At 64.0% G+C, this 56,900-nt stretch carries 48 protein-coding genes and 16 pseudogenes; 28 read left to right on the top strand and 36 right to left on the bottom strand.

Annotated elements, in window-relative coordinates:
• The first annotated feature begins 67 nt into the window (after positions 1–67).
• A complete protein-coding gene (locus OR16_RS28085) occupies positions 68–2,044 on the top strand; it encodes an amidohydrolase (RefSeq protein WP_006161795.1) in 1,977 nt (658 codons plus the stop codon).
• Positions 2,045–2,118: 74 nt separating this feature from the next.
• Here the strand turns inward: OR16_RS28085 and OR16_RS48460 are convergent.
• Both OR16_RS48460 and OR16_RS48455 read right to left on the bottom strand, forming a co-directional pair.
• Positions 2,119–2,346 (bottom strand): annotated as a pseudogene (locus OR16_RS48460) (helicase-related protein); the annotation flags it as partial.
• 107 nt (positions 2,347–2,453) lie between these two features.
• Positions 2,454–3,461: pseudogene (locus OR16_RS48455) on the bottom strand (SNF2-related protein); the annotation flags it as partial.
• Positions 3,462–3,862: 401 nt separating this feature from the next.
• Here OR16_RS48455 and OR16_RS46480 point away from each other — a divergent pair.
• Positions 3,863–4,102: a hypothetical protein gene (locus OR16_RS46480; RefSeq protein ID WP_043421437.1), complete on the top strand. Its 240-nt coding sequence runs from the start codon at positions 3,863–3,865 to the stop codon at positions 4,100–4,102.
• Between the two features lie 1,042 nt (positions 4,103–5,144).
• On the opposite strand, the gene OR16_RS28065 is transcribed toward OR16_RS46480, so the two are convergent.
• The 10 genes and pseudogenes from OR16_RS28065 to OR16_RS41910 all read right to left on the bottom strand — a co-directional run bounded on the left by OR16_RS28065 (position 5,145) and on the right by OR16_RS41910 (position 11,637).
• Entirely contained in the window at positions 5,145–5,360 is a 216-nt protein-coding gene (locus tag OR16_RS28065) for a hypothetical protein (protein WP_006161793.1), read from the bottom strand.
• Positions 5,361–5,401: 41 nt separating this feature from the next.
• Complete coding sequence (locus tag OR16_RS28060) at positions 5,402–5,665, bottom strand: hypothetical protein (RefSeq protein WP_006161791.1); 264 nt, start codon at positions 5,663–5,665, stop codon at positions 5,402–5,404.
• Between the two features lie 60 nt (positions 5,666–5,725).
• Positions 5,726–6,790 (bottom strand): hypothetical protein, encoded by a 1,065-nt coding sequence (locus OR16_RS28055; protein WP_006161789.1) that lies wholly within the window; start codon positions 6,788–6,790, stop codon positions 5,726–5,728.
• A gap of 257 nt (positions 6,791–7,047) precedes the next feature.
• Positions 7,048–8,409 carry a hypothetical protein gene (locus tag OR16_RS28050; RefSeq protein WP_043421435.1) on the bottom strand — a complete coding sequence of 454 codons (1,362 nt, stop codon included), beginning with the start codon at positions 8,407–8,409 and terminating at the stop codon, positions 7,048–7,050.
• Between the two features lie 261 nt (positions 8,410–8,670).
• Positions 8,671–9,315 (bottom strand): response regulator, encoded by a 645-nt coding sequence (locus OR16_RS28045; protein WP_006161786.1) that lies wholly within the window; start codon positions 9,313–9,315, stop codon positions 8,671–8,673.
• Between the two features lie 2 nt (positions 9,316–9,317).
• Complete coding sequence (locus OR16_RS28040; protein WP_043421433.1) at positions 9,318–10,160, bottom strand: sensor histidine kinase; 843 nt, start codon at positions 10,158–10,160, stop codon at positions 9,318–9,320.
• Positions 10,161–10,368: 208 nt separating this feature from the next.
• Positions 10,369–10,593: a helix-turn-helix domain-containing protein gene (locus OR16_RS40080; protein WP_006161782.1), complete on the bottom strand. Its 225-nt coding sequence runs from the start codon at positions 10,591–10,593 to the stop codon at positions 10,369–10,371.
• The gene (locus OR16_RS48450) at positions 10,541–10,762 is read right to left on the bottom strand and encodes a hypothetical protein (protein ID WP_423739692.1); all 222 of its coding nucleotides are present in this window, start codon (positions 10,760–10,762) and stop codon (positions 10,541–10,543) included. Before OR16_RS48450 ends, OR16_RS40080 begins: the two co-directional genes overlap by 53 nt.
• 188 nt (positions 10,763–10,950) lie before the next feature.
• Positions 10,951–11,211, bottom strand: a pseudogene (locus OR16_RS41915) (DDE-type integrase/transposase/recombinase); the annotation flags it as partial.
• Positions 11,212–11,304: 93 nt separating this feature from the next.
• Complete coding sequence (locus OR16_RS41910; protein WP_006161775.1) at positions 11,305–11,637, bottom strand: hypothetical protein; 333 nt, start codon at positions 11,635–11,637, stop codon at positions 11,305–11,307.
• A 1,033-nt stretch (positions 11,638–12,670) separates the two neighbouring features.
• On the opposite strand from OR16_RS41910, the gene OR16_RS28020 reads away from it, so the two are divergent.
• Both OR16_RS28020 and OR16_RS28015 read left to right on the top strand, forming a co-directional pair.
• Entirely contained in the window at positions 12,671–13,867 is a 1,197-nt protein-coding gene (locus OR16_RS28020) for an MFS transporter (RefSeq protein ID WP_006161773.1), read from the top strand.
• Positions 13,868–13,884: 17 nt separating this feature from the next.
• Complete coding sequence (locus OR16_RS28015; protein ID WP_006161771.1) at positions 13,885–14,325, top strand: flavodoxin family protein; 441 nt, start codon at positions 13,885–13,887, stop codon at positions 14,323–14,325.
• A 23-nt stretch (positions 14,326–14,348) separates the two neighbouring features.
• Here the strand turns inward: OR16_RS28015 and OR16_RS48445 are convergent.
• From OR16_RS48445 to OR16_RS43715, 13 genes and pseudogenes are all read right to left on the bottom strand, one after another.
• Positions 14,349–14,624: pseudogene (locus OR16_RS48445) on the bottom strand (LysR family transcriptional regulator); the annotation flags it as partial.
• 315 nt (positions 14,625–14,939) lie between these two features.
• A pseudogene (locus OR16_RS46470) lies at positions 14,940–15,056 on the bottom strand (DUF1259 domain-containing protein); the annotation flags it as partial.
• 161 nt (positions 15,057–15,217) lie between these two features.
• Positions 15,218–16,474 carry an MFS transporter gene (locus tag OR16_RS28010; protein WP_043421450.1) on the bottom strand — a complete coding sequence of 419 codons (1,257 nt, stop codon included), beginning with the start codon at positions 16,472–16,474 and terminating at the stop codon, positions 15,218–15,220.
• Between the two features lie 141 nt (positions 16,475–16,615).
• Positions 16,616–16,939, bottom strand: a complete 324-nt coding sequence (locus OR16_RS28005) for a hypothetical protein (RefSeq protein WP_043421424.1) — start codon at positions 16,937–16,939, stop codon at positions 16,616–16,618.
• A gap of 16 nt (positions 16,940–16,955) precedes the next feature.
• Positions 16,956–17,186: a hypothetical protein gene (locus tag OR16_RS28000; protein WP_006161766.1), complete on the bottom strand. Its 231-nt coding sequence runs from the start codon at positions 17,184–17,186 to the stop codon at positions 16,956–16,958.
• Between the two features lie 21 nt (positions 17,187–17,207).
• The gene (locus OR16_RS27995) at positions 17,208–17,834 is read right to left on the bottom strand and encodes a hypothetical protein (protein ID WP_043421421.1); all 627 of its coding nucleotides are present in this window, start codon (positions 17,832–17,834) and stop codon (positions 17,208–17,210) included.
• 32 nt (positions 17,835–17,866) lie between these two features.
• Positions 17,867–18,325, bottom strand: a complete 459-nt coding sequence (locus tag OR16_RS27990; protein WP_006161762.1) for a chromate resistance protein ChrB domain-containing protein — start codon at positions 18,323–18,325, stop codon at positions 17,867–17,869.
• Positions 18,322–19,242 (bottom strand): Fe-Mn family superoxide dismutase, encoded by a 921-nt coding sequence (locus OR16_RS27985; protein ID WP_043421448.1) that lies wholly within the window; start codon positions 19,240–19,242, stop codon positions 18,322–18,324. Before OR16_RS27985 ends, OR16_RS27990 begins: the two co-directional genes overlap by 4 nt.
• A gap of 23 nt (positions 19,243–19,265) precedes the next feature.
• Positions 19,266–20,468: a chromate transporter gene (locus OR16_RS27980; RefSeq protein ID WP_423739691.1), complete on the bottom strand. Its 1,203-nt coding sequence runs from the start codon at positions 20,466–20,468 to the stop codon at positions 19,266–19,268.
• A gap of 30 nt (positions 20,469–20,498) precedes the next feature.
• Positions 20,499–21,461: a chromate resistance protein ChrB domain-containing protein gene (locus OR16_RS27975; RefSeq protein ID WP_006161757.1), complete on the bottom strand. Its 963-nt coding sequence runs from the start codon at positions 21,459–21,461 to the stop codon at positions 20,499–20,501.
• Between the two features lie 625 nt (positions 21,462–22,086).
• Entirely contained in the window at positions 22,087–22,665 is a 579-nt protein-coding gene (locus OR16_RS27970; RefSeq protein ID WP_006161756.1) for a 4'-phosphopantetheinyl transferase family protein, read from the bottom strand.
• A gap of 255 nt (positions 22,666–22,920) precedes the next feature.
• Positions 22,921–25,814 (bottom strand): annotated as a pseudogene (locus tag OR16_RS27965) (acetoacetate--CoA ligase).
• A 215-nt stretch (positions 25,815–26,029) separates the two neighbouring features.
• Positions 26,030–26,215 (bottom strand): hypothetical protein, encoded by a 186-nt coding sequence (locus OR16_RS43715; RefSeq protein WP_141639926.1) that lies wholly within the window; start codon positions 26,213–26,215, stop codon positions 26,030–26,032.
• A 235-nt stretch (positions 26,216–26,450) separates the two neighbouring features.
• Between OR16_RS43715 and OR16_RS41895 the strand changes: the two are divergent.
• From OR16_RS41895 to OR16_RS27955, 3 genes and pseudogenes are all read left to right on the top strand, one after another.
• A pseudogene (locus tag OR16_RS41895) lies at positions 26,451–26,639 on the top strand (ANTAR domain-containing response regulator); the annotation flags it as partial.
• A 129-nt stretch (positions 26,640–26,768) separates the two neighbouring features.
• The gene (locus OR16_RS27960; RefSeq protein WP_043421416.1) at positions 26,769–28,889 is read left to right on the top strand and encodes a TonB-dependent receptor; all 2,121 of its coding nucleotides are present in this window, start codon (positions 26,769–26,771) and stop codon (positions 28,887–28,889) included.
• A 43-nt stretch (positions 28,890–28,932) separates the two neighbouring features.
• Positions 28,933–29,292, top strand: a pseudogene (locus OR16_RS27955) (transposase); the annotation flags it as partial.
• A gap of 128 nt (positions 29,293–29,420) precedes the next feature.
• On the opposite strand, the gene OR16_RS27950 reads toward OR16_RS27955, so the two are convergent.
• On the bottom strand, positions 29,421–30,278 hold the full coding sequence (locus tag OR16_RS27950) for a helix-turn-helix transcriptional regulator (protein ID WP_100227992.1): 858 nt from the start codon (positions 30,276–30,278) through the stop codon (positions 29,421–29,423).
• Positions 30,279–30,391: 113 nt separating this feature from the next.
• Between OR16_RS27950 and OR16_RS27945 the strand changes: the two genes are divergently transcribed.
• Positions 30,392–30,757 (top strand): nuclear transport factor 2 family protein, encoded by a 366-nt coding sequence (locus OR16_RS27945; protein ID WP_006161747.1) that lies wholly within the window; start codon positions 30,392–30,394, stop codon positions 30,755–30,757.
• A 376-nt stretch (positions 30,758–31,133) separates the two neighbouring features.
• Here the strand turns inward: OR16_RS27945 and OR16_RS27940 are convergent.
• Positions 31,134–31,409 (bottom strand): annotated as a pseudogene (locus OR16_RS27940) (transposase); the annotation flags it as partial.
• Between the two features lie 351 nt (positions 31,410–31,760).
• Here OR16_RS27940 and OR16_RS27935 point away from each other — a divergent pair.
• The 11 genes and pseudogenes from OR16_RS27935 (at position 31,761) to OR16_RS27895 (ending at position 42,245) form a co-directional block, all read left to right on the top strand.
• Complete coding sequence (locus OR16_RS27935; RefSeq protein WP_043421413.1) at positions 31,761–32,243, top strand: MarR family winged helix-turn-helix transcriptional regulator; 483 nt, start codon at positions 31,761–31,763, stop codon at positions 32,241–32,243.
• Between the two features lie 27 nt (positions 32,244–32,270).
• Positions 32,271–33,206 (top strand): annotated as a pseudogene (locus OR16_RS46465) (ABC transporter substrate-binding protein); the annotation flags it as partial.
• 67 nt (positions 33,207–33,273) lie between these two features.
• Positions 33,274–33,573, top strand: a pseudogene (locus tag OR16_RS46460) (ABC transporter substrate-binding protein); the annotation flags it as partial.
• A gap of 165 nt (positions 33,574–33,738) precedes the next feature.
• The gene (locus tag OR16_RS47435; RefSeq protein WP_272942880.1) at positions 33,739–33,870 is read left to right on the top strand and encodes a hypothetical protein; all 132 of its coding nucleotides are present in this window, start codon (positions 33,739–33,741) and stop codon (positions 33,868–33,870) included.
• A 102-nt stretch (positions 33,871–33,972) separates the two neighbouring features.
• Complete coding sequence (locus OR16_RS27925) at positions 33,973–34,914, top strand: ABC transporter permease (RefSeq protein ID WP_006161743.1); 942 nt, start codon at positions 33,973–33,975, stop codon at positions 34,912–34,914.
• 79 nt (positions 34,915–34,993) lie between these two features.
• Positions 34,994–35,428: pseudogene (locus tag OR16_RS27920) on the top strand (ABC transporter permease); the annotation flags it as partial.
• Positions 35,429–35,431: 3 nt separating this feature from the next.
• Positions 35,432–36,835, top strand: a complete 1,404-nt coding sequence (locus tag OR16_RS27915) for an ABC transporter permease subunit (RefSeq protein WP_006161741.1) — start codon at positions 35,432–35,434, stop codon at positions 36,833–36,835.
• The gene (locus OR16_RS27910; RefSeq protein ID WP_006161739.1) at positions 36,832–37,674 is read left to right on the top strand and encodes an ABC transporter permease; all 843 of its coding nucleotides are present in this window, start codon (positions 36,832–36,834) and stop codon (positions 37,672–37,674) included. The genes OR16_RS27915 and OR16_RS27910 overlap by 4 nt, the downstream gene beginning before the upstream one ends.
• Positions 37,671–39,290 carry an ABC transporter ATP-binding protein gene (locus tag OR16_RS27905; RefSeq protein ID WP_006161738.1) on the top strand — a complete coding sequence of 540 codons (1,620 nt, stop codon included), beginning with the start codon at positions 37,671–37,673 and terminating at the stop codon, positions 39,288–39,290. Before OR16_RS27910 ends, OR16_RS27905 begins: the two co-directional genes overlap by 4 nt.
• Positions 39,291–39,315: 25 nt before the next feature.
• On the top strand, positions 39,316–40,719 hold the full coding sequence (locus OR16_RS27900; protein ID WP_006161736.1) for an amidase: 1,404 nt from the start codon (positions 39,316–39,318) through the stop codon (positions 40,717–40,719).
• A gap of 47 nt (positions 40,720–40,766) precedes the next feature.
• Complete coding sequence (locus OR16_RS27895; RefSeq protein WP_006161735.1) at positions 40,767–42,245, top strand: M81 family metallopeptidase; 1,479 nt, start codon at positions 40,767–40,769, stop codon at positions 42,243–42,245.
• 138 nt (positions 42,246–42,383) lie between these two features.
• On the opposite strand, the gene OR16_RS41890 is transcribed toward OR16_RS27895, so the two are convergent.
• Complete coding sequence (locus tag OR16_RS41890; protein WP_237717258.1) at positions 42,384–42,593, bottom strand: hypothetical protein; 210 nt, start codon at positions 42,591–42,593, stop codon at positions 42,384–42,386.
• Between the two features lie 212 nt (positions 42,594–42,805).
• Between OR16_RS41890 and OR16_RS27890 the strand changes: the two genes are divergently transcribed.
• Positions 42,806–43,999, top strand: coding sequence for a serine hydrolase domain-containing protein (locus OR16_RS27890; RefSeq protein WP_006161733.1), 1,194 nt, complete (start codon positions 42,806–42,808; stop codon positions 43,997–43,999).
• Between the two features lie 175 nt (positions 44,000–44,174).
• Here the strand turns inward: OR16_RS27890 and OR16_RS27885 are convergent.
• Positions 44,175–44,450: pseudogene (locus OR16_RS27885) on the bottom strand (EAL domain-containing protein); the annotation flags it as partial.
• Between the two features lie 45 nt (positions 44,451–44,495).
• On the opposite strand from OR16_RS27885, the gene OR16_RS27880 reads away from it, so the two are divergent.
• The 6 genes and pseudogenes from OR16_RS27880 to OR16_RS27855 all read left to right on the top strand — a co-directional run bounded on the left by OR16_RS27880 (position 44,496) and on the right by OR16_RS27855 (position 49,705).
• Positions 44,496–44,804, top strand: coding sequence for an aminotransferase class III-fold pyridoxal phosphate-dependent enzyme (locus OR16_RS27880; protein WP_006161729.1), 309 nt, complete (start codon positions 44,496–44,498; stop codon positions 44,802–44,804).
• A pseudogene (locus OR16_RS27875) lies at positions 44,804–45,603 on the top strand (DMT family transporter). The gene OR16_RS27880 and the pseudogene OR16_RS27875 overlap by 1 nt, the downstream one beginning before the upstream one ends.
• Positions 45,604–45,607: 4 nt before the next feature.
• Positions 45,608–46,333, top strand: coding sequence for a GntR family transcriptional regulator (locus OR16_RS27870; RefSeq protein WP_006161728.1), 726 nt, complete (start codon positions 45,608–45,610; stop codon positions 46,331–46,333).
• On the top strand, positions 46,330–47,358 hold the full coding sequence (locus tag OR16_RS27865; RefSeq protein ID WP_006161727.1) for a histone deacetylase family protein: 1,029 nt from the start codon (positions 46,330–46,332) through the stop codon (positions 47,356–47,358). Before OR16_RS27870 ends, OR16_RS27865 begins: the two co-directional genes overlap by 4 nt.
• A complete protein-coding gene (locus tag OR16_RS27860; RefSeq protein ID WP_006161726.1) occupies positions 47,355–48,416 on the top strand; it encodes a phosphotransferase in 1,062 nt (353 codons plus the stop codon). Before OR16_RS27865 ends, OR16_RS27860 begins: the two co-directional genes overlap by 4 nt.
• Positions 48,417–48,436: 20 nt before the next feature.
• Positions 48,437–49,705: an aspartate aminotransferase family protein gene (locus OR16_RS27855; protein ID WP_006161725.1), complete on the top strand. Its 1,269-nt coding sequence runs from the start codon at positions 48,437–48,439 to the stop codon at positions 49,703–49,705.
• A 204-nt stretch (positions 49,706–49,909) separates the two neighbouring features.
• Here the strand turns inward: OR16_RS27855 and OR16_RS48440 are convergent.
• Positions 49,910–50,803: pseudogene (locus OR16_RS48440) on the bottom strand (alginate lyase family protein); the annotation flags it as partial.
• Between the two features lie 114 nt (positions 50,804–50,917).
• Positions 50,918–51,643 (bottom strand): hypothetical protein, encoded by a 726-nt coding sequence (locus OR16_RS27845; RefSeq protein WP_050983129.1) that lies wholly within the window; start codon positions 51,641–51,643, stop codon positions 50,918–50,920.
• A 465-nt stretch (positions 51,644–52,108) separates the two neighbouring features.
• Here OR16_RS27845 and OR16_RS27840 point away from each other — a divergent pair, with 465 nt between their 5' ends.
• Both OR16_RS27840 and OR16_RS27835 read left to right on the top strand, forming a co-directional pair.
• Entirely contained in the window at positions 52,109–52,330 is a 222-nt protein-coding gene (locus tag OR16_RS27840; RefSeq protein ID WP_006161721.1) for a UBP-type zinc finger domain-containing protein, read from the top strand.
• 59 nt (positions 52,331–52,389) lie between these two features.
• Positions 52,390–52,911, top strand: a complete 522-nt coding sequence (locus OR16_RS27835) for a DsbA family protein (protein WP_006161720.1) — start codon at positions 52,390–52,392, stop codon at positions 52,909–52,911.
• Between the two features lie 10 nt (positions 52,912–52,921).
• On the opposite strand, the gene OR16_RS27830 is transcribed toward OR16_RS27835, so the two are convergent.
• The 5 genes and pseudogenes from OR16_RS27830 to OR16_RS27810 all read right to left on the bottom strand — a co-directional run.
• Positions 52,922–53,620, bottom strand: a complete 699-nt coding sequence (locus OR16_RS27830; protein ID WP_006161718.1) for a GntR family transcriptional regulator — start codon at positions 53,618–53,620, stop codon at positions 52,922–52,924.
• A 57-nt stretch (positions 53,621–53,677) separates the two neighbouring features.
• Positions 53,678–54,666 (bottom strand): annotated as a pseudogene (locus OR16_RS27825) (2Fe-2S iron-sulfur cluster-binding protein).
• Between the two features lie 86 nt (positions 54,667–54,752).
• Entirely contained in the window at positions 54,753–55,232 is a 480-nt protein-coding gene (locus OR16_RS27820) for a GlcG/HbpS family heme-binding protein (protein WP_006161710.1), read from the bottom strand.
• Between the two features lie 82 nt (positions 55,233–55,314).
• Entirely contained in the window at positions 55,315–56,535 is a 1,221-nt protein-coding gene (locus OR16_RS27815) for an aldehyde dehydrogenase family protein (protein ID WP_043421440.1), read from the bottom strand.
• An 89-nt stretch (positions 56,536–56,624) separates the two neighbouring features.
• Positions 56,625–56,900: iron-containing redox enzyme family protein (locus OR16_RS27810; protein WP_006161707.1), on the bottom strand; the 276-nt coding region annotated here is incomplete at its 5' end.

Below are 56,900 nucleotides of genomic sequence, written 5' to 3'. Positions count from 1 at the left end.
GAACCAGGGACAAGTACAAGTACAAAGACAAATACAAGGGAGGAGAAACCGGAATATGAGAGCGACAATGATGATGCGATCCATCAGATTTGCCCTGACATTGACACTTGCGGCGGGCAGCGTCGCGGGCACGTCAATTTGCGCTGCCGTGGAGAATGCGGCCACGACCGCAGACACGATCTATATCAACGGCAAGGTGCTGACGGTGGACGCCGGCGACAGCACCGCGGAAGCGGTCGCCGTACGTGACGGCCGTGTCCAGGCGGTAGGACACAGGGGCGACATCGAGGCACTGGCCGGGCCGGGCACCAGGGTGGTCGACCTCCAAGGGAAAACGCTGATTCCCGGCTTCGTCGACGCGCACAGTCATTTCCTGGCGACCGGCGCCGCAGAGGCGTTCTCGGTCGATTTGAGCAGTGCTCCCGTCGGCACCGTCAAGAACATCGACGAGATCGTCGCGCGCCTGAAGCGCAAGGCCGAAAGCACGCCCAAGGGAGAATGGATTCTTGGCTACGGCTATGACGACACTCTGGTCACGGAGAAACGGCACCCGACCCGAGCCGACCTGGACCGGGTATCCACCGATCATCCGATCTTCATTCGCCACGTATCGGGTCACTTCGCCGTTGCCAACAGCAAGGCCCTGGAACTAGCGCAGATCACAAGGAACACCCCGAATCCGCAGGGCGGAGAATTTCGGCGCGACGCCGCCACAGGCGAACTGAATGGCGTACTGGAGGAGACCACCGCACTGGCAGCAGTGGCGGCCAGGATACCGACGCTGAGCCGTGAGAAGAATCTCGAGGCGATCCGCAAGGCCACCGAAATCTACACGGCCAAAGGCGTGACGACAGCGCAAGACGGCGCCCTCGGGGATCCCAAACTGCTGGGCATGCTGCAAGAAGCGGCGGCGCAGGGGCAACTGCGGATCCGCCTGGTACTCTGGCCCACCGCTCCTGTCGCCAAGGCGCTGATCGACGGCAAGCTCGAGTTCCACCCACCGGATCCGCAATTGCTCAGGATCGGTGCAACCAAAATTTTCGATGACGGCTCGATCCAGGGCTATACCGGCTACCTGAGCGAGCCATACCACGTGCACGCGCCTGGAAAGGACCACACTTATCGCGGCTACCCCACCATGCCGCGCGACCAGCTTGCTGCTCTGGTGCTCGAACAACACAAGGCCGGCCGGCAGATTGCCATCCACGGCAACGGCGATGCCGCCATCGACGACATCCTGTTCGCTTTCAGCGAAGCGCAGAAGGCCTTCCCCCGTGCCGATGCGCGCCACATCATCGTGCACGCGCAGACAGCACGCGATGACCAACTCGCCAGGATGAAGGCGCTGGGCGTTATCCCGTCCTTCTTTGTCCTGCATACCTACTACTGGGGCGACCGGCACCGCGACGTCTTCCTCGGGCCTCAGCGCACCATGCGCATCAGCCCGGCTGAATCCGCGCGCAAGCTGGGTCTGCGATTCACCATCCACACCGACACACCCGTGGTGCCGATGGATCCGCTGCGCCTGATGTGGTCTGCGGTCAACCGGATTTCGAGTAGCGGCAAGGTTATCGGAGCGGCGGAGCGCATCAGTCCGACCCTGGCGCTGCGCGCGGTCACCGCTCGCGGACTTCGCCATCCTGTCAGCCAGCCCGCTGGACGACCCCGCACGGATCAAGGATATCCAAGTGCTCGAGACCATCGTGGGAGGGAAGACCATTTACTCACGGTGAAAGGCATGGCCCGGCCCGTACTCCTGACCCCTGCTGCCCGGGGTCATCGTACTTTTTTGTGCGAATTCTGGCGGATTGCATCGAAAAGGCCATGCCATTCAAAGGCTTTTGCGATGACCCCGACAAGCACGCAAGCGATGCGCGTTCAAGGTTCCGCCAAGCTGAACAGTGTCTTGAGGTCGTCCCCACTGAGATTGCCGATCCACTGTTCGCCAGTACCGATCACCAGGTCGGCCAGCTCCCGCTTGGCGCGAAGCATGTCGTTGATACGTTCTTCAAACGTCGCGCGCGTGATGAAGCGGTGGACCTGAACGTTGCGCTGCTGGCCAATGCGATAGGCCCGGTCCGTGGCCTGCGCTTCGACGGCAGGATTCCACCAGAGGTCGTAATGGATGACATTGGAGGCCGCGGTCAGGTTCAGCCCGGTCCCGCCGGCCTTGATCGACAGGATAAACACCCGGTCGGTCCGGTCGCTCTGGAACCGCTCGACCATCGCATCCCGCCTGGCTCGCGGGACACCGCCGTGGAGAAATAGCGGATCTCGGCCATAGCGCTGTTGTACCCAACGGCATAGCAAGTCGCCCATCTCGCGGAACTGGGTGAATACCAGCACCTTCTCATGGCTGGCATGGATATCTTCAATGAGCTCAAAGAATCGCTCGGCCTTGCCAGACGCCGCTGCATCGATCTGCCCTCCTTCAGATATAGCGCGGGATGATTGCAGATCTGCTTCAATGCCAGCATCATCTGCAGCACCAGGCCTTGGCGCTTGAAGGTGTCGGATTCCCCCGCGACGGTTCGCAACCCTTCCTGCACCACCGATTCATACAGAGCCGTCTGCACCTTGGTCAGCGTGCAGAACTGATCCTGCTCGCTCTTGTCTGGCAGGTCGCTGATGATGGCCTTGTCGGATTTCAGGCGTCGCAACAGGAAGGGAGCCGTCACCCGCTTGAAGCGCTGGACGACGTGCTGATCGCGCTGGATTTGAATCGGCGTCGCATACTCCCTCACGAATTGGCTGAGGCTTCCCAGATAACCTCGGTTAGCGAAATCCAGGATGCTCCAGTACTCGGACAGGCGGTTCTCCACCGGCGTGCCGCTCATGGCAATCACGCTAGCGGCGGGGACCGCCTTCACGGCCTTGGTTTGGGCGGCAGCCGGGTTCTTGATATTCTGAGCCTCATCTACCACCACGACGCGCCATGCCAAGGTACGCAGGGCAGTGGTCAACAAGCTGGTTGGCATGATGACCAGGGCCTTGGCGTCGTCAAGTGCGCCATCTTCCTTGAGCTTTTGCAGGGTCGTAATGACCTGCAGTGTCTTGCCCAGACCCATGTCGTCCGCAATCACGCTGCCAAGGCCAACTCGCGCATTCCGATAAAGCCAGGCATAGCCCCGCTGCTGGTATGGGCGCAGGGTAGCGTCAATACCGCGCGGCAGAGGCACCGTGCCCGCTTGCAGCAGGTCCTGGATGATTTTCCTGGCCTTGCCATCCAGACCGACAGCCGTCCCGGCGAATTCCCCCGCTAGCGCGACACGCAGCAACTCAGCGCCGGCAGGCGTAGATGGATTGGCCATCTGCGCGCGCAGGCGCTCGACCTCGTGCGGATCCAGATAGACGTACATTCCCTTGAAACGTATGACGCCCGTGGCGTCCTTGACCAATCGCTCGAATTCGGCGCGGGTCAGCAGATGGTCACCAACGGCCACGCTGCCCTTGATCTGCATGGACAAGCGGGGACGTAGCAACCGCTCGAGCGCTTTCGGCAACAGCGCGCGAATCCCCAGCAAGCGGACCACGGGCAAGGTGTCGAACAGCAAGCCCGGCAGCGCATCCGCGGCAATCTGGATAGGTGTCTTTGCGCCGGCACGGATGTAGGTATTGATCGGTGGGAAGCCCTCGGCCAGGAGCGCGATCGTCTGCAGAATGCCAAAACGCGCCTTCGACCAGCCCTGGTCGGTGAGAATCGAGGCAAGTGGTACTGGCTTGTTCGGTGCTGCCGAACGATCCTCGACCGCAAGTGACAGCCCGAAACTCCCAGCCTTTGCTTCCTCGAGGCACAGCACCGGTGCGTATTCGCGGTGCGCCAGATGGAATCGGGACAGCCAGGTATGGATACCGCCAGCAATTGTGCGAGCAATTGCAGCGCGATCAGTCGCACGTGGAACAAGGCCGCCACGCCAGGCTGCAGGTCTGGCAGGTTGCTGGCTTCGATCCGAGCCAGTGCTGTTTCCAAGGCATCGACGGTGGTGATGTCTTTCGTACCGGCCACGGACGCGTGAAATTGCGGGTCCAGCGCAATCGTCGGCAGGTCGTCCGCCGCAAGCGTGAGGCCCCCAGCGTTGACAGCGCCGATGTCCATGGCTAGTCGCGCCGCCTTGCCCACCCGTAGCAGGACACGCTGCATGGTCTCGCGAAAGTCTCCGTTAGTGAAAAATGTGGGGTGCGCAGGCAGCACGTGCAGGAGCGGAGCGCTCACATCCGGAATCGCGGACAGATCAATCTGATCAAGCGCGGCAAGATCTCCCGCATCGACCGCCATGTCTGCCGCCGTCGGCAGCAGTTCGGCCAAGGTTGGCAGGACAGCCCCGGCTCCCGGTTCCAGATGGATATCGCGCGACTTCAAGGCTTGCGCCAGATCGACGCCACGCAGTGCAAACACCAAAAACAGATTGCCATCGATCTCGCGGCTCAGCAGGTAAATCGCAGCCGCCAGGTGTTTGCAAGGCACGGCCCAATCCGGGCAGGAGCAATGCATGTCTAGATCCTTCCAGCGCTCGGGAAAGACAGAAATACCAAGTTTGCGGGCTCGATCCAGAACCGTCGGATCCAGTTCCCGATTGAGCATCCTGGCGATCAAGGCAGGATCGGTCGCGATGTCATCCAGAAGCCGTGTCGAATCCTTCGTGGAAAGTGGCGGCACGGCGATCGTCACCTCGTAGGGGCGCCGCCGGGAGCCTTGTACCAGGGCGTGAATGGTTCCATCCCTGACGACCAGATCCTTGACCGCGCCCTTGTTGGCGTAGGTTCTTCCGCGCGGCAAGCGGTTGTCATAGTCGATGTGGGTCAGAGCATTGAGCCACTGCTCGCCCCACCACGTTTTGCCGAAAGCTTGTCTTGTCACTGTGTCAACGTCGCGTTCCCATTGGGGGGATTTTCTCAGGGAAATACAGTTCGTGTTGAAAACGGTGCACTACAGAGAAGTTACCCACTGGCACGAGTCCTAACTTGCGGCCTCGTGCTTTTGGCGACACACCCCCAAGTACAGAGGACGCTGAGCCAACATTCTTGGAGATGGCCGCCTTTCGCAGGTTTTCATGGCGCGGCTCTGCGCATGGCGAGGCGACGAAACTGATGCCGTCGCGTGAGCCCTATCGGCGGGGGTACCGGCCCCCGCCCTGATTCGCGCACTAGTCAAAACTGACTGCGTTCACCGCGCAGGACGACAGGTTGGACTCGTAGCTGCCGGTGCGTACCCCCCATTGCCCTCCCCGCTGGGCCTGGAGCCAGAGCTCGATCGTTGTGATGAGAGTGGCATCGTGAACATGCTTGTCTTGCCGCCAGCAGACTTTGACCTCTGTTCCGGTGGTGGCTTCGGTGAATTTTTCCTGGCAATACTTGGCCATGGCTGGCTCCTTGAAGGATGCAACGCGTGGAATGGCAGACCTCACATCACTGTGTAATAGTCGCGCCAGGCGGCCTGCAGCGCGATGCGGGTATGTTCCGGCACTGTGGCGTTGTTGAAAGTGGGCGGCCGGTTATTGCCGAAGTAATACGCGGTGCGATCGTTCGTCGCCATATGGTCGCGCGTGGCATCGTCGACGCAACGACTCATGTGGATATCCGGAAAGGCCGGATTCTCGTAGTACACCCAGACGCCAAGGCCGTTCGTGGGGTCGCGATACGCGCTGACTTTCCAGTCGTCCATCATGGTTGCTCTCCTTGAAACGCTACTGCAATGGATGCGCTGGCGGGCGTGTCCCCGCTAGCGCTACGAAACCGGCTTGCTGATTACGCCCAGCAAGACCGGGACATCCGAGCCGCTGGCATCGAATGAGACTTCGGTGCCGTTGCAACCCCGGCATGCCATGACGCCGGGCACATCCTGGACCACGCCCTGTATGGCAAACGGACCGACCCGCGTCAGCGCGGTGGCGAGCGCCTGAGCCTGCTGCGGGCTGCCGGCACGCAGAGTAACGCGCGGCTGGTAGCCGATGACCGCACCCGTTGGCAGCAAGGCAAGCGCACCGGCAGCGCTAAAGAAATCGGGCGCGCCGGCAGGCAGCGCGGCCTGGCCGCCACCCAGCAGGCCGGCGTCGAACCAGTTGCCCGGGGACAGCGCGAAGACGCCGATTCCACCCAGCGACAATGTCAACCCATTGACCTCGTCGAGCAGGCCATCCGCCGCGCCGTCGACCGTCGTCGATGGCGAAGCGGCGTTGAGTGCGTCCGCCGCTACCGTGCCCCCGGACGCGTGCAGGTCCAGGAAAGAAGGCCAGTTGCCTGCATCCGTCGGATCCGGCGGCCCCGCGCCCGGCAAGGCGGCGGGTGCGGCCCCGGCTGGCGGAGCCAGCCCTTGCAGCGGCACGGACACGGACCAGGCCGTGGCGCCGCCGGCCGGCGACGCGCGCCATGCGGCCAGCCCCGTAAGCCAGCCGTCGATCGCGTATTGCGGGCAACGGAATACGGTTCCCGCCGCATAGAGGCTGGCTGCCATGTTCAGGTCCGACGCCTCCTGTTGCGCTGCCTGCAGGCAGCGATTCAAGGCCGCCGTGAGCGCCGGCATGCGTCCGCCCAGCCAGACTAGCAGCGCCTGATGTGCGTCCAGCGCAGCCGCGGTCGCGCCACCCGCCATCGCGTCGGTTGCGACATTGGCCGCGAAGTTGACGCCCGTAGGCGTGGCAGGTCCGGGCCGCCATGCCAGCACGGCCTGCCGGTAGCGCGCCAGGTCGGATTGCAGGCCGCTCGCCCCGGCAGCCGCCTGCAACAAGCCGGGCTGCGCCGCGGCGACTGCGCGGCGCGTACGCACCGGCGGCAGCGGGAATACCGTCGCCAAGCTGGTAGGTGCACCAATTGCCCACCTGTGCATCCGCGCTGCCCAGGCCGCTGAAGGTGGCAACCCCGGCGACCGAGAACACGTCGCTGCCAGCCACGCCCACATGGCTGGCAATCGCCGCGGCATACAAGCGCCAGAGCGCGCGGTCGGATAGCACGGCGAGACCTCCCGGCAGGATGGACAGGTTGGGCTGGATGGGCAGGAACGCGGTGCAGCCCCTCGCATGAGCGAGCGAGGGACTGCCACTGCGAGTGGCGTCAGGCGCCCAGCTTCTGGCTTACGACCCCAAGCAGGATCGGCAGGGTGCTGCTGACCGGGCCGATGGTGACCGTGGCCGATGCGTCGTCCCACTTGATGTCCTGCTTGATGCCGTAGGTCGACACCGTGGCCGAGCCGAGGCGGAAGGGCCCGATGCCGATCGACGCGGTCGCCTGCGCCTGCCAGCTGTTCTTGACGTTGCTGTAGTCGCTGGCCGCCATCTTCAGCGTCACCGTCGGCTGGAACCCCACCACGATCTGCGTCGGGATCCGCGCCAGCGCTCCGCTGTCGCCGAAGAAAGCCGGCGCGCCAGGCTTGAGCCGCTGATGGTAGGTCGACACCAGCGCGCCGTTGTCCCACCACAGCCCAGGGCTGACCGGAAAGGTGCCGAAGCCGGTAAAGTCCACGGTCAGGCTGAAGTCCGTGCTGGTGGTATTGACGCTGGTCTTCTGGCCGCTGGCCGAACCGCTGCCGAAGAAGGAGAAGAAGTCGCCGAACAGGCTGGCGTCCACCGAGGTGCTCCAGCCAAACTCGTCGAAGTCATAGGTCTTCGAAGCGGAGGTCACCGAGATCGACGCGCCGGCGTTATTCTTGCCGGCGACGCTGGCCTGCTGCCACTCGGCATACTTGGCGCTGAACGCCTGCAGGGCGTAGGACGGCGCAAAGGCCGAGATTAGGTTGTTCGCCGGCACCGGATTGGTGCCGCCGATCACCACCGGCTGGCTGCCCGCGGGCGCGACGCTGCCTATCTTGACCGGCATGTTGTACGGGTTCTGCAGCGACATGCTCTGCGCGCCGTTGATGCCCACCTTCGCGCGGGCCTGCTGCACGACGCTATAGCCGGCCCCATAGGCCTGGATCATGATTTCGTCATAGGCGCTGGCAGCGCCGATCAGTGCATTGTTGGCGCTCAGGTATGACGGATAGCTCTGCTGCACCCAGGTCTGGAACGCAGGCGGCGTGGGATTGACGTTCTTGTAGGCACCATAAGCCGTGTAGGCCGCCACCTGGACGTTGTTGAATGCCGTCTGGGCGGTATTGAGCGCGGCAGCGGCCTGGTTGACCTGGCTGGCGAGGTTCGGGTTGACCATGGCGCCAAGGTCCACCCAATCGAGGAAGGTTGCGTACGTCGCCAGCAGCCCGCCCGCGGGTGCGTATGCCGGGCTGTTGGCAGGCACGACGTCGCCAATGCCATACACGTAGGCGTTGATGATGCCGGGGTCGGCGTTGCCAAGGTCCACGTTCAGGGTGGTAGAGCCAGCGCTGAACTGCTGCTGGGCGGACATGCCATTGGGGAAGGCGGTCGCCTGCAGGGCGCCCATCCACTGTTTCCACAGACCCACCGTATCGACGTTTGCCATTTTTCAGCTCCAGATCGTTTGTCGAGAAAGGACGGCGCCGGCATCAACCCCGTCGTCCGCCGACGCGCCGTGCCTTGTTGCCATCGCGCATGCACCGCTCGTCTGGAATGCATGGTCGCCCATCGCGGGCGCCGGCGAACCGTGTCGCGGACTGATTTGCACCTTCAGGAAAACTGATTCGCTCGTCAGCAGCCCGAACCGGCGGAGGCACAGGCGCGGCTCGCGCGGGGGCGACGCATGCCGCCGTCGGCGGCGCAACGCCTAGAACAGGCCTTCGCGAATGGCGTAGCGCGTCAACTGGGCAATGCCCTTGACCTGGAGCTTGGCCATGATGTGCTCCCGATGGGTACCTACCGTCTTGGCGCTGATGTGCAGCCGTTCGGCGATCTCCCGGGTGGAGTGCCCCTCCACCAGCAACTGCAGGATCTGCCTCTCGCGCGCGCTCAGTTGCGCGCTCGGCGCCGCCACGCCGTGGTGCCGCGCCGAGCGCAGGCTGGCGACCATGGCGGTGGCCACTTCCGGACTGAGATATGAGCGTCCGCCCGCCACCGTGCGGATGGCCTTGCCGAGCTCGTCGTAGGCGCAGTCCTTGAGCAGATAGCCGAGCGCGCCGGCATCCAGCGCAGAGGCGATCATGCGCTGCTCGCCATGCGCCGAGAGGCACAGGACGCGCGCCGAGGGCACGGCCGGCACGATGCGGCAGAGCGCGTCGACGCCGTTGAGTACTGGCATGCCGAGATCGAGTGTGATCACGTCGGGGAGCAAGGCCTGAGCCATTCGCAAAGCTTCAATGCCATCGCCGGCTTGCCCGATGACGGTGATGTCGGCTTCCCGCTCAAGCAAGGCGGCTATCCCCTCCCGGAAGAGCGTGTGATCATCCGCCAGCAAAACGCGCGTGGTCGGCATCTCTAACCTCGCCACATGGCGTCGCTCCCGTCGCGATGCGGCGAGCCGTCGGCATCGGCGCCAGCCCCCCGCCCGTGGCCTATGGGCATCACGATACGCATGCGAGTGCCGCTGCCCGGCGCGGAGCACACTTCGAGGCGCGCGCCCAGCGCGCGAAGCTGCGCCGTGCTGCTGGGCAGGCCAAAGCCGCCAGCAGCGCCGCCCTGGCTGGAAACGGCGCCGGCATCGAAGCCACGGCCGTTGTCCTCCACACTGACCGTCACATGACCGCGGCCACAGGCCGTACGCACCCACACCTGGGCCGCACCGCTGTGCTTCCGGACGTTGGCAAGCAGTTCGTTCACCACGCGCAGCAACACTGCGGTGGCGGCTTGCTCAAGCAGCACCTGCGGGCCGCGCAGATCCAGCAGCAGGCAGGGTGCGCCGCTCGATCCGGCCCGTACACGATGCGCCAGGCTACGCAGCGCGTCGTCGAGCGGCCCCTGCGCCAGCAGGCCAAGCCCGAGGTCGAACGTCGCCGAGCGGATGTTGCCGGCGGCGTCCGCCACCAGCTCACGCGTCTCGTCGATCAGCGCACGCGCCTGCGGCGGGCACGCCAGCCGCTCGAACTGGCCCAGCCGCAGTAGCGCCAGGGCAAGCACCTGGCCCACCTCGTCGTGCAGGCAGCAGGCGATGCGCTGCCGCTCGCATTCCCGGGCCAGAAGGCTGGCATCGAGGATGGCCTGTTGTTGCTCGCGGCGCCGCCGCCCGCGCGCTGGACGATTGGCCTGGTATGCGGGCCTGCGCTCTGGGACAAGCCCGTCCCTGCCCCAGGGCACCGACCCGGCATTCTTGTTTTGCAGCATGCCCACCCCTAATAAAACCGACTAACGCCCGTGCACGCGAAAATCTCTTTTAAATATTATTCAATTGACTTAGAGTTCCCTGAATGCCGCGCCAGCTCTAGCTTTCCAGCCTACAAAGCAAAGCCTGCGCAGCATCATCCCGCCGCGCGCACGCACCTTGCAATACTGCCAATGCCGTATCTCCGTTAGCACGGATTCAAGCATTCGCTCATGGCGCCAGCAGGCCATGACGCAGGCAATAAATCGCCACGCCGGCCGCATTGCCAACCCCGAGTTTCCGGTACAGGTTCTCCCGATGCTTGCGTACGGTCAGGTTGCTCAGACCGAGCTCCCTGGCGATCTGCTTGCTGGTGTGCCCCGCGGCTACCCGTTGTGCGATGTCACACTCGCGCTGCGTCAGCGCAAGCGGTGGCACGCGATCCGGATGGGCCATCCCTGCCGCTCCGATGGGCCGCGCGAGATCGACGAAAGCCGTGCGCCACCGCGTAGGCGGCAAGCTGCGCCGCATTGCGCAGGCCCGTCTTGCCGAGCAAGTTGCTGCGATGCTTGCGGGCGGTCAGCACGCTGATCTGTAATTCGGCGGCAACGGCGCGGCAACTCATGCCGGATGCGACCAGGGCCAGGACTTCTCGTTCGCGCTGCGTCAGCGTGGCTGAGGAAATGTGTTGTGCCTGCATATGGCGCCAGGGAGGGGAATAAAGCCGCCAATTCTGGCAGATAGTGGCCCATCGGGTGGCACGATGAAGAATGCTATCGTTGCGCGCACGCCCCAGCCGGGAAGACCACCGCCGGCCAAGGAATAGAACGGCTCTGCAGCGGACGGATTGCTTCCATCGGGGCACTTCATCTGGCCCTTGGCAATCATATGCATGAGTTCAATGCCGGCCAACAGGATGCGCGCGCAGCGAAAGGCTTTGAAGCCAAGCATCGGTCGGACGACGCGCTTGGTAGCCGAATGGTCCTGCTCGACGATTTTGTTCAGGTATTTGACCTGGCGGATGACGATGGGTGTCTCACGGTCGGCGTTGAGGTCGTGCAGCACTGCTAGGTTGAGGATATCGGGCCAAAGATAAAGTCAAATCTAGTGGTGCGACATGTGTCGCCGATGCAGGTGTTCCAATGCCGGAATTCTCCGGCGTCCGTCCTATTCAATTTCCACGACATCGACCACTTGCTGCATATTCCTGTAGCGGACTTCCTGACGCATGACGAATCGCCGGGCGGGACAATACCAGTCGGTCATGTCGAGCACGGTCGGCTCCAGTTCGATATCCGTATCGACCAGCCGAAAGCTGCCAGGATCAACGAACTTGCTGTATCGAATGGGCCAGCAGAGAAGTGTGCCGGTGGCAAGTTTCAAACGCTGCAGTGGCCCCACTATCCGCTCGGACAAGGTCAGGCGGACATTGGAGCCGACGAAATCGGAGACCTTGGTGCCGGTGCGGCGATCCACGATACGAAAGTCGTAGCGGGACACAAACGTTTCCGCGGGGAGTACCTGGTTTCCGCGGGGAGTACCTGGCCCTCGACCAGCGTCGGTGGGTACAGCAGCAGTCCGTTCGAGTTGGTACTCATTTCCCCGACCAGATCAGTGTACAGGCCGTAGGCCTGTACACGTGCGTTCAGACTGCGTACGATCGGTTGTCCAGAGCGCTCGTCAATCATGAGCCGGTGACGCTGCACTGTCTCGACGGGTGGCCCCATCAAGCGCCGGAGGGCGGACTTGGAGTAGATATCCAGATCGAACGAACATATGTCGCGCTCGAGGTCGCTGACGTTCCGGAAGAAGGCAAGCGTCGTCATCGGCGTCAATCCGTCCGCCTCGAAGCGAATCCGCCCGCCGTCATGAATATAGGGCGCGTCGCATATCTGTCCGGCGTACACGCGGTGAGACGCGGTCCCCAGCAGGCCACCTGTGGCGAGCCAGGCCGCCGCAAGTGATCGCCAGAGCGGCCTGCACCGGCGTGCCGGCCATCCCGGTACATGCGCGATCCTCCCGTAGGGTCCTGGGTCAGGAAACAAGTTCATATAGTTTGCCGTGGACTTGGCAGCGTGCTCCAATCTGGCGGCGCGCCTGCCAATGACTGGTCCAGTGTAGTCGCAATCGGCAGAGTGAGGTGTGCCGGCTCAGTTCGATAGGCATGTGAGCCCACGCAACGCCTCGCGTTCAGGTACACGGCATCGGCTAGCTGCCAGTTGCGGATGCCCACAGCCCAACGCTGCGGGTTCCGGGCTCGCGCGGCCTGATACAGCGCCGTGCGCCGCGCCAGCAGCGCTGGTGGCTGTGCCCTGATGCCGCTGTTTGGGGTGACGTATTTCAGGCTGCTGTAGATGCTCTTCATCATGTACCAGTAAAAGAACCGGCCGCTGACCGTGGTGTTCGCGGGCGCGCACTGGAGATGGGAACTACGCGTGCGCAAGCGAGTAGCCAATGGGCACGCGTGATATGTTGCCATGTGCCGTTGCAGTGAGCACTGCGTCTCCAACTTGAAGCTCATACGCCATTATTGATGACCATACAAAGAATCTGCACGCCTCCGACCGGGACATGCGTCCGGCCTGCCGGCAATCAGGAAGATCGCGGCGAGCTTCTCAAGATCGTTGTCGCAACATCGCTCGTCACTGGCCTCGAGATGTTCGATTTCACCGTTTTCGGATTCTTCGCGGTGATGATCGGAGACCAGTTCTTCCCATCGAGTGATCCGCTGACTTCGTTATTGCTGGCAGTCGGCACATTCGGCGTCGGCTTTTTTATGCGTCCTCTTGGCGCGATTATGATCGGCGCTTACGCGGACCGCGTGGGACGCCGTGCAGCGATGACGAGGACAACCTGGATGATGGGCCTCGGGACGGCGGCGATCGGCCTTTGCCCGTCGTTCGCCACGATCGGCGTAAGTGCGCCGATCATAATCGTCGCCGCTCGATCGCTGCAAGGTCTTGCTCTTGGCGGCGACATTGGCACTGCCGCGACCTTCGTCATGGAAGCGGGGCCTGTTTCACGTCGCGGCTATCTGGTCAGTTGGCAGGTCGCCAGCCAGGGCGCGGCCGCGTTACTCGGCGCATCCCTCGGCGTGCTGCTCAGCCAGGCATTGCCACCGGCCGCCCTTGCTTCGTGGGGCTGGCGCATTCCGTTCCTGATCGGCCTGCTGATCTTGCCAGTCGGCCTTTACGTCAGGCGTCGACTCCGCGAGAACCCGATCCCCGCCACGACCGGCAGTAGTTCCCGCGCGCCCCTCGCCGAACTGTCTCGCGAGCATGGCAGGACGATCCTGCTGGCGATGTTGATGATGATGGGACAGACCATACCGGTGTACGCCATCGTCTACTACATGCCGAGCTATGTGACTCGCGTGATGCACATGCCTGCCGTCACCGGATATCTGGTATCCGCGTTGTCTGCGCTGTTGATGGTAGCCATTCCGCCGCTTTCCGGCCTCATCACAGACCGTCGGCCTCGCCGCAAACCACTCGTCCTCTTCACTTCGGGATGCACGGCGCTTCTGGTGTATCCGGTCTTTCTCATGATCACCCATGCGAAAAGCGCACTACCTATCCTGATTGGCGTCGGGCTCATCAGTGCACTGGTGGCGCTCGGCGCCGGTGTAGTCACCCTGCTTGTGCTTGAAGCGCTTCCTGCGCGGGTGCGCGCCAGCGGCATTGCGATTTCGCATGCGCTGCACGTTGCCTTATCATCTACCACACGATGACCGGAGGAACAGAGCAGATGGCCGAGGCGGCAGCTGGCGCGGCGCGTATGCAGTCTGGCGTCGCAGTCAAGTTGCAGCGAGCGGCCGACACCGGTCCGGACGACGTGCTGGCAGCCGACGGCTATCTGTTCGCGACGCCGGAGAACCTGGCTGCGATGTCCGGGCTAATGAAGGACTTCTTCGATCGCTGCTACTACGCGGCACTTGACCGTGTGAACGGCCGCCCGTACGCCACCATGATCTGTGCTGGCAGCGACGGGCAGAACGCGCTGCGTCAGGTCGAACGTATCGCCACCGGTTGGCGCCTCAAGTGCGTGGCGCCAGGCCTTATCGTCTGCACCCATGCACAGACGCCGGACCGCATTCTGGCACACAAGGAGATCGGCGCGCAGGACCTCGCGCTCTGTGCCGAACTCGGCGCTGGATTGGCGGCCGGTCTTGCGCTTGGTGTTTTCTGACGTCGAGCCCAGTCGCGTTCTGGCTAGACGCCTCCCTGTGCATTGAGCTCCCAGTCCGGCAGGATGCGGACAAGTCTACCCGCGACATTGTCTCGACTCATCAGCCAGTCGTCTGCGCCCAGGATACCCGCGCCCGCTCGCGCCGCGGCGAGCAGTGTTTCCCTATCGTTGGCTGCCAATGTTCCCTTCGTAACGATAGTCTCCCTGCACTCTCCCTTCGATAGACGCCATTCCGGGTACGACGCAAAGCCAGTGAAACCGAGGCAATTGTGCGACGCACGATCGCGAGGATTCCTCGGCGGGGTACGGGCGGTATCTCAAATACCCCTCCGAAAAGAAGTCAAGCGTCAACACTAACTAGGCCAGCATAAGTGTGAGGAACCGGAATTCGTTAGACTTCGCCCCCAAAGAAATCAATGACTTACCAATTAATCCCGCCCCGCCCCGCCCGACCCGTCTTAGAGACAGGAATAGACCGGACTGTCCTGACGAGAAACACGCCATTACTGGCGACCGGCACGCGCCATCGCAGGCTTGTGACGAGGTGTACGCCATTCCGTATTCATTTTCGTTCTCTTATACAACTAGTGGAGATCCGCAGCCACCGTGCTGCGCTATTTGCGGAGGCTGGATTGGGCATTCAATGCTCTCTTTACCGCTTCCGCCAGATCCACTGCCCTTCCCTTACCCCAGTAGTGAAGAAAGAGGTAGTGCGGTTGTTCTTGGGTCATGAGTAGCATTTGAGGCTCCTTTTCGGTGATAGTCCAAGGTTGGGTCGGAGTTCTGGGTGGGCTGGATGAACAGGCCGGCCGCAGTGCGTGTGTCGGGGCAATGCTCAAGCGGCTTGGGTTGTAGGTGCTCATGCCATGTACGGATCAAAGTCGACTTCCGGTCAATCGACCGGTTTGATACGTCGAAAGGCGCCCAGGAGCGCCAGGTCATAGGTAATTTTGAGCAGGCCGCAGGCGACCAGCGGTGCGCCGAGCCAGCCCATGGCCAACAGCGCGCCCGCTAGGGTCGGGCCGAGTGCGGAAGCCAGGCTTCTGGGCACTGCGGTCAGGCTAGCGGCAGCCGGTCGCTCCGGCGGCGTGACCACGGCCATCACATAGGCAGTCCGGGTCGGTACGTCCATCTGGGACAGCGCGCTGCGCACGAGCAACAAGCCCAGGGCTGCCACCAGGGAGGGGGAGAATGCGGCCGCGATCAGGCAGAGGCTGGATGGAATATGGGTAAACACCATCGTGTTCAACAAGCCGAACTTGCGGGACAGCGGCACGGCAACGAGTTGGGAGCCTGCCGTGAGCAGCCCCGCCCAGAAGAAGAACTGGCCAGCGGCGCCAAGGGAAAGACCGAAGCGCTGCATCAACCACAGTGCCAGCAGCGAGTTCACCACCAGCCCGCCGGCAAAGGCGTCGACGCTAAATAGCAGTGCAAGGCGGGTAACGATTCGGCGAGACGGGCCAAGCGGTACCCGCACCGAAGCCGCGTGCGGGTGTGGCTCGGGGATGCGCGCATAGAGGAACCAGAGTGCGACGCCCGTCAATGCATAGACCATGAACATCGCGCGCATGGCGCTGAGGAACGATATCCCCAACTGCGAGGCAAGCCAGCCCGGCAGCGCTGCCGCCAGCGCGCCGATGGCGGCGGAGAAGGCGCCAGTCAGGCTATAGCGGGCGAATAGCGCAGTGCGAGCATCAGAGGTGGACGAGTCGGCGAGACGAGCCTGCTCCAGCGGCAGGAAGACACTGACGTCTCCGGAACTCGGGTTGAGCGTGCCGACAAATGCGACGAGCAACAGTGGCCATAGGGAGGACAGTCCGGCGAAGCCGATGCCGGTTGCGACCATCAATGCTGCCGCCAACACCAGCAGGCGACGCTGCGGGTAGCGATGGCCGAGGATGCCTACCAGTATCGTCGCCAGTGCAGAGCCGATCAGGGTTGCACTGCTGATCAACCCCACGGCCAGTTGCGCGAAGCCGAGCGCCAGCAAGTACGCTGGCAGCAGGACGGCGATGAACCCGTCACAGAAGCCGCGTAACGCGCGGCCGACGAGAAGCGGCAAGGCGCCTGCGTGGACGCCTGCCGGCAACACTTGGCGCGCAAGCCAGCCTCGGCTGTTGGGTGCAACTGGGTCTTTAAGGGTGTGCATCGCGAAGGTGCCGTCTATGTGATGCGGCATGGCCGGCCGTACTGAAGTGGATCCGGTCAATTCAGGTGGGTTCTCGAGCAATAAGTTGCACGGGGGTCTCCCGATTGGCAGTTTGAACCGTTTTCCGCTGGCCAATTTGCGTCAATCATCTTCGTCATCATCATCGTCGGCACGGGTGGCGAGTTGTGTGCCATCTTCGCCAATGAGAACGGTTTGTTTCTCGCTGCCGGTGCCGAGCGTAACCTCATAGCGGATCTTGCCGTTTGCTGTCTGCTTCTCGATCTCGCCGACCGTACGGCCCTGCGCATGCTTCTCGATTACCGCTTTGACCGGAGCAGGTACTTGCGCAATATCCATGGCCTGGTGACTGCGCTCACCGAATGGATTCTTCCCGCAACCAGCTAGCGTGAGACCCAACGAAACAGCTAGAACGGCTGCGGCGAACTGCCGCGTGTGAATTGCCATGACATGCTCCGCGAGTTCATTTGTTCACTAATTCACCCTCGGCGATGGTGACGTCATCTCGCCGGTACTCAATCAGTTTTTGACTGCGCCAGACCTGGTAGCACTCCTCGGCGTTTTCCTTGCCGGTCGAATAGGTCATGCACAGGTCGTTGGCACGCAACCTCCAGTGCCCCTTCTGGATTCGGCCGTGCATCGTCTGCCATTCCGGATTGGCGGCGCTGTCCCGCGCTTGTTCTGATGTGATCATTGGTTTTTCTCTTCCTTGTTGCTACTTCGTGCTGGCGTTTCCGAATGAGACGGTATCGAACACGGTCACGCTGTCCGCCTTGGTCCATACGCCGACCCTGCCGACGCCGCTGATGTGATCGTCCGCCACATCGATATAGCGCTTGCCGTCCAGCGCCACCTGGATGTGGTTGCCCACGAAGTCCACCCGCAGCGTATGCCAGACCCGGGCGGCGACAGGGGCTTCCTGGTACTGGATCGTATGTCGGCGGCCCCCCGTCGTGTAGTACAGCGAGACGTTGTTCTCAAGTGCGTTTGCCCGCGCGACATAGTAGTTATCGCCGTCCTTCCAGCGCCAGACAACGCCACCAGCCTGGTCTTCGCGGCCGGAAACGGGCTTGAACTTCGCCTCCACGAAGCCATCGGCGATGGAGACGTCTTCCTTCACGCACCAGGGGAAATCTCCGGAGCCCGATTGCTTGAGCACGTTGGCGCCGGCCTGCGCGGTCGGGTCTGTCTCGACGGTCCATTTCGGCGTGCCGCGGCCGGTGACACCGGCCACCCATCCCGTCGGCAATGCACCTTGTTTGTCCTGGTTGAACATAAGCGCTTCTCCAGTTGCCGGAATGGCTGTCAGCAGCATCCATACCAAGAGCAGGATCGGTTTCACGGGGTACCTCCCGGGCGACAACGCAAGAGAATTTACGCAGGCATCTTCGGCGGCCATCGATGCATTTCTGCCTGGCAATGCTGGCACCAGGCATACAAGGCGTCGTACATCACCATGCCGTGGCGGAGCATCTCGTGATCGTCGGTGAACACTTGCGAAAGGCCAAGCGAGATCGCGTAAAGCCCTCCGGATTGCGGCGTGAGATCCAGCTTTGACGTGTCCGCCCCCCGCACAATGCCCGCGAGTTGTTGCAAGGCGGGATCGGTCAGATGGTACTTGTCCAGAAACGCGTCGAAGCTGCACAGTTCGCCGACATGCGATAGCTCGACGCCGGGGATATCATAGGGAACGGCGCCGGTCTGGCCTGCGACTTTCATCACGTCGCCGCTTGGCACGTACAGAAACTCTGGTTCCTTGTCGATGAAACGGGCGATCAGCCAAGGGCAAGCTATGCGGTCGATCTTCGGGCGTTCGCGAGTGATCCATTTCATGACACCACCTCCTTGGGCTGAAGCGGCTTGCCTGCTGCCCGCCAGGCATCAATACCCCCGCTGAGGTAGCGAACATCGAAACCACGCCCGCGCAGCCACAGCGCCGTGGAGCGGCCGATGTCCAGCCCCTTCATGCAGTACACGAAGAGCGGCTGCGTGGCATCGATCTTGTCGCTCCACTGATCGACGGTCGCCGGGTCATGCCAAGTGGCACCGGCCACCATGTCCGGAGCGACGGCAAAGTCTTCCGCGCGTCGCACGTCGATGACATGCGGCGCGCCAACATCTAGGGCGCTGATGCCCACGCCGAGCGGCACGGCGTCGCCTGCCACGGCTGCGCCATAGCGCCGGTAGACGGCATCCCAGCGGATGTTTTGCATGAAGGCATCGACATAGGCCGCCGCCTTCGCGCCGAAGTCCATGTGGTACGCGTGTTCGTACATATCCAGGGCAAGCACCGGAGTTGCGCCGGCGAGCAGGTGCGTGTGGTCTGCGGCCCAGTGGTTTGCGAGCCGCCCCTCGCGCGCGGACCATGCCAGGATCGCCCAGCCGGAACCACCGCCCATCGCCTTGGCCAGCGCGGTGAACTCGGATCGCCATTGCTCGACGGAGCCGAAGTCGCGCGTCAACGCCACCGAGAGCCCGCATGAGGGCAGCACCCCATCACCGCCGAGCGCATCGAAGTACAGCTCGTGCAGGACAGCAGAGTTCGCCGCGACCAGCTCTTCGCGCTTGAGCCCATTGATCAGAAAGCCCTGCGCCGTGCCCCAATCCAGTTCGGCGAGTTGGCCGCGAATGGCGTTCAGACGTTTCACGGCGCCGGTGTAGTTGTTCTCGTAATGGCTGACGATCAGTTTTTCCGAGAGGCCAGTGAGCTTGCCTGGATCGACGCCCAGCGGCTTCATTTGATAGGTCATGATGGATTCCTTGTTCGTGTGGCTCATGCGTGGAGGAATGGATAGGCGACCAGGCCGATTAGTGCGGCGCCGACGACGATGACTGGCTCAGGCAACTTCTTGAATTTCCAGAGCAACGCGACCGTGACAAGCGCAAGCAAGACAGTGGGCAGATCGATAATTGAGCGTTTGGCCAGGACGATCACGGCGCCCGTGATGGCCCCGACAGCCGCCGCCGTCACGCCATCGACGAAGGCGATGATGCCGGGGCGCTTACCGTACTTCTTGAAGTACGGTGCCGGGATGACGGTGAACAGGTAGCACGGCAGGAAGGTGCCCAGCGCCGCCACCGAGGCGCCCGGCAGGCCTGCGACCAGATAGCCGATGAAGCCGACCGTGATCACCACGGGGCCGGGCGTAATCATGGCCACAGCCACTGCGTCGACAAACTGCTTGTCGTTCAACCAATGGTGTTCGGTCACGACGCCGCCGTACAGGAACGGCACGATGGCAAGCCCGGAACCGAAGACGAAGGCGCCGGCTTTGGCAAAGAACACGCCGATCTGCGTCAGCAGCGGCCAGTCCACGGTACTGACGATCCCGCTCACCGTGGACACTTGCGTCGCTGCGATGGCATTGAGGCCGCCTTGTCGCAGCCACTTCGGTGGCGCGCGCCAGAACCACACCACGATGCCGGCCGCCAGGAACAGCCAGGCGATCTCGGATTCGGTGACCACGGTCACCGTTGCCAGCACCAGGTAGATCACCCACAGCAGCTTGTCCTTGCCCACGCTCTTGTTCGTGAGCTTGTAGGCGCTGATCGCAATGATCCCGATGACCGCCGCACCAACCCCGTAGAACACTGACTGCATCCAGGTCAGCCCGCCAAACCGGACGTAGGCCCACCCCAGCGCCACCACCATCAGGAACGACGGAATGACGAATGCAATGCCAACCAAGGTCGCTCCAACGAGACGATAGTGCACATAGCCGAGATAGATGGCGAGCTGCGCGGCCAGCGGACCGGGAGCCAACTGCGCCAGCGCCAGGCCTTCCTTGTAATCGGCGTCGGTAATCCATTTACGCGCATCCACAAGGTCCCGGTGCATGTAGCCGGCGAGGGCTACGGGGCCTCCGAAACCCAGCGTACCCAGGCGCAACATATAGAGCACAAGTTGCCAGAGCGTATAGCCTGGCCGTTCGGCCGCCGGCGCGTGAGGCATATCCGTTTGTTGCAGGTTGCTCATTGATCTTCCTTGAGATGGAGTCGGTGACGGTTAGCGCTTCCGGTTATTCAAAAAGTGGGCATGCAGGGAATCCAGCACCAAGCCAATTTCGGCCAGCAGCGCATCGTCGTCGGCTAACCGCTCGCGGGCGCCGGCCAGAATCGCCTCGAACCCGCTCGCTTCGGGGACGGTCGGGCCGCCGACATCCAGCGCGTGGACCATCCCCGCCAGGCGCTGCAATCCCGGATTCGCGTCCAGGCCAAAGCTCGCAAGCAGCACCTCGAAGGAAACCTTCTCGCCAACATGGGTGAATGTCGCGTCGTCGAAATCGAAGCCCAACGCGTCGGTGGGGCAGTCACTGGGGGATTCGAGCCACAGAAAACGGGCGTGGGGGTCGATGAAGCGCTGGATCAGCCAAGCGCACGCCACCCGGTCGACCCAAAGATGGCGGCGGGTTGCCCAAAGCCGCCCCTGGTATTGCGTGGGGTCGCGCCGCGCGATGGCGCCGGCAGCAGGATGCGGCTCTCCCGGCGACAGGATCGTTTCAATGGCGCCGGTGAAGTCTCGCCACTGCGCTTCAGCACGCAAGGACGCCTCGTTGGGAAAGAAGTCGACCTTGCGAATCGCTTCATAAATGCGTCCGAGCCGTCGCAGCAAGCGGTTGAGTTCGGCCTCACTTAGCCCGGAAAGGGTCTGGCGGGCTTCCGAGACGGATGCAAGGAGTTCGGCGTATTCGCTCGCTCGGTCAAACAGTGCGCGATATGCGGCGGCGTCGTCATCCTGATGGGGATGCACCGTCAACAGCCAGGCTTGGCCGTCCTGCTGCAGCGTCTCATCGGCCAGCTCGCGGAACTGCTCCACCTGTTCTGCGCGGGCAGGCAGCAGATAGGCTCCGTCGCGCAAGGCGGCTCCGCCTAACGCCTTGAGGGTGCGCCAAATCCGCATGCGTGCGGTCGCGCCCGATGTGGGAAGGCTGACAATCAGCAGGATCCAGGAGTCTTGGGATGGGGTCATGGAAGGCAGCATAGTGGGCCTTAGCGTGGGTTTCAATGATGTAGAGATCATTACAAAATCTGGAGCGAGGCGGGGAATCCCGTCTCCTGGATCGATACCTAATCGGCTTGGCGTCGCAGGCCAAGCCAGCAGGGAAGCGCGTGGAAAGTTTGGCGGGACGCCAGACACGATGTAGCCGATGGGCGCTCGAGCCGGAAAAAGAGGCCTTCTAGGCACTAGACGGGGTGACCGAGAGAGACTGCAAAGGGCACGCGAGGGAGGCGAACTCGGTCGCAGGCCCCTTCCGCCCGGGTCGATCTCCAGCAGGATTTCCGGCAATTGGCCACCGGGGTGCCACTCGAAGAGCGCGCACCGCAGGGCGTCAACCGGCGCCTCCGGCTTCTTCGCCACAAGCGCGTCAATGTGGATCGCACTATCGATTCTCAGTTCCCCACGCAGGGCGGCGTCGCGTAACCTGGCAGCAAGCCCCTCGTCCAAGTGTGCAAGCACGGGCTCCAGGAATACCTTGGTATCCTGCGGCAGTTTGAGGTGGCCATAGAAGTGATTGCGGCGGGCCCGCCAATCCCCAGTGGAAATCAGCAGTGCTGCCTGGCTTCGGAAGGCAAAGCTGTGGTCAGCTATTTGCCTAGGTCGATAACGAGCAACGGCGCATGGCGACGCTTGCGTCTTCAAGCGACACGGCTAGCGCTCCGCGGACTTCCGGCCCGAGGGCAAGGTCAAGACACGTCCAGCCGGAAATGGTTGTGCCGTTATGCGAAGCACACCAGCGGCCCTCGCCGCGTAGCAAGTCGTCTTCCGTCGTATAGGCGTTCGGCTCGCCGGAGAGACCCATGCCGAGCGCCTTCAGCAGCGCTTCCTTTCGGGTCCAGATACTGAGCAGGGTTGCAGCCGAATCGGGTCGTGTCGCGTCAAGCACCTCCTCCTCGATCGGAGAGAATATCCCGCGTCCAATGCCCGCAACGTCTACGCCGTCGATCCGCCGCTCCACGTCCACGCCGACGCGGCAATCCCATGCGAAAGCGAGCAGCGTCATCCCGTGAGTGTGGGAAACACTGAATGCGAGCCTTCCAGCGTGCGGCCACTGCAAGGCGGGCTTGCCGAACGGCGTAACACTAAAGCGCAGGGATTCGGGTTTGCAGGTCAGATAGCCGCCGATCAGCCAGCGCAGAAGGCTCCGCCGGGCAATGAAGTCATTGCGATTCATTTCGTGTCTATAGGCTCGGGCACGCTGTCGCTCATCCGGCGCAAGCGTGTGGGCGAGCGCCGAACATGCGGGTTCGATAAGAGCGTCATTCAGTACCCACACATGCACGGCTCTTTTCGACAATGAGAGGCGGCTCGGATCAGGCAGAAATAGAGACGCGGTACATCCCACGCTCGGTGCGGTGACAATATCGTGGTGCATGCCGTTCGATCCCCGCTCACGCCTTGCGGCGCCTCATGAAACACGCCCGCCGCGTCACGCGTTTGCCAACCCCTCGTCCAGTAGCGCCGCGACGACCTGCAAGTTCGGTTCGACGAGCATATCGCCATGGCCGCTGGGCACTTCGGCAATCATCAAGCCGCCGCGCGCGACACGCCGCCACAGCGATATCGGATCGCCCCAATTCTGGTGTCGAATCGCCGCGCGCACATAGACAATCTGGCCCGCGTGATACGGCTGCGGCCGGTAGGTCGTCGTTGCTTGTCTCATCGTTTCGCGCACGCGCCGAAGCGCAGGCGGCAACGATTCGGTGAAGGGGTCTGGCCGGCGCGTCATGCGCCCGAGGCTCATCCCCACGCGATCGGCCGCCTTCCCGAGCATGTACGTCAGGTAACCGAAAGCGCGTACGGTCCGCCCGGCTGCACGGTGCGCATCTGTTCGATGTAGCTGGCCGCCATGTCTTCGACGCACCGCTGTGTCGGCTGCTCGCCATCAAGGCCTCGTGCCTGCAGTCCATAGACCGGCCGCGGACTACGCAGCGCGCAGACCAGCCCCCAGCATTCCATCACCGAGCCGCTCAAGCCATGCACGAGGAATAGCGGCGTCCCGGTGCCGGCGCGCACGGGCACGAGGATCGGCGGCGGCGGCGGCGGTGCGCCCTCGTCGATCGCCGCGGCGAGGCGCGCGATCGTCGGCGCGATCAGCAGCGTCGCGAGCGGAATCGTGCGCCCGGTCGACTGATGCACGTCGGCGAGCAACCGCGCTGCGAGCAGCGAATGACCACCCAGTTCGAAGAAGTTGTCGTCGCGACCGATCGGTGCGAAGTCGAACAACTTCTCCCACAGCACCTGCAAATGACGTTCTAGTTGTTCGCGGGACTCGCCGGCGGGTGGCACTTCGCGCGCCGCCAGGTTCAGTGCCGGATGGTTCCGGATCGAATCGAGGCAACCGGGATTGCGTAACGCCGCGGCATTGCCGACCGGCAAGCCGTTGACCGCATTGCGTGCGGCCGCTTCGGACAGCTTTCCGCTATGCGTGATCGGCAACTCATTCACGGCGATGATTCGGTCGGGCACGTGCGTGGGCGACGCACGACGTGCGAGGTCGCGGCGCACTCGGGTGGCCAGCGCGCCAGTCAGCGCGACACCATCCTGCAAGACCAGCAGCAGCACGATGCGCTGGTCGTACCTTTCCGCGTGCGTGTCGTCAGGCGGCGCGGCGCGTGACCGCTGCTCGACCACCAGCGCCTCGCGAATTTCCCGGATATCGCTCAGCACACGATAGATTTCGCCCGGACCAACGTTGATGCCGCGAACATTCAGTACGCCATCGGAACGGCCATGCAGCCGCGCAGCACCTTCCGGCGAGAATTCGATGCGATCGCCGTGCGTCCAGACACCTGCGTTGCTGGTGAAATAGGCAGCGTGAAACCCCTTGCCGTCCGTGTCGCCAAAAAAGCCGAGCGGACGTGACGGAAACGGATTCGCGCAGACCAGTTCGCCGATTCGGCTGGTGCGGACACCCTGCTCCCACGTCTGAACATCGAGCGCAAGGCTCTTGCATTGGGCTTCCCCCGCATAGATCGGCAGGTTCGGATTCCCCAGCACAAAGCAGCCGAGAATGTCCGTGCCGCCCGAGATTGACTGCAGGGGCAGCGGCTTCACGTGATCGCGCACCCATTCGAACTGCGCGTCGAACAGCACCGCACCGGTCGACATCATCGCGCGTAGTGCGCCGAGATCGAATTGCCGCCCTGGCACCAGGCCCGCGTCCTCGCACATCTTCAGGTAAGCGGGACTTGTGCCGAACACGGTGACGCGCTCGTCGGCGACGAGGCGCCACAGCGCATCGACTGTCGAGATCGGACCGTCATACGTAACGATTTCGGCCCCGGACGCGAGCGCCGACAACTGCCAGTTCCACATCATCCACGCGCAGGAGGTGTGAAAGTACAATCGATCGCCGGGCCGCAGGTCGCAGTGCAGCCGATGCTCCTTCAGATGCTCGAGCAGGCTGCCGCCGGCGCCGTGCACGATGCACTTCGGCTTGCCGGTAGTGCCCGACGAGAACATGATGAAAAGCGGATGATTAAACGGGAAGCGCCGCCACACGAAGCTCCCGGCATCGCCGCTGTCGATCAGTTCGCCAAGCGAATAGACCTGCTGCATGACGGTGCCCGGCAAGGTTCCGTCGTCGAGCCGGACGACGCCCTGCAGCGACGGCAACGCAGCAGCCAGATCGGCGACATTATCTGCAAGCGACCTGCCCGTGTCGAACGCCTGCTCCGCAGTGTGCGCGAACAGCAGCCGCGGCGCTAGCGGCGCGAAGCGATCGAGGATCGTCTCGACGCTCATTTCGGCCGCAGCGGTCGACAGCGTTGCACCGAGCGCGGTGACGGCCAGCGCGGCAACGACCGCATCCGCGTCGTTGCGCATCACACCAACCACGCGATCCCCATCGCGCAGCCCCAACTTCGAAAGAGCATGCGCGAGACGAGCTACTCGATTGCGCAGTTCGCCGCGGGTCAGGCGTACACGTCGGCCATCTGCGTGACATGCGGTCAGCGCAGGTGTGTCGGGCGCCGCTACCGCCAGGCCAAGCAGGTTGTCCGCGTAGTTTAGCTTGAGCTGCGGGAAGAAGCGTGCATGCTCGCACTCGTCGCCGACGCAGACCGGCTCGGTGCTGCCGGACCACGCGAGCCCCTGCGACCATTGAACGAAGCATTGCCAGAACGTCCGGTACTCCCGTACCGAGAAATCGTGTAGCGTATCGTAGTTATTGAAGACTTGGCCGGTGTATGCCTGCAGGGCCGCGGTAAACACGGTCAATTGCGATGCCGCAGCGCGCTCGGGCGTGCTGCTATAAATGGGCACGCGTCCCATGGTCACGCCGGGGCGGAACGACGCGTCGAACAGGTAAGAGCGATCCATCCAATGCTCCACGGAGACCGGCACACACCGTTCAATGCAACGGCGTGTTCTGACGCTCCAGACTAGTGACTCGCTATTTTTTGCTCTGTGCGAAATCGCACGAACTATTGCCGAACCACGGGCAACGACCCGCCAGCCGGCGTAGACATTACCGGGGCTTCTCGTATCAACAAGTTCGTGACCCGGGGCGGCTTCGCTGAAACAGCAAGGCGCCATCACAACGCCGAGTGAGTCACTAGTTCGGAATCCGTCTCAATGCCAGCGGAGACGGCCCAGAGTTGTGGCGAGGCACGATCTTCCACATTTGCCAAGGTGAGCAGTTCATTGCTTGGGCGGAGGGCCTGGAGATTGGCGATATCGTCGAGATTTCGCGGCCAGAGATTGCCGAGATCATCAGGCACGATAGCGATCCCGGTTCTATCTCCCCTCTTGCGGCAACGCCCCAGTGCCATCACTGCGCAACTGGGGCGTTGGGACGTTTGACCCCTCTTGGGCCGTCCAAGTCAGCGAGCCGCTGACAACTTCAGATTAAGTGACGCGATCGCGATAACTTCTGTGCGTGGCACCACATACGCGCAGATAGTTGGTTGAGCGAGGCTTGAACAGCTTGCGCCGACGCGTTCCCCCTCCTAGGGCCGAGAGGCCTCCGACGCTACGCGCCTGCAGCTAGCCGAACGCAAGGCAGTCGAGCGCGCCAAGGGCCAGCTGATGAAGGAGCGCGGCATGACCGAGGATGAGGCCTACAAGCGGCTTCAGACCATGGCGATGGAGCGAGGCATCAAGGTCGTCGAGCCTGCCTGGAGCGTCATTGATTTGATTAATTGACCGCTTCGCTACTTGGCTCCCGCTTTGGCGCGCCCGCCACCTTAGGTGCCCGACACGCGTTGACCGCAGCACCACTTTTAAATGATAATGCGTCGCATTCTAATATTAATTACAACGCATTACAGGGATATGAGCCTAAATCTTCACCCCGTGCAACGTGCCGTTCTTGCGGTATTCGCCTGCCAGCCGATGCTTGCTGGCATCGCCTATTCACAAGAGGCCGGCCAGCCCGTTGCCGCTCAGAGCTTGCCGGAGATCATCGTCAAGGCCGATGCCGGCCGCGAGCTGGGCGCCGGCTATAACCCGCCTAATGCGGTCAGCGCGACCAAGACCGAAGCCCCGCTGCGCGACATTCCGCAGACCGTCAACGTGGTGACGGCCGACGTCATGCGCGACCAGCACGCCAACTCGATGCAGGATGCGCTGAAGAACGTACCGGGTGTGTCGTTTTCCACCGGGGACGGGCAGCGCGACCAGGTCTCGATCCGCGGCTTCAGCGCGATCGCCGACCAGTTTGTTGATGGCATCCGCGACGATGCGCTGTACTTCCGCGACCTGTCCAACGTCGACCGCGTCGAAGTCATCAAGGGGCCCGCGGCGGTGCTATACGGGCGCGGCTCGTCGGGTGGCCTGATCAACCGCGTGACCAAGAAGCCGGGGCTCGACGTGACTGACTTCGCCCTCAGCTACGGTATGTGGGCCGACCGCCGCGCCGAGGCCGACGTGGGCCGCGTGTTCGCCGACGGCGCCGCCGCTTTCCGCGTCACGGGCGCCGTGGAGAAAGCAAACAGCTACCGCTCGCAGCAGTTCCTTGACCGCGCGGCCGTCGCGCCGTCGCTGGAACTGCGTATCGCACCGCAGACCACCGTGCTGCTGCAGGCCGACTACCTTGAAGACCGCCGCGTGACCGACTTCGGTATCCCGGCATACAAGGGTCGGCCGGTCGACGTGCCGGCATCGCGGTACTACGGCGCGGCCAATGCGCGCGACGCCGACTACTCCCAGTCCCGCGTATACTCTGGCACGGCCACGATCAACCATCGCTTCAATGACGACTGGTCGATCCGCAACGCCACGCGGTACTACCACTACTCGCTCGACCGCAATAACACGCTGACCAGCTCGGTCAACGAGGTGACCCAGCGGCTGACGATGTCGCACTCCAACGTCTACCGCGAGGAACACGGCTGGTTCAACCAGACCGACCTGACGCAGAAGGCGACGATCTTCGGCACGAAGCACGAGATCCTTTATGGCATGGAGATCGGCCAGCAGAACAAGGACCTGGTCAACTTTACCAGGGCCGTGCCGGGCACCTTCGATCTGTTCAACCCGGTACTGCCGACGCTGCCGCGCCTGGTTGGCGGCACACCAGCTACGAGCAACCTGGCTATCGCTAAGACCCTGGCGTTCTACACGCAGGACATGATCACCTTCACCGAGCAGTGGAAGGCGCTGTTCGGCGTGCGTTACGACAATTTCCAGCAGGACACGATACAGCGCCTAGCCGGCCAGCCAAATCTGTCGCGCACCGACAACGCCTGGAGCCCCCGCGCGGGCCTGGTCTGGCAGCCGTCGAAGGCGCAGTCGTACTACGTGTCATGGAGCCGGTCGTTCCAGCCGTCGGGCGAAACCTTCGCGCTGGCGGCCAACAACACTGAACTGGCCCCCGAGAAGACCAACAATACCGAGGTCGGCGCCAAGTACGACTGGCTCGACGGCAAGGCGAGCACGACGATCTCGGTGTTCCGGCTCGAGCGGACCAATATGAAGATCGCAAATGCCACCGGCACGGCGTTGATCCCGGTTGGCGAGCAGCGCACGGACGGCGCGGAACTGAGCGCCGCCGCCGAGCTCGGCAGCGGCTGGCGCGTGCTAGCCGGCTATGCCTACCTGGACGCCGAGGTCACCAAGTCGACAGCCGCCTTCCAGGGCAAGCGCGCGACGCTCACGCCGCGCCATTCCGGCAACTTCTGGCTGACCAAGACGCTGGGCTATGGCTTTGGCGTCGGCGGCGGACTGAATATGGTGGGCCCGCGGATGGCCGATCAGGCCAACACGGTCACGCTGCCGGGCTACGTCACGGCGGACATGATGGCTTGGTATCGTCACGGACCGTTCGAGGCGCAGTTGAACCTTTACAACCTGTTCAACAAGAGCTATATCGTGTCGGCGCACGGTTCGAACGCGAACCTGAACATGCCGGGTGCACCACGTAGTGTGATGGCGACTATCCGCTATCGCATGTAAGAACCCGTTTGAAAATTCGCCGCAGATGTGTTCTAACGTTCGGATGTGGAAAAAAGAACGTCGAGAGCGGCAGGCAAGCATGGCGGCGAAGACAAAGCGGTATCCGAGCGATCTGACGGACGTGGAATGGGCTGCGATGGAGGGACTGCTGCCGAAGCCCGCACAGCGGGGGCGGCGCAGGAAGGCTGATCTGCGGGAGGTCATCAACGCCTTGCGATACCTGGTGCGCTCGGGGTGTGGCTGGCGCATGCTACCCAAGGACTTTCCGGGCTGGCAAACGGTGTACTGGTGGTTTCGCCGACTGATGTGCCGGTTCCTGTTCCAGACGCTACATGACGTAGTGCTGATGCTCGATAGGGAGTTGGAAGGCAGGCAGCCCCGCCCAAGCGCGGGCGTGGTGGATAGCCGCCACGCAGAATCGCTCATCCTTGAATTATCAAACGGGCTCTAAATGCAATATTCCTGACAGGCCCGTGGTGGCGCGTCCTGGGAGCTTGGCAGACAACGTGGACCTTCAGTTTGAACATAGAACTATGACGGAACCGATCCAGGCTCGCGCTGACCAGCAGGTGCGTAACGCCGTGGTGCGCGGCGGTACTGGATCGGCGAAACCCCCCGTGCCAACTTGAAGGCACGACTGAACGAAAATTCCGACCTATAGCCAACGCGCGAGGCAATCTCGCCAAGTCGCAACTCGGTTTCCTCCAACAGTTGCGCGGCAATGCCCATGCGCCAGCGCGTCAGATATTGGTGTGGTGGCTCGCCGACCAAGGCGCAGAAGTTGCGGGCTAAAGCAGCACGCGACAAGCGAGCTTCTTTGGCGAGTTCCTCCAGTGTCCATGCACGGTCGGGTGCTTCGTGTATAAGCGCGAGAACCCGTGTCATCTGCGGCGAGCGCAAAGCTGAAAACCAGTCGTTCGCCGCTGGAGAAGTCGCATCGGCCCAACCGCGCATGAAGTATACGAACAGGGATGAGAGCAGGTTGCGCACCACGATATGGTTGCCGAAGTTCGACGTCTCCACTTCGTGACGCAGCATGCGCAGCGTATCGCTCAGTGATGAGCTGCCAGGTTCCATTCCGGCGCGCAACGCCACGACTTGAGGCAATGCCCGCAGAGCAGGAAGCGCCAGGTGCTGATCCATGTTGAACTGACCGCAAATCAACGTGGTGGCGTTTGGATTGCTGTCGAGAACGCCATCGCGCTGGGCGAGGAAGGATTCGAGCGGTATGGCTCGGCCGCGCTTTGAATACGCCACTTCATGCGCATGGCCACGCGGAAACATGACCATTTCACCAGCCTGCAACTCGATGGTTGCCGCATCGGCTTGGCGGACGAACACCAAGCCGTCGGCCCGAACTGCTTTCAACCAACCATTCAATGCGTCCATCACCTCATGTTAACATGAATGAGACGAATTGATATGCTTTAGCGAATTATCGACATGGCTAATCTCCTTCGCGGCTGATTCAATACAGTTCACCACAACCAAGAGGTGAACCCATGAATAGAGATCGCATCCAAGCCGCAATCGACACCATCTACGCGCGCATCTTCAACCAAGGCGAGTCCGAGTTGCTGCCAGGCCTGGTTGCCGGCCCGTATATCCAGCACAACCCGCTGTTTCCGGATGGCACCGATTTCATCGCCGGCTACATCAAGCAGGTTGGCAAGGTGCCGTGCGAAGTCAAGCGCATTGCGATCGACGGCGACCTGGCTTTCATCCACGTGCGCTACCTGGACTGGGGCGGCAAGGAAACCGCAGGCGTAGACATCTTCCGCTTCGATGCCAATGGAAAGATCGTCGAGCACTGGGACGTACTGCAACCGGTGCCGGAAACGGCCAACAACACGAACACGATGTTCTGAGTGGGAATATGGCGGTGGCACAGACCAATCCATACGCGCTGGCCTTGAACGCAACGCCGCCAATTTCGTTGCCTTTTTACCGCGGTCTTTCATCGAACGCACGGCGCTGGTGTATCCACAGAGACTTGCCCTGATCTATGGCAGGCGCCGCCGAACATGGGGTAATCGTACTTTTCGTCCATGTATGGACTCGACGCCTTTTGCAAGCTTCTTGTTCGTGATGTCGAAACGGTCTGCATGCATGTATTCGGCTTGCACTTGGACGATAGCCGAAGCACGCCCGCAGCCTCGATGAGATCCGCGCACCCCGTCCTTGGCAAAATCGCGGCTCGTCGAAAACGGCAGCCGGCACAAAAAACAGGCTTCAGGCGTCAGTCTTGCTTTTCACGTATCTGAGCACCGCTCGCGCACCGTGAATCAGCGATGTGCGCAAGTAGGTGTCGCCACGCCGGCTGATGCCCTGTGGGCGTGATTTGCCTCCGGACGAGTATTGCCGTGGCACGAGACCCAGCCAGGCGGCAAGATGCCGACCATTCCGGAATTGTGTGGCATCACCGATTGATGCGACGATCGCCGTGGCGGTAATCGGACCGATGCCGGGCACCTCGGCGATCTTCTTGCACAACGCAGACTGCTTCATGAACGTCTGGATCGAAGCTTCGATGAGGTGAACCATTGGCTTCGCTTCCAGTGGCTCCTAGCTAAGCTAACCCTTCCGGCCCTCTCCTCCTGAGGGGTCCCTGAGGGGGAGAGGGAGCGAAAGGCGTCGTCATGGCGGGCAGTTTTGGCGCATCCTGTCGGCTTCGACCAATACCGCAGGTTTGTCAGCAAGCTGAGGCAGCCCGCCACTGGGCTGCCTGCTTTCAGCTCGGGACCACCCCAAAAGCATGCAATAGCGTCTCCGCGGAAGACGACGCCCCCGCTCAGTGTTTGTACTTAGTTGCATCCATCAACAAATTCTCAGAGAATCTATTGTCGATTTCTACTTATTTCTTATCCTTCCATGTCGTCTCCTGATCATCCCATCCTCGAGTACCTGTCGTTCCGGTTGGACCGGCTGAGCGAGTTGAGCAAAGCGACGGGATCCAAGTACTACGAAAAAGAGTTCGGCGTCACGGTGCGGGATTTGCGCGTGCTGCGCCTGGTTGCCTTGGAACCAGGGCTGACACTAAGCCGGCTTATCGAGCTGTCCTTGCTCGAAAAGACGTTGGTGTCAAAGATCGTCAGCGCCCTTGTCAAGCAGGGATTCCTGTACCGTCAAATCGGCGAACTCGATGCCCGGCAGATCAATCTGTTCCTGAGTCCCGAGGGCAAAAGCATGGTGAAGCGGACCTACGAGCGCGGCAACACGCTCGAAGAGACTTTCCTTGCCACCCTGACCGAGTCGGAGCTCAAGACCTTTAACCGCTGCATCGACAAGCTGACGGACGCGCTCGAACGCCACGCGAAGAGCGCCGGCAGCGCCAAGCCGAGGCGGGCCGCATAGATTCGTCAATCCCCAGGAGGGGTATCCATGTTCTATCCATTATTGAGAGGATTCGCAGCGGTTGCCCTGCTCGCCGCCGCTGCGGGCACTGCAGTCGCGCAGGAGCCGGTCAAGACATTGCGCGCGGTGCCGACCTCGGATCTCAAGGTACTCGATCCGATCTGGACCACCGCCACCATTTCGCAAAACCATGGCTACATGATCTACGACACGCTGTTCGGCCTGGATGCGCAAGGCAAGGTACAGCCGCAAATGGTGGATAAGTTCACGGTCAGCAAAGACAACCTGGCCTGGGCGTTCACGCTTCGCCCGGGCCTGGCGTTTCACGACGGCAAGCCGGTAACAGGTGATGACGTCGTTGCCTCCCTCTCGCGATGGGCCAAGCGCGATCCGCTCGGCCAGCGCATGTTCGCCGCGCTGGAAACGATCGAGGCCGTGCCTCCCAACGGATTCCGGCTTGTCTTCCGCCAGCCGTTCCCACTGGTGCTGGATGCCCTGGCCAAGCCGAACACCAGTGCGCCGTTTGTCATGCCCAAGCGCGTAGCCGATACGCCGGCCGACAAACAGATCGACGACTACACCGGGTCCGGTCCCTTCATCTTCAAGAAGGACGAGTTCCGTCCCGGCGAGAAAGTGGTCTATGCCAGGAACCCGCGATATCAGCCACGGCAGGAGCCGCCGTCGGGCACGGCGGGCGGCAAGCGGGTCTATGTGGACCGCGTCGAATGGGTCATCCTCAAGGACGAGCAGACGCAGGTCAACGCGCTGCTGAACGGCGAGGTGGACATGGTCGAACTCTTGCCGTCCGGGCAATACGACGCGCTAAAGAAGAATCCAGCGGTGGAGCTACTGAAGATGGCGGGCGGCATGGCGACCCTGCACCTGAACCATCTCATCGCACCATTCAATGATCCGCGTATCGCGCGGGCTGCGCTCCTTGCCATCAACCAGGAAGCGATGATGCGCGCACAGGGGCTGCATCGCGAACTCTACAGCACCTGTATCTCCGTTTACCCCTGCGGCACGTTGTATGCAAGCCAGAACGCCGGCGACTTTACCGGCAAGCCACAGTTCGAGAAGCGGCAAGCCACAGTTCGAGAAGGCGAGGCAGTTGCTCAAGGAAGCCGGCTACAACGGCAAGCCGGTGGTGCTGCTCCATCCTTCCGACCTTGCCTCGCTCAACAAGTACCCGATCGTCTACGCCCAGTTGCTGAAGCAGGCCGGTTTCAATGTCGACCTCCAGACCATGGATTGGTCCACGCTGATCACGCGTCGGGCGAAGAAGGATCCGGCAGACAAAGGCGGATGGAATGCCTTCATCAGCGTGTGGCCGGAGGCCACGCTGCTCAACCCGATGTTCATGTCCTTCCTGACCGGAACCGGAGAGAAAGGATGGTTTGGCTGGGCGACCGACGACAAGCTGGAGGCGCTGAAGTCGGCGTTCTCTGCGACCCCCGATCCGGCGGAGCGCAAGCGCCTGGCGGAAGCGATTCAATTGCGCGTCTATGAAACCGGCCTGATGGCGCCGATCGGCCGGGGCTACCTGACGACGGCAGTGCGCAAGGGCGTCGTGGACGGCGTCGTGCCGGCACCGGCGTTCGTGTACTGGAACATCCGCAAGCACTGAACCGCCTTCCCGGACACCGCGCCTTGCAAGCGCGATTCTCTTCAATGCACTCCGCGTAGCGGCCCCTCCGGGCGCCGCCACGCGCAACGATCTGAGTCGACCATGGCTTCCTTTGTGTTGCGTCGCATGCTCGCGACGTTGCCCGTCCTCGCGATCGTGGCGCTCATTGTCTTCCTTATGCTGAGACTGACGCCGGGAGATCCTGCGGCGGTGATCGTCGGCGACGCCGGCAGCGCTACCGATATCGCTCGAGTCCGACTGCAGCTTGGGCTGGACCAGTCGCTTGTCCGGCAGTTCCTCGCGTGGGCCGCGCAGCTTGCTCAAGGCAACCTTGGCGAGTCGTTCTACCTGAAGCGCGGCGTTGGCGAGCTGATCCTGCAGCGCCTGGAACCGACTGTCTCGCTCGCGGGCGTGACGATCGCGCTGGCGGTGCTGATCTCGGTGCCGCTCGGCGTGCTCGCCGCGTGGCGCCACGGGGGCCTGCTGGACCGGTGCCTGATGAGCTTCTCGGTCCTCGGGTTCTCGATTCCCGTGTTCGTGGTCGGCTATCTGATGATCTGGCTCTTCGCGCTCAAGCTCGGCTGGCTACCCGTGCAGGGATACATCCGCGTCTCGGAGGGGCTTGGTGACTGGCTGCGGCAACTGGTAGCGCCGGCCATCACGCTGTCTATCGTATACATCGCCCTGATCGCGCGGGTGACGCGCGCCGCGGTTGCCGAGGCGCTGACCGAGGACCACGTGCGCACGGCCCGCGCCAAGGGCATCCCCGAATATCGCGTGCTGATCCGGCACGCCTTGTCCAATGCGGCGGTCCCCATTGTCACGGTGATCGGCCTAGGCATCGCGCTGCTTGTCGGCGGCGTGGTCGTCACCGAAACGGTGTTCGCCATCCCCGGCCTGGGCGCGCTGACCGTGGAGGCAGTCCTCTCGCGCGATTATCCGGTGATCCAGGGCGTGACGCTGTTCTTCTCCTTCGTCTACGTGCTGGTCAATCTCCTGGTCGATCTCAGCTACGTGTTCTTCGATCCACGCATCCGCTACTGAACCATCGAGACGCCGACATGTCCTCCAATCTGCTTTCGAGCCAGCCGCAGGCCTTGCCCGTATCAGCTTATGGCGGCCAAGCCTGATGACGGTGATCTTTGCCATCACGGTGCCCGAGATTCCCCGCGTCGCGCGGCTGGTGCGCTCGGTGGTGCTGACGGTGCGGGAAGAGCCCTATGTGGAGGCCGCCATTGCGCTCGACAGCACCCTGCCGGCGCTGATGTTCCGGCACATCCTGCCCAACGCCGTCGCGCCGCTGATCGTGCAGGGCACATACGTCTGCGCGGCGGCGATGCTGGTGGAGGCAAGCATGTCGTTCCTGGGCATCGGGCTGCCGCCAGAGATCCCGACCTGGGGCAACGTCATGTCCGAAGGACGGTCGCAATTCAACAGCTTCCCCCACACGGTATTGCTGCCGGGCGTTTTCCTCGCGGTGTGCGTGCTGGCCGTCAACATGCTGGGCGACGGACTGCGCGACACCCTCGACCCTAAATTCAGCAAGCGAGGGAGATGAGCCATGCAGACCAGGAACCAGACGGCAGCCGCGTCCCCCACGCCAGTGCTGGCGGTACGGGATCTTTCCATCGCACTGCCTGCCGGCGGTGACCGGCCGCAAGCGGTGCGGCATATCAGTTTTGAGGTGGCGCCGGGCCGCATCGTGTGCCTGCTTGGCGAATCCGGGTCCGGCAAGTCGGTGATCGCCCATGCCGTCATGGGACTCCTGCCACCCGCGCTCAAGCCGGCCGGCGGCAGTATCGAACTGCTCGGCGAAAACCTGTTGGTGATCTTCCAGGAGCCGATGACCGCGCTCAACCCGCTCTACACGATCGGCAACCAGATCGTGGAGACGCTGGCGCTGCATGAGGGCCTGGACCGGCGCGCGGCGCGCGAGCGCGCTGTCGCGCTGCTGGAGCGCACGGGCATCAGCGATGCGGCGCACCGGTTTGATAGCTTCCCGCACCAGCTCTCGGGCGGGCAGCGCCAGCGCGTGATCGCGATCCTGGTCATCGCGACCGTGAACTTCCTGCTGATCCGGGCCGCGCCGGGAGACCCCGTCTCCGTGATGGCCGGCGAGGCCGGGGCATCCGATCCGCAGTTCGTGGCGCAGTTGCGCACGCAGTTCGGGCTGGACAAACCGGTGCCGGAGCAGCTTGCCACCTACCTCGGCCACGTGGTGCACCTGGACCTGGGCTACTCGTACCGGCAGCAGCAGCCGGTGCTTGACCTGATCCTGCAGCGCCTGCCCGCCACGCTGATCCTGACCGGCAGCGCCTTCCTGCTCTCGGTGCTGTTCGGCGTGGTGCTGGGAGCGTGGGCGAGCCGGCGCGCGGGGAGCTGGGTGGATAACGCCATCACACTCTTCGCCCTGGTGTTCTACGCAACCCCCTTGTACTGGCTGGCGATGATGGCGGTGCTGCTGTTCTCGGTAAAGCTCGACTGGCTGCCCGGCTTTGGCTACTTCACCGTGGGGGCGGACCTGCACGGCCTGGCGCTGGTGTTCGACATCGCCTCGCACCTGGTGCTGCCCGCGCTCACGCTGGCGCTGTTCTACATGGCGGTGTATGCCCGCATGACGCGCGCCTCGATGCTGGAGGTGGCGCAGATGGATTTCGTCAAGACCGCGCGCGCAAAGGGGGTGCGGCCTGGGCGCATCCAGCGCGCCCACATCCTGCGCAACGCCTTGCTGCCGGTGGTGACGCTGGCTGGCATCCAGGCCGGCGGCATGATTGGCGGCGCGGTGCTGACCGAGACGGTGTTCGCCTGGCCCGGCATTGGCCGCCTGATGTTCGACGCCCTGCTGCAGCGTGACTACAACCTGCTGCTGGGCTGCTTCCTGGTCACCGCGGCCATGGCCGTGTTGTTCAACCTGTTGACCGACTTTGTGTACACGCTGGTCGACCCGCGGATCGAGATGCAATGAAAAACACTTTCTGGCGGCGGTTCTGCCGCAACAAGGCGGCCGTGCTCGGCATGGTGGTACTGGCGGGCTTTGCCGTGCTCGCGCTGTTCGGGCCGTGGATGGCCGGGCATGATCCCTGGGACATGGTGCAGCAGCCGTTCCTGCAGCCGATGCAGGAGCCCGGCTTTGCCATGGGCACCGACACCATGGGACGCGACATCCTGGCTGGCCTCATCCACGGTGCGCGCATCTCGCTGTTGATCGGCGTGGTGTCCACCGTGGTCTCGCTGCTGATCGGCGTGACGCTGGGCGCCATCTCGGGCTACTTCGGCGGCTGGATCGATGCGGCGCTGATGCGCTTCACCGAGCTGTTCCAGGCGGTGCCGAGCTTTGCGCTGGCGCTGGTGCTGGTGGCGATCTTCGAGCCGTCCATCGGCTCCATCGTGGCGGCCATCGCCATCGTGTCCTGGCCGCCGGTGGCGCGCCTGGTGCGCAGCGAGTTCCTCACGCTGCGCCAGCGCGACTTTGTGCAGGCCGCGAAGCTCGCCGGGCAGTCGACACCGCGCATCATCCTGTCGCAGATCCTGCCCAATGCCAGCTCGCCCATCGTCGTCATGGCCTCGCTGATGGTGGCGACCGCCATCCTGCTGGAATCCAGCCTGAGCTTTCTCGGGCTGGGCGACCCGAACCACATGAGCTGGGGCTATATGGTGGGCTCGGCGCGCACCGTGCTGCGCCAGGCCTGGTGGATGGCCGTGTTCCCCGGCACCGCCATCCTGCTGACCGTGCTGGCGCTCAATATGGTGGGCGAAGGCCTGAACGACGCGCTGAACGCGCGCCTTGGCGGGAGTGGACGATGAGCACGCCGGTACTAGAGATCCAGGACCTGAGCATCCGCCTGCCGGCGGGCGGCGATCGCGACCTGGCGGTGCAGGGCGCCTCGCTGACGCTGGAGGCTGGCCAGACGCTGTGCGTGGTGGGCGAGTCCGGCTCCGGCAAGTCCATGATCGCCAATGCGGTGATGGGCCTGCTGCCGCGGCCCCATGTGGAGCCGGTTGCCGGGCGCATCCTGTTCGAGGGCCAGGACCTGCTGCAACTGGATGACGACGCCATGCGCGAGCTGCGCGGGCAGAAGATCGGCATGGTGTTCCAGGAACCCATGACGGCGCTCAACCCGGTGATGCGCATCGGCGACCAGATCGCCGAGGTGTTCGACGCGCACCAGCGGCTGGGCGCGGCCGAGAAGCGCAAGCGCATCGTGGCGGCGCTGGCCGATGTGGGCCTGCCCGATCCAGAGCTGCTGTACGACAGCTACCCTTTCCGCCTGTCGGGCGGGCAACGCCAGCGCGTGATGATCGCGTGCGCCATGGCGCTGGAGCCGCGCCTGCTGATTGCCGACGAGCCAACCACCGCGCTCGACGTGACAACGCAGGCGCAGATCCTTGCGCTGATCCGCGAGCTGCAACAGCGGCGCGGCATGGCCGTGCTGTTCATCACGCACGATTTCGGCGTGGTGTCCGAGATCGCCGACCAGGTGGTGGTGATGCAGACCGGCACCATCGTCGAAACCGGGCCGGCGGCGCGCGTGCTGACCGATCCGCGGCACCCCTATACCCGCAAGCTGATCGGCGCCATTCCCGGCGGCCATCTGCGCCAGCCGCCCGTGCAGGTGGAGGTCAACCGGGTGCTGCAGGTGCAGGACCTGTGCAAGACCTACCGCACCGGCGGCAGCCTGCTGCGGCGCGGGCGCGAGGTGCAGGCCGCGCGCAACGTGAACCTTGAGCTGCTGCGCGGGCAGACGCTCGGCATCGTGGGCGAATCGGGCTCCGGCAAATCGACGGTCGCACGGTGCATCGCGCGCCTGATCGAACCCTCCGCGGGAGAGATATGGGCGCAGGGCCGATCAATGAGCAAGGCGGCACGGCGCGAAGTATCCGATTTCCGGCGCTCGGTGCAGGTGGTGTTCCAGGACCCCTATCGGTCCCTGAACCCCCGGCGCACGGTTGGCGCATCGATTGTCGAAGGGCCGCTGAACTTCGGGGTGCCCGCAGGCGAAGCCTGGGCCCGTGCGGAGGAGCTCATGCATCTGGTGCGGCTGAAGCCCGATGCGCTGCAACGCTATCCCAGTGAGTTCTCGGGCGGCCAGCGGCAACGCATCTGCATCGCTCGCGCGCTCGCCTGCGAACCGAAGGTGTTGATCGCGGATGAGGCAGTCTCGGCGCTCGACGTCTCCGTGCAGGCGCAGATCATTGCGCTGCTTGACGAGATCCAGCAGCGCCTGGACCTGGGCATCCTCTTCATTACCCATGACCTGCGCGTCGCCAGCCAGATCTGCGATAGCGTGATCGTGATGCAGCACGGCCGCATCGTCGAGCAAGGCAGCGCCCGGGATGTCTTTCTTTCGCCCAATCAGCCGTATACGCGAGCCTTGCTCGCCGCCGCCCCCGGCCAGGGCTACGCGTTCGGCGCCGGATGATCCACCCTCCCCTAAGGATGAAACCATGACGACTGCCCTCCATGACCTGAGCGCCACGACGCTGCTCGACCTGTACGCCAGCAAGGCACTATCGCCCGTGGCCGTGACGCAAGCAGTGCTGGCGCGCATGGAAGCCTGGGAGCCGCACATCCAGGCATCCTATGCGCTGGACACCGGGCGCGCGCTAGCGATGGCCCGCGAGTCCGAGGCGCGCTGGCAGCGCGGTACGCCGCAGGGGCCGCTCGACGGCGTGCCGGTGACCATCAAGGAGAACATCGCCACGCAGGGCGTGCCGGTACCATTGGGCTGCGCCGCGACCGAACTGGTGCCCGCAGCCACGGACGCTCCCGTGGCCGCGCGCCTGCGCGAAGCCGGCGCGGTGTGCATCTGCAAGACCACGATGCCGGACCTTGGCATGCTTGGCGCGGCCATGTCCAGCTTCCACCCGCTGACGCGCAACCCATGGAACCTGGGCCGCAATCCGGGCGGATCCAGCTCGGGCGCCGGGGCGGCGGCAGCGGCGGGCTACGGCCCCTTGCATGTGGGCACGGACATCGGCGGCTCGGTGCGCGGGCCGGCCGGATTCTGTGGCATCTTCGGCCTCAAGCCCAGTCTTGGCCGCGTTCCGATCGATCCGCCATATCCCGCGCGCGTTGCCGGCCCGATGACCCGTACCGTGGCGGACGCCGCATTGCTGATGCGCGTCCTGTCGCTGCCCGATGCCCGCGACCACATGAGCCTGCCCTACCAGCCCATCGAGTGGAATCGGCTGGACCGCGAGCTCAAGGGCCTGCGCATCGGCCTGTGGCTCGAACTCGAAAGCGGCATCCGCGTCGATCCGGAGGTACGCGCCGCGGTGGAAAAGGCCGCCAGGACATTTGAATCGGCCGGTGCGATCGTCGAACCCATCTGCCCCTGGATCGCGCCGGGCATGCTGGAAGGCATCGGCAGTTTCTGGGCCATGCGCACACGCATGGATCTTGCCGCCCTGCCCGCGGAGCGGCGCGGCAAGGCCTCTCCCGCCATCCAATGGGCAGTGCAACGCAGCGAGGGCGTCACCGCGGAGCAGTTGTACCGCGCGCATGCGCAGGGGATGGCGCTGCGTGCCGCGACCGTGGCTGCCACGCGCGATTTCGACTATGTGCTCTCACCCGTCTTTCCGCAGCCCGCGTTCGGGGCGGAGCAGACGCACGTGGAGTACGAGGGCGTGGAGCCGATCCATCAGGCGAGCTTCACCATCGTCTACAACTTCTCCGAGCAGCCGGCGGCATCGGTCAATTGCGGGTACTCGGCAGACGGCATGCCTATCGGCCTGCAGATCGCCGGGCGGCGTTTCGACGATCTCGGCGTTCTGCAAATGGCCAAGGCCTGGGAAGCCATGCGTCCCGCACAGCGATCCTGGCCGCAACCGCCACAGGCTGCAGCCTGAGCGCGTCGCCTGACACCGGAACCACCTCATCAACAGAAGGAGAATCCATGCGGCTGCTGCTTGCCTCGTTCAAACACGAGACCAATACCTTTTCGCCGGTTCCCACGCCGTTCGAGCGTTTCTTCCGCGATGGCGCGGTGCTCTGCGGCACCGAGGCCATCGCCGCGCGGCGCGGCACGGGCACCGCGCTCGGCGGCTTCATCGAAGTGGCGCAACGCCATGGCGCCGAGATGGTGGTGCCGGTAGTGGCGGAGGCTTCGCCAAGCGGCCCGGTCGACCCGCAGGCCTTTGAGCGTATCTGCGGCCTGATCGTGCAGGCGGCGGCCGGCCAGGCGTTCGACGGCATCCTGCTGGACCTGCACGGCGCCATGGTCACGCCCGGTTTCGAGGACGGCGAGGGCGAACTGCTGCGGCGCCTGCGCGAGGTGCAGCCTGACACGCTGATCGGCGTCGCGCTCGACATGCACGCCAACCTTTATCCGGAGATGGTTGCCCGCGTCAACGTGCTGACGGGGTACCACACCTATCCGCACGTCGACATGGCCGCTGCCGGCAAACGCGCCGCGCAAGTGCTGTGCCGCGCCATCCAGGGCGAAGCCCGCCCGGTGCTGGCATGGGACAACCGGCCCATGCTGCCCCATGTGATGCGCCAGGGCACCCATGCCGAGCCCAACCGGTCGTTGCAGGCAGCGTGCATCGCGCTGGAACAGGCTGGGGACGGCATTCTCGCCGCCTCGCTGTTCACCGGCTTTCCGCACGCCGATGTCCGCAATGCCGGCCTGTCGGCGGTCGTCTGCACCGATGGCAAGGCCGAGCGCGCCCACCAGGCCTGCCAGGCGCTGCTGGACCAGGCATGGGACCAGCGCGCCGGCTTTCTCTACCACGGCGCGCCACTGGCCGAGACCGTGGCCCGCGCCAAGGCGGCGGATGGCAGCCCGGTCGTATTGCTGGACCACTGCGACAACGTGGCATCGGGCGGCACCATGGACACCACCGCCGTGCTCCGGGAGGTCCTGCGGCAGGAGCTCAATAGCGCCGTCTTCTATGCGATCCACGATCCCGTTGCCGTCGAACAGGCCATCCTGGCCGGCGTCGGCAACGAGGTCTCGCTCGCACTCGGAGGGCGCTCCGAGTTGCCGGCAACGGGGGACCGCAATGACCCCCTCCGGCTGACCGCGCGCGTGCGTCTCATCAGCGATGGACGCTTCCGCCTATGCGGCCCCATGAGTGCCGGCGTGGAAGTGAGCACCGGCAAGACGGTCGTGCTGGATACCGGAGCGGTCGAGGTGATCGTGGTCTCGTCCCACATGGAGCCCTTCGACCCGGCTTGCTTCCAGGCGCTGGGCATCGATCCCGCGCGCAAGAAGTTCCTGGTGATGAAGAGCCGCGTTCACTGGCGCGCCGGCTTTGGCGACCTCGCGGCGCAAGTCTTCGAGTGCGACAGCATCGGTGTGACGACTTCCGACTTCGGCAAGCTGACCTTCGAGAACGTACGGCGGCCGATCTATCCCCTCGATGACATGTAGAAGAAGGCTAGCGCCGGCTGGATTAGCACCCACCCGTTGGTTGGCCCTGCCGGCGTGTGTCAGCGCGTGGCGGACCGGGCCGAGGTACTCGGCATCGAGCCGCATGGCCTCGAAGGGAACCGGGCTCGTCGCCATCCGCTACCGGAAGAGCCCACTTTCCAGGCAAAAGGCGATCAGCTCCTGATCCGTCCGGACGTTTAATTTGCGCATGGTGGAAATCTTCCAGCCGCCAACCGTTTTAAGCACTTCAAATTCCTTTGGCGAAATGCTGTTAATACGTTCGCCAATGGTTTTAGTGCGCTCGTCAACCGTTGTTACCGAACTGAAAACGCGCCATGCTGCCCGCATTCATAGACTTCTGAGGAGTTCGGACATCGTGGGTTGGTGTCCGACTACCCCGGTGGTTGTCCGAAAAACAGCATTTAATATTAAAACTATATTGTTTTAATATTATTAACGCGTTCATTTAATGATATACCACGAGCGTGGGGATCATGCACAGCCGCAGCCTCAATCTCGTCATACAAATCACAATTCTTATTACGAAAGTGAGGGCTTCCATGAGCAAACTGACCATCACCATCACCATCACCATCGCCAGCATCGGGATTTGCCTTGCGCTTGGGGGATGCGGCAACACCATGCTGCCAAAGTCCGAGACCAATATGCTGTTCTGGACGCAAGACCAGCGCGACGCGCGCTTTCGCCAAATCGAAAAATTCGCCCCCGGCAATGTCGTGGCCGCCGGCGGCGCGGTACGCGAACTGCCCAAGGGAACGGCCTTTCCCGAAACGCTGACCGTCGGCGGCAAGCCACTGACGATGGACGCCTATATGGCGGCGCAGCGCCATGCGGGCCTGATCATCCTGCAGGACGGCAAGGTGCGGTTTGAGCGCTATGCATTGGGTTTTGGCCCGCAAGAGCGCTGGACTTCCTTCTCGGTTGCCAAGTCGCTGGCCTCGACGCTGGTCGGGGCGGCCGTCAAGGATGGATACCTCAAGAGCATCGACGATCCGATCACGCGCTACATCCCTGAGTTGGGCGGCAGCGGCTACGACGGAGTGACGATTCGCCAAGTCCTCACCATGACCTCGGGCGTCAAGTGGAACGAGGACTATGCCGACCCGAAATCGGACGTTGCGCTGTTCAACGATGTCAAAGCCGAGCCGGGCATGGACGTCACGGTCAGCTATATGCGCAAGCTCCCGAGAGAGGCCGCGCCCGGTTCCAAATGGGTCTACAAGACGGGCGAAACCAACCTGATCGGCGTGCTGGTCAGCAAGGCGACCGGCAAGACGCTGTCCGCCTATCTGTCCGAGAAAATCTGGAAGCCATACGGCATGGCGGCGGATGCGATCTGGGTCACCAACGCCAGCGGCAATGAGATCAGCGGCTGCTGCATCTCGGCCCGGCTGTCGGACTATGCGCGTTTCGGCCAGTTCATCCTGGAAGGCGGGATTGCGGCCGGCAAGCCTGTGTTGCCGGCCAACTGGCTCGCCAGTGCAACGACCAAGCAGGCCGACATTGGCGTGCCCGGCCGCGGCTATGGCTACCAGTGGTGGACGTACGATGACGGCAGCGTTGCCGCGCAGGGCATTTTTGGCCAGGGCATCTTCATCGATCCCAAGCGCAAGCTGGTGATTGCATCGAATGGCGATTGGCCCAAGGCGACCATGCCCGATAGCGCCGGCCCGCAGCGCCAGGCCTTTTACAAGGCGGTTCAGGCGGCGGTCGATTCCGGCGCGACGCGGTAACGCCGCACGGCTCTGGTGCATGTATGGTGGATACCTCCGATATTAGGTCTCCGGCGGGGTGCGCTTTCGCTCCGAAAGAAGCGAGAAATGGTCGCTGTCCCTGACGTCACAACGGCGCGCGATGGCCCGCGACACCATTCTGACCGCTTACCGGATGGTTGGGACGCCGCTCGCCTCAAGTCACGGCGCTCACGAAGGCCTCGAACGCGCTGGCCTCCACCGGCGGACAGAAGAAGTGGCCTTGCCCGTAGTCGCAGCCGGCAGCCAGCAGGATGTCGCGCTGCGACTCGGTCTCGACGCCCTCGGCAATCACGCGGATGCGCAGTGCATGCGCCATGCTGATGATGGCGTGGCACAAGGCCACGTCGTCCGGGCCCCGCGTCAGCGAGCGGATGAAGGACTGGTCAATCTTGATGTAGTCGATGTCTAGGCGCCGCAGGTACGACAAGGACCCCGTTTCCAGCAGGCGCTGCGGGCTTATGCCGGGCGCGCGCTGGTGGGCGAGGTGCGCGGGGTCGGCCTGCTGGGCGCGATCGAACTGGCGGCGGAGCCCGCGGCGCGGCGCGCCTTCGACCCTGCCCTGAAGGCTGGCGCGCGCCTGGCCCAGCTGGCGCAGGAGCAAGGCCTGATCGTGCGCGCCATGGGCGACACCATCGCCTTCTGCCCGCCGCTGATCATCACCGAGGCGCAGATCGACGAGCTGTTCGCGCGCTTCGCGCGAGCCATGGCGGCGCTGGAGCGCGAGCTGCCGGCCAGCGGCAATGGTAGCGATGGCAGCAATGGTGCCAACCAGGCCGCAGCCTGATGACCGGCCCGGCCAATCCATCGCTACGGCTTACCACGGCGCGTGCGCGCCGCGACGGCATCCTGCTGTTTTTCTGCGCGCTGGTGGCGTTTGCCAGCTACGACGCCTTCTGCAAATGGATGCTGCGCGACCACTCGGCGCCCATGATGAACCTGACCCGCTATGTGTCGGTGAGCGTCATCGCGCTGGTGTGGCTGCTGCGCGCGCTCGGGATCGTGGCCAGCTGCTTCATGGCCGCGCTGGTCTACATGCCGCTGGCCGAGGCAACGGCGATCTACTTCACCGCGCCGCTGATCATGGTGGCGCTGTCCTGATCGTGCGGCCCGGCGGCGACCTGCCCTTCGTCGGCACGGTGCTGATGATGGTCTCGGCCATCTGCTATGCCGCCTTCCAGCTGCTGACGCGCCGGCTGGCGGGCGTGGTCGCCGGGCCGGTGCTCTACGCCTGGACCGCGCTGATCTGCCTGGTGGTCACCGGCGTGCCGGCGCTGGCGACGCTGCCCGAGGTCAGCCCGTCCGCGCCCGACATCTTGCTGATGATGGCCGGGGGTGCCTGCAGCGGCCTGGCGCAGTTGCTGCTGCTGGCCGCCTTCCGGCGCGTTGCCGCCTCCACGCTCGCGCCGCTCAATTACTTCCAACTGCTGCTCGCCGTGCTGATCAGCACCTTTGTCTTCCAGCGCCCGCCCGACGGCATCGCGCTGGCGGGCATCGCGCTGATCATGCTCTCGGGCGGATACCTCGCATTGCGCGGGCGGCAGGTGCCGTGCGCGCAGCCGGTCGCAGCCCGACCCAAGGACTAAGCCCATGTCTGATTCCGCAATCGAAGACGCCTCGCCCTTTGCCTCCATCGAAGTCTCCGACCTGGTGGCGGCGGTGGAGGCCCAGCTCACCCAGGCCATCGTCGAAGGCCGGCTGCCGCCCGGCAGCCGCATCGTCGAGGCGGACATCGCCCGCCGCATGAATGTCAGCCGCGCCCCGGTACGCGAGGCGGCGCGGCGGCTGGAGCGCCAGGGCGTGCTGGTGTCGCGCCCGCGCCATGGCTTTGCAGTGCGCACAGTGACGGTGCGCGAGATCGACGATCTGTTCCAGGTACGCCTGAACCTCGAGCTGATGGCCGCATCGCTCGCTTGCAAGCAGGCGCCGGAGGCTGGGCTGAAGCAACTCGTGGCCATGGTCGAGCGCATGGTGCAAGAGGCCGAATCGCTGCCGCAGATCGAGCGCGTGGCGCGCGACCTGGCGTTCCACACGGCCATCTGCGAGCTGTCCGGCAATGCCTACCTGCATCGCATGTTCTCCATGATGCAAACGGAGATCCGCATGATCGTGGCGCTGATCGACAGCGTGTACCACGACCCCAAGGCCGTAGCCGAGACCCACCGCCCGATCGCCGAGGCGCTTGCGCGGCGCGACGAAGCCGCCGCGCAAGCCGCGGTGCGCTTCCATATCGATGACGCCTGGGTCCATGTCCGGGCGGTGTTCATGCAAAAACAAGGCGCCGCCGAGGCGCCCTCGATGGAGTCCGTCCTATGAAAGTCGTCTACAGCGATCTGCATCTCGACCACGACCCGCACGCGTTCATGGTGCGCGGCAGGATGAAGCGCAGCAACGAGCAGCCCGAGCGCGCCCTGCGCCTGCTGGCGGCGGTGCGCGCCGACGGCCACGACGTGACCGCCCCCGCCGATCACGGCGCGGGCCCGCGCGCCGCGATCCACACGCCGGAATACCTGCGCTTCCTGGAAACCGCCTACGACCGCTGGCAGTTGCTGCCCGACGCGTCCGAAGAGGTCCTGCCCAACATCCACCCCTTCCCCGGGCAGCCCTGCACCTACCCCGACAGCGTGGTCGGCCAGGCGGGCTTCCATATGGGAGACGCCGCCTGCTCCATCGGGCCAAACACATGGCGCGCGGCGGCCGGGTCTGCCGACGTGGCCACCCACGCCGCGCAACTGGTCGCCGATGGCGAACGCGCGGCCTATGCGCTGTGCCGCCCGCCGGGCCACCACGCTTACGCGGACCGCGCCAACGGCTTTTGCTACCTGAACAACACCGCCATTGCCGCACAGCACCTGCGCCGCCACCATGACCGCGTCGCCATCCTCGACATCGACATGCACCACGGCAACGGCACCCAGGGCATCTTCTATCGCCGCAACGATGTGCTGACCGTGTCGCTGCATGGCGACCCGATGCTGTTCACGCCCTTCTTCACCGGACACGCGCACGAGCGCGGCGAGGCGGAAGGCCTGGGCTACAACATCAACCGCCCGCTGGCACGCGGCACCGGCGACGAGGCCTACCTGGCGGCGCTGCGCGACGTGTGCCTGAGCATCCGCGCGTTCGCGCCCGGGGCGCTGGTGGTAGCACTGGGGCTGGACGCGCACGAGCGCGACCCGTACCAGGCACTCGCCGTCACCACGCCCGGCTTCGCCCTCATCACCGCGGAAATCGCGCGGCTGGGCCTGCCGACGGTGCTGGTGCAGGAAGGCGGCTATCTCTCCGACGACCTCGGGCCCAATATCTCCAGCGCGCTGCGCGGCTTCGCGAGCGCCGCATGAACGGGCCGGCAAGCGCGGTGCTGGCAGCCGCCGATGTGCTTAGCGAAGGCTCGCCCGAAGTCCCGCTGGCGTGGGCCATGGACCTGCTGGCGCAGCAGTACGGGCTGGCGGGGCGGCTCTCCCCGCTGAGCGGCGAGCGCGACCAGAATTTCCTGCTGGAAACGCCGGCGGCAAGCTACATGCTCAAGGTCTCCCATCCCGCCGAGCTGCCGCTGGTGGCGGACTTCCAGACCCAGGCGCTGCTGCACATCGCCGCGGCCGATCCCGCCCTGCCCGTGCAGCGCATCATGCCGACCCTGGCGGGCCGTCCGTCGCTGATCGCGCAGCCGCCCGGCGGTGAAGCCCGCGTGGTGCGCCTGTTCAGCTACCTGCCGGGCGAGCCGCTGCCCAAGGCGCGGCGCTCGCCAGCGCAAGCGCGGGAGCTGGCGCGCACGCTGGCCCGGCTCGACCTGGCGCTGCGCGACTTCCGCCATCCCGCCGGCGAACTGGAGCTGCCGTGGGACATCCAGCGCGCCGGGCGCGTGCGCGGCCTGCTCGACAGCGTCCCGGACGAGCGCCGGCGCGCGCTGGCGACCCGCGCGCTGGATCGCTTTGCCGCCAACGTGCAGCCCCGGCTGGCGCGGCTGCGAGCCCAGCCGATCCATAACGACTTCAATATCTATAACGTGCTGGTCGACCCGCAAGACCACGCGCGCATTGCGGGCGTGCTGGATTTTGGCGACATGGTCCATGCGCCGCTGATCGACGACCTGGCCGTCGCCGCCGCTTATCAGGTTGACCCCGCCGGCGACACGTTGGCCACGCTGGCGGACTTTGCCGCCGCGTATCACGCGGTGCTGCCGCTGCAGGCCGATGAGATCGACGTGCTGTTCGACCTGGTGCAGGCCCGGCTGGTGATGGTGGTGGCCATCAGTGGCTGGCGCGCCGCGCGGCATCCGGAAAACGCCCCTTACCTGCTGCGCAACAACGCCGTCTCCTGGGACCGGCTGGCGGCCTGCGACGCGATCCCCACCGAGCAGGCGCGCATCGCCCTGCGCCGCGCTTGCGGGCTGGCGTAACCACGACACCAAGGAATCCGATGACCATGGCAGCAGCCACCCCATCCGTTGCGGCACTGACCGAGCGGCGCGCCCGCGTGCTCGGTCCCGCGTACCGCCTGTTCTACGAGGAGCCGCTGCACGTCGTGCGCGGCGATGGCGTCTGGCTTTACGACGCCAACGGCGAGCGCTACCTCGATGCGTATAACAACGTGGCGTCGGTCGGCCATTGCCATCCGCAGGTGGTGCAAGCCATTGCCCGCCAGGCCGCGCAGCTGAACACGCACACGCGCTACCTGCACGAGGGCATCCTGGACTACGCGGAGCGCCTGCTGGCTACCATGCCGGACGCGCTGGGCCATGCCATGCTCACCTGCACCGGCAGCGAGGCCAACGACCTGGCGATGCGCATCGCACGCGCCCACACCGGCGCGCAAGGGCTGATCATCACGCGCTTTGCCTATCACGGCGTGACCGCGTCCATTGCCGAGGCATCGCCCTCGCTCGGGCGCTATGTGAAGCTCGGCGACAACGTGCGTACCGTGCCGGCGCCGGACAGTTACCGCGTCGCGCCGGCGCAGCTCGGTGCCGTCTTTGCCGAAGGGGTGCGCCACGCCATCGAGGACCTGCGCGCGCATGGCATCCGCCCCGCCGCGCTGCTGGTCGACACCGTATTCTCCAGCGACGGCATTTTCACCGATCCTCCCGGCTTCCTGAAAGACGCGGCCGCCGCCATCCGCGCGGCCGGCGGCGTGTTCATCGCCGACGAGGTGCAGCCCGGCCTGGGGCGCACCGGCGAGGCGTTCTGGGGATTCCAGCGTCATGGCGTGGTGCCGGACATCGTCACCATGGGCAAGCCGATGGGCAACGGCCATCCGCTCGCCGGGCTGGCCGTGCGCCCTGAAGTGCTAGAGGCGTTTGGGCGCGAGTGCCGTTACTTCAATACCTTCGGCGGCAACCCGGTCTCCGTCGCCGCCGGCATGGCGGTGCTTGACGTCATCGAGCAGACGCAGCTCACGGCGCAAGTGCGGCGCGTAGGCACATACCTGCGCGAGCGGCTGGCAGGCCTGGCGGCACGGCATCCGCTGATCGGCGACATACGCGGGGCCGGGCTGTTCGTCGCCGTGGAGTTTGTCGAAGACGGGGACGCCGCGCGGCCCGCGACCGCGCGCACGGCGCGCATCGTCAACGGACTGCGGCGGCGCCACGTGCTGGTTGGCGCCACCGGCGAAGCGGCGAAGATCCGCCCGCCAATGGTCTTTACCGAAGCGTCCCGACACCCTGGCCGCCGTGCTGTCCGAGGTCAATAAAGCGATTTCGTATCCATCCATGGCGAGATTGCCCTGTTGAATGACGACACCGCCGTCGGTACGGGGAACCCTGCGCTGCAAAATCCGAAAATATGCCGCGTTGCGCACGCCAATCAGGTGCCCGCCGTTGCTGGCGTAGTAAGGGAAGGTTTCCGGATGCGCGGTCCAACCTGCTGCTCTTGCATAGGCCAAGGCAAGTTGCTGACCGGCGTCGCCTGCATAAACGTTGAAGCCCTCATTGCGGAAGACTTCCGCCGCCAGTGTGGAGGGCAGCAACGTATAGTGTGTATACGCTAGGCCGTTCACCCCTTTATCGGGTCCGCCACAATAATCCGTTGTGTTGCTCCGACAGATTTCAGCCGTCATCGATCCATCTGGCGACACCTGGCTGAGCATCAGGGCGCGCCAGCGATGTATTGCCTGCTCCATGAGGCGGCGGTCATTGAGATAGGCGGCACTGCTTGCTTCAAGCAGCACACCCCAGTTGCCAAAGTTATTGGATCGCGATGCGGCCGAAAGGGGCAGCACGCGTTCGCGCAGGAAGCTCTTGAACGTGGCGTCATGCCACTGACTGTCGGCACGAACCATCACCGCGGCCAACACGTACGCGGAAAACATGAAGTTGAAATCGGCGGCACCTTGCCCGCGGTCAATGCGTTGTACGCCAGCCGCCCAGGCATCGAGTATGCGCTCACTCGTTTCCGCGTATCGTCGATCACCGCTCAGCGCGAAACACAGCGCCTCTTGATAGGCTACATGACCGTCGTCTCCCAATGACCTGGCGAAGCGTTGCTCGCCTGCCCGATCGACATAGTGCGGTGGCGGCGTGAAATCAGCAATTGGATGCGGGGTGTAGTCAAGGTTCCGGTCGCACGTCGCACGTAGTGCGGACCACCGCCCTGGTGACGCGCGTAGCGAATCGACCAGTTCCGCGCTTGGCCATGCCGCCTGCTTGCTGAGCGCCACAGCCTTGGAAGACGTAGCATGGGGAGCTTGCTGGACCGCGCAGCCTGTGCAGGCCAGGATCCAGAGGACGGCGGCAGCCGAGTTTCGAACCCAGGTGGAGGGCCGCTTTGGCGCGACTTTACGAAGAGTCATACAGTGAAGGTCCGTTCGCGTTTACCAACGCATGGAATGATACCGGGAGTGCCCCGGCCAAGCCCCCAAGGGAACGCCGACCCGTTGGCCGAGGCAGGCATGGTTGGGATGTCTCTAAAAGCGCCTTAGTATCTGTGCCTGCATCTTCACGCCAGGCGCGCCGAGCCGGGTATAGACCGGCATGAACCAGGTGGCGCTCTGTCCCTTGCCGCATGAGCCATAGCCACACTCGTTCCAGATATAGAAACTGGCTATCCGATCAGCAGCATCGTACAGCGTGGACACTTGGACCGGATCGCCACCGTCGGCGGGCTTCAAGGTGAACTTCCATTCCCACATGGTGCGCGCATCGGGTACGGAAACCTGCGGGCCAGAACCAATGAAGACGTACACGCCTGGCGGAAATGTTATCTGCCTCCCCCTTTCGATCGTGAGGATGTACTCTTTGCCCGTCACCCACGGATACGCGTGACTGCGCTCTGAATCGGCAGCGTTCTGCATCAAGCGGAGATCCAAAGCGGGATCCTCCTCCCGATAATCGGTCGCGCCACCGCCGCGGCTCACCAGTCCGCCCCAATTCATTTGATAGTGGCCGTTCACCAGTTGGGGGCCGCCGTGAGCCCAGGTCTTATTTGGGAAATTGACTTGAATTGCGAAGAAATTAAGCCCCTGACCGACGGCCGTCGTCACCCGTACATGTGACGACACCTTGATGATGTCGTCTGGCGTCGCCGGGAATGCAGCGTGGGAATGGGGATCGCCTGCCTCCGGTCCGATCACGAAGCTGTGTGGCGGCGATGCGCCAGGTGCCGACGGGGTTGTGGGCGCGCAACCTGACATTTGCAGGGCGCCACAAAAAATGGCTAGCGCCAGAAGGCGGCTGGGTTGCGTGAGGGCTTTCAATATCGATCCTTAGACTAGGTGATTCGGCGCCTTGGCTGGCGCTTGCTCCTGAATCGTCCCTAGTTTACTAGGTCCTTTACGAACAACCCTCGCCGGTAAAGCCGCTGCCAACCTTGTCCACCAGGCCGCTGCGTATCCAAAGCCCTCCCGTCTGATCGGGGAAATTGCGTATCTGCACGCACATATTGCCAAACCGCGTCAGCGTGCCGAACTGGATGGCATCCGCTTCGGCCAGCTTGTCTGCGCGCGCCGATCGCCGTGCTTTCCTTCGCTGCCTCGCCGCCTACAATGAAATACCCTGGCTTGTCCGCGTTCGGCGCAACGTTACGGCTGCCATGCCCGCGCCAAAGATGGAGTACCGCAATGACAACGGCGTGTCCGCATCTTGCATTGAGCCATTCCGTGACGCCTAGCGCGGAAGGCTGCGAGGAATGCCTGCGCAGCGGCGACGAATGGGTGCACCTGCGCATCTGCCTGTGCTGCGGCCATGTCGGCTGCTGCGACGATTCGCCTAACCAGCATGCCGCCCGCCATTTCCTTGCCACGGAGCACCCGGTGGTCCAGTCGTTCGAGCCGGGCGAAACCTGGCGTTGGTGCTATATCGACAAGCTGTTCATTCCCTGAGGGGCGTCCCGGGCTCGCGCAAGCCAACCCCCATGCGCCAATCCTGCAAGGAGAATGTCATGCTGTCGACGCCCGTTGAAAAGACCGACCATGTACTGGGGCCTGCCTCGGCCCACGTCACCGTGGTCGAGTATGGCGACTTCGACTGCCAGTATTGCCGCCTGGCCTACGGCGGGGTGAAGATCCTGCTGGCCCGCTACCACGACCGGGTGCGCTTTGTGTACCGCCATTTCCCGCTGTCGGCCTGGCATCCGCTGGCGCAAGCCGCCGCGGAGGCTGCCGAGGCAGCGGCGGCCCAGCACAAGTTCTGGCCGATGCACCAGCAGATATTCGAGCAACATCACGGCATCAAGCCGGCGATGCTGCGCGAGTACGCCGCCACGCTGGAACTGGACCTGGAGCGCTTTGACTACGATATGAAGGCCCACACCTACCTGCAGCGCGTGCGCGAGCACCAGCAAGGCGGCATCGCCAGCCATGTGCGCAGCACACCGGCATTCTTCGTCAATGGGGCCATACAGGACGTGACGTTCGGCATCGAACACCTGGACCATGCCATTGCCGTGGCGCTGCGTAACTAAGGCGCAAGACCTAGGGGCCGACGGGCGTGGCCGCCGCCGCCGCGCTGTACACATGGCGCGTGGCGAGCAGTGACGCGAGGTCGGCGTCGCCGGCGATCACCGCCCGCAGGATCTGCGCGTGCTCGTCCCAGTTCTGCTGCGCGCGCTGCCGGTGCGCGGACGCAAACACCAGCCCGGTACGCTCGCGCAAGGAGCGCATCATCTCCTGCAGCACGCTGTTGGCGGCGATGTTGCCCAGCACTTCATGAAAACGGAAATTAAGCGTGAGCAGGCGCTCATCCTCGCCGCCGCACGCAGCCGCGCTGCCCTGGCGCAGCACCTCCTGCAACTCGGCGACCAGCCGAGGATCGCGCCGTTGCGCGGCCAGCTTGGCGTTCAGGCCTTCCAGCGTGGCGCGCACCTCCACCATCTCCCGGGCCACATGCTCCGACAGGCACGCCACCGACGCACCCCGGCGCGGCTCGATGCGAACCAGCCCTTCGGCCGCCAGCGCGCGCAGCGCCTCCCGCACCGGCACGCGCGATACACCCAGCTCCGCCGAGAGCGTGTGCTCCACCAGCCGGTCACCCTGGCGGTACACGCCGCCGACGATGCGCTGGCGCAAGGTATCGGTCACCTGCGAGAACAGCGGCGAATGGCGCGAGCCGAGGCTGTCGCCGGGAAGGCCTGCCGGGTGGGCGGGTGGAACACTGCCGTGGTCGTCGGACATGTTCGTCTTGTGGGAGCACGGGCCGGCCAACGCCTTGGCCGGCCCGTGCGCGATGGTTCAGTTGCGTTGGAATGTGAAGCTATCGGCGTAGATATGCGCGCCGCTGGCGCCCAGCCCGAGAAAGGCCTCGCGGGCGTCGCGGATCATGTCGGGCGAGCCGCACCGTGCTCGGACAGGTCCGGCAGGTCGGCGGCAACGGCGTGCTGCACGTGGCCGCGCCGGCCGCTCCATGTGCCGTCGGCACGCGATAGCACCGGCACGTACTGGAAATCGTAAAGCCGCGCCCCCCACGCCTGGATCTGTTGGTGCAGGTACAGGTCCGCCTGGGTACGCATGCCCCAGTACAGCGAGACCGGCGGGCAATCCGGATCGTCCATCAGCGATTCGAGGATGCTCTTGATCGGAGCCAGCCCGGTGCCCGTAGCCACCATCACCAGCGGCCGATAGTCGTCCTTGCGGAAATAGAAGCCGCCCAGCGGCAGCTCCACGTCGAGCTGGTCGTCGGCGCGCAGTCCCGCCAGCAAGCGCTCGGTGAAGTAGCCACCGGGAATGCGGCGCACGTGCAGGTCCACCGTGCGGTCCCTGGGTACCGACGCCATCGAGAAACTGCGCGCGATGCCGTCACCGGTAAAGATCTTGAGGTACTGGCCAGGACGGTAGTCAAGCGCCTGCGCCTGCGGCAACTCCAGCGTCAGGTGCACCACGTCGGCGCTGAGCGGCGCGATATGGCGGATCACCGCGGTATGGCGCGCGGGTTCGGCGCACGGCTCCCCTGGCCGCTCGGTGCTGATCACCAGGTCGCTGGTGGGCCGCGCCTGGCAGGCCAGCGCAAAGCCTTGGCCCTCCTCTTCCGGCGTCAGGCCCATGGGATATTCCTCATAGGCCACCGTGCCCTCCACCAGCTTGATGCGGCATGTGGCGCAACCGCCGAAGCGGCAGTCGTGCGCCATCGGCACATTGGCGCGCAGGGCGCCATCCAGCACCGATTCGTCGGCACCGACGTCGAACGTCTGCTGGGATTCGATGAGGTGAATGCGGTAAGACATGGCGGACTCGGAAAACGTGGGAGACGTGGGAGAGGTGAGAATCGTCGGAGACAAGGGATCTGCGCTGACTATGCGGATGCCGGCGCTTATTTCTTGATATCGGCCTGGACCAGCACCTCCAGGCCGTCGCCGGCCAGCAGCTCCTGCAGGGCCTGCAGCGCGGCCACGCCGCATGCCGTGTCCTGCTCGCCATTGCCGCCGCTCAGGCCGATGCCGCCGACGACTTCGCCGTTGATCACGATCGGGAAGCCGCCAACAAACACGGCGAACTTGCCCTCGAAGCTCCACTGGATGCCAAAGGCTTCATTGCCCGGCAGCGCGGGGCCGTTGGGGGCCTGGTTGAACAAATGGGTGGAACGCTTGTGGCCGGCGGCCGTGAAGGCCTTGTTCCAGGCGATCTGCGGGCCGGTGATGCGCGCGCCGTCCATGCGCTCCAGCGCCAGCGGATAGCCGCCGTCGTCGACCACGCAGATCGATTCCAGCACGCCGATTTCCTCGGACTTGCGGATGGCTGCCGCCACCATGTGACGGGCTTCCTTCAGTTCCAGCTTGATGGCTTTCTTCATGTCCTGCTCCTATCTTGATGCGCGGATGCTGATTGACTATCGGTATCGGTATCGGTATCGGTATCGGCTCGCTGGCCCTGGCTCAGCAGCCGCGATAAACGGTCTTGATCTGCGTGTAGAACTCCAGCCCTGCTCGGCCCGACTCGCGAAAGGTGGAGGTGCTGGATTGCTTGAGGCCGCCGAACGGCGCGTTGATCAGGTTGCCCGTGGTGGTGCGGTTGATCTTGACCGTGCCCGACTGGATGTCATGCGCGAAGTCGTGCGCATAGCGTGGATTGCTGGTCACGATGGCGGCCGACAAACCGTACTCGGTGTCGTTGGCCTTGGTGATGGCGTCGGCATAGCTGCTCACCTCGATGATGGCGATCACCGGCCCGAAGATTTCCTCGCGCGTATAGGCGGCCTTGACCGAAGCCATCACCAGCACGCGGCTGGTGCCGGTGCAGGCCTGGCCGCTCAGCGACAGGCCGCCCTTGATGGTGAGGTCCACCGCGCGGTCCAGGTCGGCGTCTTCCATCACGATCAACGGGTTCTTGCCGCCGAGTTCCATCTGGGTGCGCGTGCTCAGCGACACCGAGCGATGGATATGCTGGCCAGCGGCGGTCGAGCCGGTAAAGGAAATCGCGCGCACCGCCGGCGCTTCGGTAATGGCCGCGCCCACGTCGCCGGCACGGCCGGTGATGAAGTTGAGCACGCCCTTGGGGATGCCGGCTTCGACAAACGCCTGTGCCAGCCGGTAGCCGCTCAGCGGCGCATCCGACGAGGGCTTGAACACCACGGTGTTGCCCGCGATCAGCGCCGGGGCGATCTTGCGCGCCGGGATCGACACCGGAAAATTCCACGGCGAGATCACGGTCACCACGCCCAGCGGCTCGCGCTGGCTGTAGACGATCATGTCGGGATCGTCCTGGGGGTACGTCTCGCCGGAGAAGGACTGCCCTTCCACGGCATAGAAGCGGATGGTCTGCGCCGAGCGCAGCACTTCATCCTTGCTCAAGTTGAGCGCCTTGCCCTCTTCGCGGGTCAGTTCCTCGGCGATCTGGCCGACGTTGGCTTCCAGGTAATCGGCGGCGCCGTTGAGGATCTTGGCGCGCTTGGAGATGGGGGTCTTCTTCCACGCGTCGAACGCGGCCGCGGCGGCGGCCACGGCGGCCTGCGCGTCATCCGCGCTCGAGGCCTGGAAACGGCCGACGATATCGCCGGTATCGGCCGGGTTGACGTTGTCGAAAGTGCGCCCGCTGGCGCTCTTCGACCATTCGCCATTGATGTAGTTGTTGAATTCGTCTGTCTTTGCCACTGCCATGATGTCCAAGCCTTTCATCCGGTCAGGCCCCGGGCGGGGCCGTCAATGCCAATGCGGTGCTGCGTCTGCGCCCAGGCGGGCGGGCGGGCTCAGGCAGCCATCTCCAGTTCTGGGAGGGGGATTTCCTGTGCGACGTAGTCGTGATAGAGGGCGGTGGTGTAGAGCAGGCGCATCTGGGCGCCGATTTCGCAGATTTTCAGGCAGCGCTGCTGCAGCTCCGGGGTGTTGGCGTGTTCGAGCACGATCTGGTAGCCCCGCTCGCCGTGGATTTCATCCGAGACGATGTGCAGGTCGAAGAATTCGACTTCTTCGTCGGTGAAGTTGTACTTGTCGCGCAGCGTGGGGGTCTGCTTGCGGTAGATCGA

This window comes from Cupriavidus basilensis OR16, from assembly GCF_000243095.1.
Classification (GTDB): domain Bacteria; phylum Pseudomonadota; class Gammaproteobacteria; order Burkholderiales; family Burkholderiaceae; genus Cupriavidus; species Cupriavidus basilensis_D.
Note: the sequence above shows the minus strand (reverse complement) of the source record. Positions and strands in the feature narration are given on the sequence as shown.

What these genes read in the sequence shown, in the direction of transcription:
- OR16_RS27985 (WP_043421448.1), bottom strand. Translation starts at nt 19,242, where the DNA reads ATGACCTATCAAATGAAGCCGCTGGGCGTCGATCCAGGCAAGCTCACT.
- OR16_RS48450 (WP_423739692.1), bottom strand. Translation starts at nt 10,762, where the DNA reads ATGAGTTGCCGCGCCGTTGCCGCCGAATTACAGATCAGCGTGCTGACC.
- OR16_RS27860 (WP_006161726.1), top strand. Translation starts at nt 47,355, where the DNA reads ATGAACGGGCCGGCAAGCGCGGTGCTGGCAGCCGCCGATGTGCTTAGC.
- OR16_RS28085 (WP_006161795.1), top strand. Translation starts at nt 68, where the DNA reads ATGATGATGCGATCCATCAGATTTGCCCTGACATTGACACTTGCGGCG.
- OR16_RS27845 (WP_050983129.1), bottom strand. Translation starts at nt 51,643, where the DNA reads ATGTCAGGTTGCGCGCCCACAACCCCGTCGGCACCTGGCGCATCGCCG.
- OR16_RS27815 (WP_043421440.1), bottom strand. Translation starts at nt 56,535, where the DNA reads ATGGCAGTGGCAAAGACAGACGAATTCAACAACTACATCAATGGCGAA.
- OR16_RS27915 (WP_006161741.1), top strand. Translation starts at nt 35,432, where the DNA reads ATGCAGACCAGGAACCAGACGGCAGCCGCGTCCCCCACGCCAGTGCTG.
- OR16_RS28015 (WP_006161771.1), top strand. Translation starts at nt 13,885, where the DNA reads ATGGCCGAGGCGGCAGCTGGCGCGGCGCGTATGCAGTCTGGCGTCGCA.
- OR16_RS40080 (WP_006161782.1), bottom strand. Translation starts at nt 10,593, where the DNA reads ATGGCCCATCCGGATCGCGTGCCACCGCTTGCGCTGACGCAGCGCGAG.
- OR16_RS27935 (WP_043421413.1), top strand. Translation starts at nt 31,761, where the DNA reads ATGTCGTCTCCTGATCATCCCATCCTCGAGTACCTGTCGTTCCGGTTG.
- OR16_RS28050 (WP_043421435.1), bottom strand. Translation starts at nt 8,409, where the DNA reads ATGGCAAACGTCGATACGGTGGGTCTGTGGAAACAGTGGATGGGCGCC.
- OR16_RS28000 (WP_006161766.1), bottom strand. Translation starts at nt 17,186, where the DNA reads ATGATCACATCAGAACAAGCGCGGGACAGCGCCGCCAATCCGGAATGG.
- OR16_RS27835 (WP_006161720.1), top strand. Translation starts at nt 52,390, where the DNA reads ATGCTGTCGACGCCCGTTGAAAAGACCGACCATGTACTGGGGCCTGCC.
- OR16_RS27970 (WP_006161756.1), bottom strand. Translation starts at nt 22,665, where the DNA reads ATGAATCGCAATGACTTCATTGCCCGGCGGAGCCTTCTGCGCTGGCTG.
- OR16_RS27950 (WP_100227992.1), bottom strand. Translation starts at nt 30,278, where the DNA reads ATGGACGCATTGAATGGTTGGTTGAAAGCAGTTCGGGCCGACGGCTTG.
- OR16_RS27855 (WP_006161725.1), top strand. Translation starts at nt 48,437, where the DNA reads ATGACCATGGCAGCAGCCACCCCATCCGTTGCGGCACTGACCGAGCGG.
- OR16_RS28060 (WP_006161791.1), bottom strand. Translation starts at nt 5,665, where the DNA reads ATGATGGACGACTGGAAAGTCAGCGCGTATCGCGACCCCACGAACGGC.
- OR16_RS27890 (WP_006161733.1), top strand. Translation starts at nt 42,806, where the DNA reads ATGAGCAAACTGACCATCACCATCACCATCACCATCGCCAGCATCGGG.
- OR16_RS27990 (WP_006161762.1), bottom strand. Translation starts at nt 18,325, where the DNA reads ATGAAATGGATCACTCGCGAACGCCCGAAGATCGACCGCATAGCTTGC.
- OR16_RS27900 (WP_006161736.1), top strand. Translation starts at nt 39,316, where the DNA reads ATGACGACTGCCCTCCATGACCTGAGCGCCACGACGCTGCTCGACCTG.
- OR16_RS28040 (WP_043421433.1), bottom strand. Translation starts at nt 10,160, where the DNA reads ATGCTGCAAAACAAGAATGCCGGGTCGGTGCCCTGGGGCAGGGACGGG.
- OR16_RS28010 (WP_043421450.1), bottom strand. Translation starts at nt 16,474, where the DNA reads ATGCACACCCTTAAAGACCCAGTTGCACCCAACAGCCGAGGCTGGCTT.
- OR16_RS28045 (WP_006161786.1), bottom strand. Translation starts at nt 9,315, where the DNA reads ATGCCGACCACGCGCGTTTTGCTGGCGGATGATCACACGCTCTTCCGG.
- OR16_RS27895 (WP_006161735.1), top strand. Translation starts at nt 40,767, where the DNA reads ATGCGGCTGCTGCTTGCCTCGTTCAAACACGAGACCAATACCTTTTCG.
- OR16_RS27820 (WP_006161710.1), bottom strand. Translation starts at nt 55,232, where the DNA reads ATGAAGAAAGCCATCAAGCTGGAACTGAAGGAAGCCCGTCACATGGTG.
- OR16_RS28005 (WP_043421424.1), bottom strand. Translation starts at nt 16,939, where the DNA reads ATGGCAATTCACACGCGGCAGTTCGCCGCAGCCGTTCTAGCTGTTTCG.
- OR16_RS28020 (WP_006161773.1), top strand. Translation starts at nt 12,671, where the DNA reads ATGACCATACAAAGAATCTGCACGCCTCCGACCGGGACATGCGTCCGG.
- OR16_RS27905 (WP_006161738.1), top strand. Translation starts at nt 37,671, where the DNA reads ATGAGCACGCCGGTACTAGAGATCCAGGACCTGAGCATCCGCCTGCCG.
- OR16_RS27910 (WP_006161739.1), top strand. Translation starts at nt 36,832, where the DNA reads ATGAAAAACACTTTCTGGCGGCGGTTCTGCCGCAACAAGGCGGCCGTG.
- OR16_RS27925 (WP_006161743.1), top strand. Translation starts at nt 33,973, where the DNA reads ATGGCTTCCTTTGTGTTGCGTCGCATGCTCGCGACGTTGCCCGTCCTC.
- OR16_RS27945 (WP_006161747.1), top strand. Translation starts at nt 30,392, where the DNA reads ATGAATAGAGATCGCATCCAAGCCGCAATCGACACCATCTACGCGCGC.
- OR16_RS27830 (WP_006161718.1), bottom strand. Translation starts at nt 53,620, where the DNA reads ATGTCCGACGACCACGGCAGTGTTCCACCCGCCCACCCGGCAGGCCTT.
- OR16_RS27960 (WP_043421416.1), top strand. Translation starts at nt 26,769, where the DNA reads ATGAGCCTAAATCTTCACCCCGTGCAACGTGCCGTTCTTGCGGTATTC.
- OR16_RS41890 (WP_237717258.1), bottom strand. Translation starts at nt 42,593, where the DNA reads ATGCGGGCAGCATGGCGCGTTTTCAGTTCGGTAACAACGGTTGACGAG.
- OR16_RS27975 (WP_006161757.1), bottom strand. Translation starts at nt 21,461, where the DNA reads ATGACCCCATCCCAAGACTCCTGGATCCTGCTGATTGTCAGCCTTCCC.
- OR16_RS27980 (WP_423739691.1), bottom strand. Translation starts at nt 20,468, where the DNA reads ATGAGCAACCTGCAACAAACGGATATGCCTCACGCGCCGGCGGCCGAA.
- OR16_RS28065 (WP_006161793.1), bottom strand. Translation starts at nt 5,360, where the DNA reads ATGGCCAAGTATTGCCAGGAAAAATTCACCGAAGCCACCACCGGAACA.
- OR16_RS27865 (WP_006161727.1), top strand. Translation starts at nt 46,330, where the DNA reads ATGAAAGTCGTCTACAGCGATCTGCATCTCGACCACGACCCGCACGCG.
- OR16_RS27870 (WP_006161728.1), top strand. Translation starts at nt 45,608, where the DNA reads ATGTCTGATTCCGCAATCGAAGACGCCTCGCCCTTTGCCTCCATCGAA.